Origin of the sequence: uncultured Paraglaciecola sp., assembly GCF_937123705.1 — a bacterium.
Classification (GTDB): domain Bacteria; phylum Pseudomonadota; class Gammaproteobacteria; order Enterobacterales; family Alteromonadaceae; genus Paraglaciecola.
Genome location: NZ_CAKZKO010000023.1, coordinates 1 through 52,852, shown reverse-complemented (window position 1 = coordinate 52,852; position 52,852 = coordinate 1). Strand labels below are relative to the sequence as shown.

Here is a 52,852-nt window from a genome sequence, read left to right as displayed (position 1 = left end):
GACAGGCTGGCAAGACGGATAAGAAAAATCAGAGCGCAAACATGGGGCTATGATTGGCCTGATAGATATAACTTGATTGAAGGTTCAATGTGGTGGCCTAAACCAAAAGGGCTTCATGGTAATACGTTTGCCAAGGTAAGGGCTGAACTTAAAAGCCTAGAAAATGAGTATAACTATTTATCAGATCTTAAAATTAGAAAATTATGTGGTTATTAGTAAAAAACAGCTGCCAACGACTTTGTAAAAGCTTGGCAGCAGAATATTATCTAGAAAGGACTAAGCAGCGTAAATTTTATATGAGTTGAGTCTGCTTCTTCTACACTAAACCTAGCGTTTTTATATGCATAAGTACCACCAGCTTTGTAATCCAAACTTACTTCTTGTGTGAAAGCTGCTCTTGCTAACCATTCATCTGTGAATTCCTTATAAACAAACTTAATTTGCCCCGCTGCAACACCAATATAAGTTAGCGTAATATTAACATTAGAGCGCTCTTGAGCTTTTAAATAAGCCTTATACTTCCCATTCAGTATGGTTAAAGGTGATGCTAATTTAGCTTGATAAATAGCAGAGGCAGGAAAATGCCAGCTCCAATAAAACTCTGTTGCTTCAGTTGAACCAGTTGGTATAAATAAGCCGCCAAACGCTTTGTTTGTTCCATTTAAACTATTAAAAGGTGACGCAGAGGAATAGTATTTACCTCTATTGGTGATACTACGGAGTTGATAATCACCGGTAGGTAGAGAAAATTCAAAAGTTTGCATTTTGTGATCTACTTTTGCCATGATGTTTTCATCAACATGGAACGATCCAAGATGTGTCTCTGAAGGCTCCTTTAAATACTGTCCAGAAGTCAACATTATCTCACCAACACTTGCTGTAAGTTTTACCGGGACAAATTCTTTTTCTGGATTTAGTTGAGGTGTAACACGATCAAGTAATAGTACATTTTGAAGTTGTGATGAACATGAGGCAATAAAAACAATAAGGCCAATTAAAATTAAACGTGGTGTAAATTTTTCAATCATCCCTGAATTTCCTATAAGTTTATAAATTCACAGCAATGAATTTTTATCTAAAGCAATATAACTAACTTATCCTGCACACTCAATCATATTAAAAAATGGAAAACTAGATTGGCGAGTCTTTATTATTAAAAAATGTTGAATTCCGATCCGTGACCGATCCGTGAGATAGATAAATTTGTAATGTTGTACGGGAGTAGCTATGGAAGTCTTTAAAAATGGTGGCCCCTCCCTGACTCGAACAGGGGACCTGACGATTATGAGTCGTATGCTCTAACCAACTGAGCTAAGGGGCCATTTTGTATCTTACTTTTACTAAGCCAGTGTCACACCTCCATGTGGAGGGATCCGGCTCTACGTCCTTTGTCTCGCGTTCGTAGCGGCAAAGCTATGCTTTGCTATTTCGCTATTCGCCCAACTGAGCTAAGGGGCCGTATTGTATACAGTGACTTTGATAAGCGGGTGCTTTACAAAATCGAGGCGCAGTATAAGCAGTTTTTTTTTCTTTGTCATCTTACTTGTGGGCTATTGTGTTTGATTGCTGCATTTTTCTACAGATTTTCTTGATATTCCACATCTAATTAGCATGAGCAGTATCAAACCAAAGACACTGCCGCCACCTGAGTTGTTTGGTGGAGGCTCGGGATTAGGCGCGATCACTGTTATCACTATGCTATCTGTGCTGATAAGGCCAAAATCGTCTGTCACTGTTAGTGAGAAGGTCAAGGTACTGGCGGTGTTTGGGGCGGTAAAACTGGCCTGAGGATTGTTGGCATTGTTGATTGTGACATTGCTGCCTGAGATTTGTTGCCATTGATAGTTGAGCGGTTGTACTTCTGGATCGCTGCCGCTGCCGTTGAGTACCACATTTTGCCGCGAATTAACTTCTATGTCATCGGCAGTGGTTGCGGTTGGTGGCTGATTCGATTCGTCGTCTCGTATGATTATGTCCACCGATGACTGTTGACCGAGTACTTGTGTTTCATTTGCCTGTAGAGTTAATTGCAGTGACTCTTGTATTTCAGTTTCATTGTCGTTTATGAGTGATATGTTGATGTATTGGGTTGTGCTGTTTCCATCTGGCCATTCGAGGGTGCCATTGCTGGCAGTGACATCTTCACCTAAAATCGCCGAGCCTGATGTGAATTCATAAGTTACTGTTAAGGCGCCATCGCTGCCACCTTGACGGGTAACGGGTATTTGTATATTTGAACCTGTTTCTTTTACCTTTATTTCGTTTGTAGCGAATACAATTTTGCCTTGTTGCAGGGCATCGATAATGCTCACTTTGAGCATGCTGGGTTGTACTAGGGTGGCAGAGTTTTTAGGATCAAATAGCCTGATGAATAGGGTTTCGGTTATTTCATCTAGTGCGTCTGGGGTTGTTTGTAGTTGAATACTTTGAGTTTGGTTATCGTTGTTGGCCCAAGTTAGCTCACCACTAGTTAATATTATATCTTCTATGCCGGCAGAGCCTGGTAAAACTTCGTAACCAACACTAGTGGCGCCAATGCCTGTTTTTAAAACTTCAATGTTGAGGTTGTCGCCTTCATTTACACTAACTTGGCTAGCGCTAAAAGCGATATTTCCGGTTTCGTTCGCCAGCGTTTGGTCTTGAATGATGTACAGGCCGCTGTTGATATCGCTGACTAGAATATTGCCGCTTGGTAAAAATGGATAGACACCCCATGCGCCATTAAAGGTTGCGTTGTTCGACACCGGATAGGTATCGAAAAAGCCTACTTCGAGCGGTGTGCTCGGATCGGTGATGTCGAGTACCGTTAGGCCGCGTTCATAGTTGGACATATAGTAGCGATTACCGCGCACAAAACCGTTGTGATCAGAAGCGCGAGTAGGGCCTGTCCACGTGCCAACTAAAGTTGGGGAGCTAAGAGAGCTAATATCAAATATGTTTAACGTGGTATTTAATCCGCGTCTTTGTTCGTCTAGCTCGTCGTGGACGATGACAAATTGTTTATCTTCGGTCCACCAACCCGAATGGGTGTATTCAGCATTAGGGTAGGTACCTGTGCCTAGCCTAATGGCCTGATTTTTATCGGTGTGATCCCAAATAATGAGTGAATCTTCATTAAAGTCCAGAAACACCAAGCAGCCGTTATTGCTGGTTTGAATACAATCTGTTTGCGCTCTTGCATCCTTTACCACTAAAGACGAGGCGTCGTGGCTATAATCCTTTGGTTTGCCTTGTAGATTGCGGTAGGTTGTGCCTAGCGTTTCTGGATCGCCCAATGAATAAGAGCGAAACGCGCCACCATATTGGTTCGAGCCGAGAATATGAACCGCAGGGGTTTGATTTGCAGTGGCAATATTTAGGGTGTAATCAATACCGCTAATATATATATTGTGTGCTGAACGATCTGTTGTTTGGCGATTTACTACAGTGATGCCGTTTTCAAGGTCGTTCAAATCAATAATGGTTAAGCCTTCGTTGGCCTCTGTGGTTGAATAGGCATAGGCCTGCCATCTTAATAATGCGGCATCAAAATATTGGTATACTTTTATATCTCGCCAAGTTGAAGATAAACCTTGCACACTACCAACCACTGCGGGTGAAGTTGGCGAAGTGACATCTACGACAGAAACACCGTTTTTAAGGCCTATAATGGCGTATTCTTTTTTGCTGTTAAGATCCACATGCCCCCATATATCGTTTGCTGCGCTAGGGCTGTTTGGAAAGTCGGCTAAGGGTACATGTGCGAGTAACGACATATTTTCACATGCAAAACCATCTGCATTGCCGTTAATGCATGGGCTGCTTACTTGTTTATTTTGCATCAGTTTTATTTTTGAAAACTGGCGACTATCGTTAGATGAATATGATTTCGACAAGGCTTTTGTGTCGCGTATAACATGAAAACCTTGTTGACTCAGTTGTTGGGCATATGCAACTGGCACACCCGTTACTGTGGTTTGATAGGTGTCGGGGTTTTGCCCTTGATATTGCTCAATTAGACTAAAACCACCTAAAACAGGCACAATTTGGCCAGTGAAATATAATAAATCTTGTTCGGACTTAATTGAGTATTGCCCTTGAGCCACCAATATGGTGTCACCTTTATTGGCATTTTTTACGGCAAAAGAGACCGTTTTACATGGTCTAAACCTATTGTTGCAGGTTCCTTGATCATGACCCGTGGTGGCAACAAAACGCGCTTTGTCATGCTCTGCATGAGCCTGAACATCTTGACTGCACCCTAATGTCAGTATCATTATGGCGCCAATTAAATATCTCATGAAACCTATTTAAATTTATATGAAGCTTGCTTACACCTTACCTTTTAGACCTGACATTACAAATAATTTGTTCAAATTAACCATACAAAAATCACGTTCCTTGGTCTTAATCAGTTGTTTTGCGCTGATGTTCAGTGCTTGTTCTAGAACTACCGAAGTGCAAAATATCGAAGTTGAAATCTGGAGAGATGGCAAAATACTCACTTGCTCAACCTTTGAAACTCAGCAGCAACCTTGGTCTATTCAACAACTTGCATTTTTTGTCAGTAATCTTAGATTAATAAACGACAAAAACACCCAAACAGCAATCTTAGGTTCATCTCCTTGGCAAGCAGAAAATGTGGTGTTGATTAAACCCTATTTGCCAGACTGCGCGACAAACTCTGCGGCTGATGTTGGTATTGCGGCGGAAACACTAACCAGTAATCATAATTTGCAATTTTTAGCGCCTGTGGATCTTGACCATTATCAGCAGTTGTCTTTTACCCTAGCTGTGCCTTTTGAGTTAAATCATGAAAATCCGTTACAGCAGCCTTCTCCTCTAAACTTGCCTTCTATGTTTTGGTCGTGGCGTGCGGGGCACAAGTTTTTTAGATTGGATATGCAGGGGCCTAGCAATAATTGGGCGTTTCACCTAGGCAGTGTTGGATGCACGGCAGCGTCGACCATGCGTACCCCTGAGAACGAATGTGTTCAGCCCAATAGAGTTAGTTTTAAATTGCCCAAAAAAGCCGACGGTACCAAGCTTGTGTTGCATTTAGACAGGTTGATAGCCAATACCCCCATGCAAAGTGATGACTCTTGCTTGTTTCATCAAGGGCAACAAAGTTGTGCCACTTTGATGTCAAACCTTCAAAATCACGATGTGTTCGAGTGGCACTGAGTATGTTGGCTACAACTGTGGTTCGTTTTGCTGTTTGCTGCAGTTTGAGCTGTATGTTATTCAGCTGTAAGCCGCCTGATGTCAAGCCGCAGGTATATAAGTGGAATATACCTAAAGGCTTTCCGTTGCCTAACGTACCTAAAAACAACCCTATGACTACCGCCAAGGTATCACTGGGAAAACAACTATTTTTTGATGAAAATCTGTCTTTTAATCAAACCACTTCTTGTGGCTCCTGTCATTTGCCGCAGTTTGCTTTTGCAGAGCCGAAAACAACAGCCATAGGCGCAACGGGTCAACTGATCAAGCGTAATAGTCAGTCTTTAGTTAATGTCGCATATAACAGTAACCTTACGTGGGCGCATTCAGGGCTGAATCAAATAGAGCAGCAAATTCTTATTCCGATGTTTTCAGAGAATCCAATTGAGCTTGGTATTACTGGGCATGAGGATAAGGTATTAAATAGATTTAAAAGTCAGACGTACTTAGCATTATTCAATGAAGCGTTTAACGATAAGCAAGTCACTTTTGATCGGATAGTAAAAGCATTAGCGAGCTACGTGAGAAGTCTAACTAGCTTTGGGTCACCATTTGATAAATATGCCTATCAAGGGAATGACGACGCACTCTCAGACGCTGCTAAACGGGGCATGGAGTTGTTTTTTTCGGAAAAGTTAGAATGTTTTCACTGTCATGGTGGATTTAATTTTACCCAATCTAGCCAGCACGAAAATCAAAAGTTGGACTTACGGCCTTTTCATAATACTGGACTATATAACGTGGATGGGAAGGGGGCTTACCCACTTTTTGACCAAGGCTTGATTGAGGCTACCCTTCAACCTAAGGATATGGGAAAGTTCCGAGCACCTACTTTACGCAATGTATCGGTAAGTGCGCCTTATATGCACGACGGTAGTTTAGCTACATTGGAAGATGTCATTGAATTTTACGCCTCAGGGGGCAGGGGGCATGGCAAAACTAATCCCTTGAAAAGTGCTTTTATAAAGGGATTTGAATTGCAGCCAAAACAAAAACAAGACCTGATTGAATTTTTGCAAAGTCTAACCGACCAGAAGTTTTTAAATTCAAATCTAAATCGTCATTAAGTTTCATCTGTAGTGCTTAAAAACTAAGGGGTGCAAGGGCTTAAGAACTTTGCTATCGTTTTAAAAAACTTGGCAAAAATTATAGATCGCATTTTCATTGGAGAGCGAAATGACCGAAAAACCCTTTTTAGTAAGTGGTCGTAATACCCTAATTCACAAAATCCGAAAATTAGATTTACTGGTTATTAACGGTGACGATCAACCACCAGTTGTTGTTACCCATAAGGGTATAAAAGAATATTCTGGGAAAATCCCTGAAAACAAACGTGATGCTAAAGCACTCGATATGGAAATGGTCGATGTCACTAGCATAGATGTATTTGGTGAAGAGAAAACCTTGTTATTCGTCCAAACCATTAATGGTAAAGAATACAAAGTGGATTACAGTAAACATGGCACAGACTTGTTTATTAAAATTCATCAAGAAAACGCCTTTTAATAGAATGATATATGGCCCTGTTTTCAGGGCTTTTGTATAAGTGTGATGCTAATTTTTAATAGTTTAGCCGCCTGCGCTGATGTTTTAGCGATTGAAACATGACTCCTATCCCAAGGATTTGGTCCTTATCTTTAAGAATGTAAAATTTCGTCCCTAGATTGTTTATATTTTGGAACACTAAGCGTGGTGTTCGTCCCTATGCCTGCTTCACAAATGAACTTTTTGATAGTGTCAGATTATCGCCAAGCTGCATCCGTAGCAAATCGATCAATTATAACTAAAAACACATATCAGGGAGTTTTCCATGGGAAAAATCACATTTAGAAAAAGCATAACGGCATTGGCCGTTGTGGCGTCTTTGGGCATGTCTGTTGCTGCATTCGCGGCCGACACGGGTGGCCTAAAAATTAGAGTAACAGATTCAAGTGGCAGCCCAGTAGCGGGGGCCACAGTATTGGTTAAAACGCCAGACAGTTTAACTAGTAAAGAAGCGGTATCCGATGCTGAGGGTAATGTGCGTTTGGTGGGATTAGATCCCTCAAACAAATATGAAGTGGCTATTGAAGGCGCAGGATATAGTCCCTTTGTTGCCGACAACGTACGAGTAGTAACAGGTAAAAGCCTTAACTTAAATTATGTTGTTTACAGTGGCGATATGGAAACCATTGAAGTGTCGGCTCGTCAAATAGCGGCATTAGACACCACTTCTTCTTCAGTTGGTTTAGATATAACCTTGGATATGACCGAGTCTTTACCCACTCAGCGTAGTTACCAAAGTTACTTGCAGTTAGTACCAGGTGTTAAACCTAGTGCAGGAAACAACCCTTCATCAAAGTCAGGTGTTAACTATTCTGATATTCCCGATCCTAAAACGGGCAGTGCCGGTAGTTCCTCTGACAATGTGTATTACATAGATGGTGTAAACGTTACCGATAACTCAACAGGTACATTTGGTGCCAACTTTAACTCTGAAATTATCCAAGAACAGCAGATTATCACTGGTGGTGTGGCTGCTAAGTATGCCGGTGGTGCGGGACTTGTATCGCGAGTAACAACCAAGTCAGGTAGTAATGAGTTTCATGGCTCTGTTAATTACTATATGCAGAACGATAGCCTAGTAGGTGATTACAAAAGTGACAGCATCAGTGAAACAGGCTTTAAAAACTTTGATACTGCTGTGACATTTGGCGGTCCTATCATTAAAGATAAGTTATGGTTTTTTACTTCCTATCAGATTAAAAATGAAAAATCTGATGTGGCAGATCCAGAAACGGGTCAAGTGTCGCGTTCTGTAGAAAGAGAAGAAAAACTAGGTTTTGCTAAATTGACGTGGCAAGCAACAGATGATGATCGTTTGACCTTAACGTATTTTAACGACCCTACAGAAATTAGCGGTTCTGACGATTTTAATCGTTTAAATAACCGTGATCGCGCTAGAAATCAAGGAGGGGATAACTTCAAAGTTGATTATGTTCATTCTTGGGATGACGTGATTTTATCCGCTGGCTATATGGATCATGAAGGTGAGTTAAGTGATATAGCAGCAGATCAATCTACCCGAAATGACGTAGCATTCTTTGGTGGCAATCCTTCTCAATCACAACAAGATACCGGTGGTTTAGGTGCAGATACCTTGCGCTTTAGAAATAAACAAGGTGCTTATATTAATCTTGAATATTTCTTATATACAGACTTTGGTGATCACACCATTGAGTTTGGGTATGAGAACGAAACCAACGAAAATATCAGTAACTCGGTATATAGCGGTGAAGGCGCTCAATATACCTCTATTGCCAGCCAAAATTCTGGCGTAACACTTGATGAATATACAGCTGGTGGCTGGACAGGTGCCAGAGATGTAGCCACGGCAGATTACGAACGTATCATCGAAGCCATGGGCAACAGTGGTGAAGGCGCTTATTATGTTGGCTTGCTTGATACTGACTCTGATGGCGTGATCAGCAATGCGGAATTGGGAGCCCTAACCTTCAATAGTTCTGCAGGCAACCCTGGTGGTCAAATTAATAACTACCGTATCGTACAAACTCAACAGGCCGAGTCTAAAATGGAAACCAAAGGTCAAGTTTTGTATGCTCAAGACAGCTGGACCTTGGACAACTTAACTGTGATTGGTGGTGTGCGCGCCGAGAAGTGGGAGCATTATGCCTCTACTGGTGCCAAGATCTTTACCTTCGATTGGGAATATGCACCTCGTTTAAGTGTGGTGTATGACATCCATGGTGACGGTGAAAGCAAGGTGTGGGGCTTTACTGGGCGTTATTATGATCCAGTAAGAACCAATATGACCAGCTTCGCAGGTAACTTGACCGGATCTGTACGGGAAGAACAAATCTTTGTTGAAGACCGTTGGTTAACTTTCCGCGAGCGTGGTGGTGTAGGCACTCAAGATGCGTTCTTCTCGCCGTCTACTAAAACACCTTATACCGACGAACTTATGTTTGGTTATTCACAAAACCTAACCGATGACATTAGTATCACTGGAACCTATACCAAACGTGAAACCAAGAATATCTTAGAAGACTATGATTTAGGTCTATATGATGAAGAAGGTGATTACGCAGGCTCTTGGTTGGAATTGCCTTTGGAATACTTTGGCTATACCGAACGTCCAGCGTCAAACTATGTCATTGGTACCTTAGCCGGCGGTATTCGTAAATATCAAGGCTATGAATTATCGTTACGTAAACACCGTGCCAATGATAACTGGCAGTTGTTAGCATCTTTGACCCATAACAAGGCCGAGGGTAATTCTAACTCTGATAGTAATGCCGATTATCAAGGTGATTGGAGTGTACTCGACCCACGTGCGCCTAATCAATACGGCAATCAGCCCGGAAACATCAAGAATCAGTTTAAGGCTGCTGGAACCTACTTCTTTGATAATGGAATTGAAGTCGGCGCTGTTTACAACTGGAATTCAGGTGTTGCCTACAGCGAGACGCAATTAATTGGTGGTCGTCATTTACCTATTATGGATGCAGCTTATGATTACAATGGATTTGTTGACACATGGATTAGCGAAGGTGCGGTCGGCTCGCATACCACACCTTCTTACGGTGTGTTGGATCTGCGGGTTAAATACTCTATGGAGTTCAACGATACCTATAAAGCCGAATTTTTCTTAGATGTATTTAATGCTCTGGATAACCAAGCGGTAATTCGTGAACAAGACTTGTATGCAGGTGGTGGTGAATTTGCCTTTGGTGAAGCTATGGGGTGGGTTGAACCACGTCGTTTCTACCTAGGTGCGCGTTTGTCATTCTAAGCTCAACTCTAATGTAATTAGGGGGACAAACCTGTGTTTGTCCGCTTTTTTGTTTTTATGGATAGTGCCTGGGTATGACAAAAACTCAAAATTGTGGTGTTCGTCCCACCAAGTGCACGATTCAACACATTTGGGTTTAATTTCACATCGATGGATTTACACTAACCATGTCGGAGTAGTGACCGATGAATATATGTTTCACAGAATTTCAAAAAAGCATGTATTGATTCCTGGATTGAGAAAGGGCTGAAGCTAGAAAGCGCAGCCCTTTTTTTTGTCTTTAAAACACTTTGTTACAGCTGATAACCATTTATCTTGTATTTCCGCACTTGGTCTCAGAATCTTTCGCCGTTCATCCTGTTACTTGTATATTTTATCCCACGCATAAATAGGATAACGCTTATGCACCACTGCATAGTAATAGATGATGAGAGCTTAGCTAGGGAAAGAATCTCTAGTTTTGTAGAACAACAAGAAGATTGGCAAGTAGATGGGCAGTCCGGTGAGTACAAAGATGCGGAAAACCTATTGTTAAAATATCGACCAGATGTTTGTTTTATGGATATTAACATTATTGGCGGTAGTGGCATTGAACTAGCCAGACAGCTTGCTAATAGTATTCAGTGCCATTGGGTGTTTACAACTGCTTCTAGTGAGTATGCACTGCAAGCATTCGATCTTGAAGCCACAGATTATTTACTTAAACCATTTGAAAACAGTCGCTTGGTGAGTGTTTTACAAAAGATTGAGAAAAATAAAAAGCAAACCATCAAACACTATAAAAACGTACTGGCAGTGAAATCGGTGGGCGCCGTAGAGTTTATCAATGTCGAGGATATTATCTGGATCAAAGGATCGGCCAATTACGTAGAGCTGCATTGTAAACACCGTATGTTACTCCACAGAGAAACACTGGCCAAATTAGAAACACAGCTCGATCCTCAGAAGTTTTTTCGTGTGCATCGCTCAGCTATGGTGAATGTAGACAGTATCAGCTCTTTGAGCAGTGAACTGGGGCGTTTTTCGTTGTTGCACTTGAATAATGGTGATGAAGTCAAAATTGGTAAGGGCCATAAAACCGCACTTTTTGAATTTTTAGGTTTGGATACCTAGTTTATGTATTTTGGATTGGATTTTTAAGTGATGGGCACCGCAGAAAAAGTTATCGCCAATAAAGACAAACCCTCATTTTGGTTCTTGCACACTCTAGGTTGGATGACCTATGTCTTGATTTTTACAGTAGACAATGTGTTTTTCTATCGTGATTTTAACAAGCTTGGATTTGAAGTGTTTTTTCCTTTGGTATTGGCGGGCATATTCGCAGCTTTGCTAACCTTGCCTTTACGGTATATTTATCGGCGATGTTGGGGATTGCCTTCTGGCTGGTTAATTGCCGCTATCATGTTTTGTAGTCTGGTGGTTTCTTGCATTTGGACGCCGTTAAAAAATATTGCCATGTGGTACTTCTACGAAAATTTTGATGTGCTTGGGTTTATATCAGGCAATATTGCTGATGACTTTAAGTGGTATATGTTGCTTATGTCGATCAGTTATGCCTTTTTTATGATTTTTGTGTGGAGCACTTTGTACTTTGGTATTAATTATCATTTTCGTCTAATCAACGAAAAAATGCTTAACATAGAAGCCGTCCGCCTTTCGCATATTGCGCAAATTAAGATGCTGCGTTATCAGATTAACCCTCACTTTTTATTCAATACTCTCAATGCCGTATCGACCTTAGTGGTAAGAGGAAGTAAAGATAGGGCAAATAGTATGTTGATCAAGCTATCCAATTTTTTACGCTTTTCTTTAGACAACGACCCTGAAAAAAAAATCTGTTTATATGAAGAGTTAAAAGCGCTGATGTTGTACTTGGAAATTGAGAAAACCCGATTCGACGATAGATTAACGGTGAAGTTTGAAATTGAACCTCAAACGGAAGCTTTGCTCGTACCTAGCTTATTGTTGCAACCTTTAGTTGAGAACTCAATCAAGCACGCTATAGCGCAGATGACCCAAGGAGGCCAGATTTGTTTGACTGCGAAGTGCCAAGACGGTTATTTGTACTTAGAGGTGGCGGATAATGGGCCCGCTCAAGGCAATAATTGTTACGAATCTAGCTCTGATACATATAGGCAAACGTCGTCTAGCCATACAGGTGTTGGCGTAAAAAATATTGTCGATCGACTTAATGTGTTATACCCCAACAACCATAGCTTTAAAATTGTACGAGGGTTATCGAAGGGATATCGAGTGAAAATTTCTATACCAATGGAATCACTATGAATCGTCAATTGCGGGTGATTATTGTGGATGATGAGCGTTTAGCCAGAGAAGGCTTATTACTCAAGATACACCAAGATGAAAGGTTTAAAGTGGTAGCACAATGTGCATCTGCGACTCAAGCACTCGAGTCGATTGACCAGTATCATCCAGACATTGCATTTTTAGATATCGAAATGCCCGGATTAAGTGGTCTTGAACTAGCCGAACAGTTATCAAAAGACACCATGCCTGTTCCTAAAGTGGTGTTTGTAACGGCATTTAAAGAATTCGCCTTCAATGCCTTTGAATTTTACGCTTTTGACTATTTGCTAAAGCCTTTTTCAGACGACAGGCTAGCCAGCTGTTTAAATAAACTAGTGGCATCTTTTTTTGCAAGTGATGTTGTGCTGCAGCACCATAAATTGGATGAATTACTCAGTCGCAAAACAGGTAATTCCATCGACGGCTTTATTCGCAATCTTGAAGTAACCAGCGGTGGCTCAATGAGCGAGCTGCAACGCACAGTATCAATGAAAAGTGGCTCAGAATGGATCAGAGTGAAGCTTGATGACATTACATGGATTGAAGCTGCAGGTGATTACATGTGTGTTCACACATCCGATGGCACCCACATTATACGAAAAACCCTTAAGCAATTTGAACAGGAACTCGAACCTAGCTTATTTCCAAAAGTTAACCGTTCAGCAATGATCAACTTGAGTAAACTAACAAGATTGACACCCAATTCAAACGGTGAATATATGGCGCAGCTTACATCGGGCGACAGTGTCAAGGTCAGCCGTAAATACAAGTTTAAATTGGAAGAACTAAGAAAAAACAGCCCCTAGTAAAAAAACATAGATTTATGCTTTGTTTTAAAGCCAAACTTGAAATTCTCTGTTATAACCTCAAGATCTACTCCACATATATTCGCTCGTCATTTACAGTGTTGTTAAAACTCTGTCTAAGGAACAATCTTGACTATTAAACTTGGCATAGTGATGGATCCCATTGCGGCCATCAATATCAAAAAAGACACCAGTTTTGCTATGCTGCTCGACGCACAAAGCCGAGGATACGAACTGTTTTATATAGAAATGGGCGATTTGTATTTGCAAAATGGACACCCCATGGCGCGCATGGCCAGTTTGAATGTTGAGTCAAATGCCGATAATTGGTTTTCGTTAGGTGCTGAGTTGCATCAAGGTTTAGCAGAGCTAGATGTGATCTTGATGCGTAAAGATCCGCCAGTAGACAATGAGTTTATCTATGCCACCCACATGTTTGAATTGGCTGAACAAGCCGGTACTTTAGTGGTCAATAAGGCACAAAGTTTGCGAGACTTTAACGAGAAGTTATTTACCTCTTGGTTTCCCGATTTAGTGGCAGATACCTTAGTAACACGAGACGCCACATTAATTAGGGAATTTCACAAAAAACACCAAGATATTATATGCAAGCCATTAGACGGCATGGGTGGCACCTCTATTTTTAGAGTCAAAGAAGACGGCAATAACTTAGGGGTAATAATTGAAACGCTTACCGAGTTAGGCAGCCGTTATGCCATGTTTCAGAAGTTTTTACCTGAAATTAAAGATGGCGACAAACGTATTCTGATTGTAGATGGTCAAGTCGTGCCTTATGCGCTGGCGCGTTTACCTACTAAAGGCGAAAACCGCGGTAATTTGGCGGCAGGCGGCACTGGCAGACCACAACCTTTGTCAGCATCAGACTTAAAAATTGCTGAAACTATCGCCCCCCTTTTAGTAGAAAAAGGCCTGATATTTGTAGGTTTAGATGTAATAGGTGATAGAGTCACTGAAATCAATGTCACTAGTCCCACCTGTGTACGGGAAATCGAAGCAGCTTATGATGTGAATATAACCGGCATGTTATTTGACGCCATAGAGAAACGTTTAGTGGCGAGTAAAGGAGCCTGAACTCAAAGATGCAAAGTTTGCAAAACTACCTACTTATCGCGTCTCCCAGTATGGAAGATCCCTATTTTGAACGTACTGTCACCTATATCTGTGAGCATAACGAGCATGGCGCTATGGGACTTATTATCAATCAACCCGTAGGCATGAAACTGAAAGAATTGGTTGCTCAAGTTGACGACAAGGCAGAAGTGATTGACGAAAAGGCCGAAGATATTGTTTTGGCTGGTGGCCCAGTCAGTCAAGATCGTGGTTTTATTTTGCATAGTTCGCAGCCCGGTTGGACTTCAAGTTTAACCATGACGCCAGATGTGATGGTTACCACATCGAAAGATATTATTTCATCACTAGGCAATAACAAGGCCCCTACTAAATCTCTTGTTATGCTTGGCTATGCGGGTTGGACTGCAGGGCAATTAGAACAAGAAATTCAAACCAGTTCTTGGCTTATGGTCGAAGCGGATCTCGATATATTATTCGACACCCCTATCCACAAAAAATGGGAAACAGCGGTGCAACGTTTAGGCATAGATGTATGGCAGTTAGGCCCAGATGTAGGGCATGCCTAATGAAAACTCAGTTTAGTGACGTTTGTTAAGTGACTGCTCAAGGCCAACGTACCATCTTAGCCTTTGACTTTGGTACTAAAAGTATCGGCGTGGCAGTAGGGCAAGAAATCACAGGCACAGCTTCTCCTCTTGATGCGCTAAAGGCCGTTGATGGTATTCCCAATTGGGAGCAAGTCGCTAAATTGTTTGCCGAATGGTCCCCGCACTTAGCAGTAGTTGGTTTGCCACTGAATATGGATGGTAGTCAACAACAAGTCACTTTTTCAGCCAAAAAGTTCGCCAACCGCCTTAATGCCAAGTATAAAATCGCCGTTGAAACCTGCGATGAGCGACTCACTACAGTAGATGCAAAAGCCCGTTTGTTTGAACTAGGCGGCTATAAAAAACTCGATAAACAAAAAATCGACAGCGTCTCAGCTTGTTTGATTTTTGAAAGCTGGATTGAAGGGCAGTATTAAAAGCAAAGAACAGCTTTAGGTAGCAGGCATCTAGTGACTAGCATCGAGCAAAAAGACATAGACAAACAAATTTGAACCACAGAGAACACCGAGCGCTTCGCTGCACAGAGGAAACGAAGGGTAAAGATCAGAATTGCCTTTTACATTGCTTTTCTCTGTGTACTCTGTGGTTCCAAATTCTTTTAACAGCGATTTAAGCCCAGAGAAAACCTAGTGATCCCCGAGATCACCTAGTCATCCCCGAGATCTTTTGATCGGGGACCCAGCGCCTTTAGCAGCTACATTTTTAGAGCATTATTATCGAAAAATTTACGCACTTCGCTCAAAGTCACTGGATCTTCCCGCCTGTGCGGGGATGATGCTTTTTTATTTTTTCAATCGAATATTGGTTATAGCCACAGGCTCTGCCAGTATTTGGCCTGTCACGTAGTCGTCTTCTACTTGTTGTGCTTTGCGGATTTGATGGATTTTTTTTACGATATCCATACCTTTAGTGACGCGACCAAATGCGGCGAAACCTTGGCCGTCTGGGTTGCGTTTTCCGCCAAAATCCAATGATGGCTGCGCACCGATAACAATAAAAAATTCAGAGGTAGCAGTATTGGGCTCACCCCTTGCCATAGATAACACGCCATCTAAGTGTTTAATACCTGTTTGTTTTGTGGTTTCTAGTTGTATCGCAGCAAAGTCTCTAAAAGTCTTATTAGATCCGCCTTGAACTACTTCAATTTTTGGAAAGCCATTATCATTATCTAAACGCACTACCCGATAAAATTGTCCATTTTTAAATGCTCCCGCTTTGATATATCGAATAAAATTCGCAACAGTATTAGGCGCATCATCCCCATTCAGCTCGATTTCGATTGGACCTAAATGAGTATTAATTGTTGCCTGTTGAACTAAGGCATGAGGTAAAATTTCCTCCGCCATTAAAGAAAGATGCACAAAAATATTAAAGCCAATTATTAGTGGTAATGCGTATAAAAGGCGGTTTTTTGTTGTTTTCATGTAAATGACTCTTATCTAGTCGCTATTATCTCCATTCTGGCAGACAAATTTTATGAGGTATACACGAGTGTTGTTTGGTTTGAGTGAATCAAACTAGAAATTAAATAACAATTTGTGGATAAAAAGTAAATAGCAGTGCTAAAGTCAAAGGTGATCATAACTTAATAGGTTGAAACTTAGTCTCAATAAGTGGCCATATGGCCTGTTTTCCTAACGAGATAGCTACCTATATTTTAGGGTACATTTGCAGGGAACTATTATGAATAAATTTTTTAAAATATTAATTGTATGTTGTTTGGTAACGTCATTTGTTACTCAGGCAAAACTAATAAGAGGGGGCGGCCGAGGTTCAGAAACATCAACATCCCCAAACAGTTATTACCTAATTGATGATTCTTGGGTGGTGCTTAATCCAAACGGCTCCCCCACGTTAGACGGCTATACCTACAATGACGCCTTCAGTGCTTCACCTAGAAAAAGCACCACATCGGGCAAATATGATCTTTTAGTGGTGCCTTTTGATGGTTGTGCTGAAGAATATACTTACGATACGTACGAAGGGGTGCCTCCAGAGTTTTTACCAGACTGGGGTGGCTGTACTTGGGAATTCACAGAAAACGAACGTTTATTTGTATATGGTGATTTTCCATTGTATTTAGAAAACGCTTTTGACTACGAGGTAGTGTTTACTATTACTAATGATAGTGGTGATAGATGGGATATATCTGGCAATGATACCTATGTTGATACTAGTGGAGGCACAGTATTGGAAGATGGCGGTGAAACAAACACTGGCATGGTCATTTTAGATGCCCAGCGCCCAGCAAACTTAGGGCCAGGTGAGTACAAGATCACAGTATCTGTAGAGATGTTTTCAGGCCCCAATAAGACATTTTTTCACTATCAAGATGAAAACTCTGGTTTAAATGTTGATTGTGTTCCCACAGCAGGCCCAGATGACTTTTGTTTTGTTTCCAGTGGGTTAAATGCCAGCGATACTCTAAGTTTTAGTGCTGATTTTTCTGAAACATTTCGTATTGTGGTTGATTCGCCCAACTCTGTTTCTTTATGCGTTAGTGCCATGTTGTTAATATTTTATCGCCGTAGAAAGTGCCAAAACGCATTCAAGTGAATCAGAATATTTTATATAAAGGCGTTAATTCTTAAATAACCTGAGCTCGGGACAAGAAACGCCTGTAAGTAGCGCTATTTTTACCCCTATCTTCGTTGTTCATCATGAGTTTAGAATGACTAAACAACATAATGAACGCCTCGATATGAATAAAAATGTCGCTACTTACCCTTAAATTAAGCAATCATATCTCATCAATGTTGCATAACCATTTGAAATATCAACAAAAATTAAAAGTTGTCGACATTTCTTATTCCGAGTTCAGGTTAAATAGAGTTAATGCCTTTTTTCTTTGGCTGGTTAAATCACTATTGATAATAGCCACTTGTTTTTGAAATTCAGGAGAATCTGCAATAGTAGACAATAGAGGATCCTTTTCAGTCCACCAGTCTCGCCAACCATGTTCAATAGCAATTGAAAATTGTTGTAATGATTCGGGAACATTACTTTTTAGTGCGTAAATTCGCGCACCCAAATAATTGATTTCACTTTGTTTAATAGCGCTTTGTACGCTTTGTTGAAACTTCAAATCACATTCATCAATTAGCTTATTTGCTTGCGGTATCAGGTTCTTTTTTTTGTAAGCCCAAGCGATTTCTATTGCCGGGCTACAGTAGGGCATATCAAACTTATCGCTTTCGGGTATTAAGTGGTCAGCTTGTATTAACAACTCTATTGCTTGGTTGCTATTTCCTGTTTGCATATAATAAATAGCGGCTTCAAACTTTAACCAAGGATCATCAGGCGCTGCACTCATCTGAAAATGCATTTCATCAAATAATTTTTGATATTTTTGCTCGAGTAACAATAGCGTTGTTTTATAGGTGGCGTCTGTCATAAAACGCTTAAATTGCTCTGGCATTTTTAATGCGAGCAAACAGGCTAATACCTTCTCTTTGAACACTTCGTTTTCGGGAGACATTTCAGCAGATAGCCGCCAATATTTTAAGCTCGAAACATAGTCACCTTTGCTATATGCAACATCAGCAAGCCCCACGTACCCCAGAGGCGACTCGGGATATTCTTGCACCAGCTTTTCGAAAAACTGGTTGGCCTTAGTAAAGTTGCGCCGCTCTGAATATTTAAAGCCAAGATTGTGGATGATTGCCAAAGAAAGCGGGTCTATCTGAAAAGCTAATTTAAGCTCCTGTAGTGATTCATCATGTCTTTGCAAATCTTTCAAAGCCAAGGATTTCCAAACTCTAGCGATAGCCAGATTAGGGTTGAGCGTTATGGCCTTATCAAAAAAAGTAAGTGACTCCGCTGGGTTATTCAACATAAACGGAATATAGCCATACAAAGCAAATGCCATGGGTAACTCTGGTTGTCTAACAATGGCTTTATCTAAATGCTGCTTGGCAAGCGTCGCAGCAATGTCCACTTTTAGCACACCAAAACGCTCGGGTCCTTCGGCTAATAAAACAATAGTATCTGCTAAGGCCACATAAGCCTGTGCATACTCAGGGTCAAGCCCTAAAGCCTGTTCAAAGAGCTTACGGGCTTGTTTCATGGATTCGGTGGTTTGTTGGCGATATTGCTCACGTCCTTTTAAATATAAAACGTAAGCATCAACACTTTTACTTGCAGCGGGATTCGTAAGGGTGCCCGATTCAATATAGGTATCTTGTAGCAGGTTTACGGTAGAGCGGGCGATTTCTGTTTCAACTGAAAAAATATCTTCAAACTTGCGGGCAAAGCTTTCTGTCCACAACACTGCACCATCTTCTGCATTAATCAATTCGACTATGACTTTTAGCTGATCCCCGGTCTTGCGCACGCTGCCGGTTAAGATAGTTTGTACCGCTAAGCGGCGGGCTATAGTAACGGCATCAAGGCCTTTTTCACTTAATATCGACGTTGAACTCGATGCTGAGACTTTAAGGCCGTCGATACGCCCCAATAAACTCGTAATTTCTTCGGCTAGTCCTTGAGCTAAAAATCCTTGGTCTTGATCCGGGCTGTTATCTTTAAAGGGTAATACCGCAATAGAATTTGCCTTGATATTTTGCTTTAGTCCATCTTGGGTTTTGGCTAATTCAACTTTTACTTCGTGAAAATATTGATAACCAAAACTTCCAGAGCCCAATGAAATCAAAATCAGAACAGTCCATCGCACTAAGCCAAATGCTCTTGTTTCACCGCTCTCTTTGTCTGCAATAGGGACTAATCCTTGCAAGGTAAAGTCAAAGTACCAAGACAAATACAACATAACTGGGATACCCGCAAAAAGTACCACGGCAAAAAATGTGCTCACCAGTGGATGCCAATGCAGCATGGGGGCGACAACAGACACTATCTGTAATAACAACCACACAAACCCTAAATAAGGAATAAAGGTTTGAATAACATGACGTCGATTGATTTCGGCTAAAATTTTTGACACGTTGATTTTCGCCCTTTTCATAGATGAATAAGCAATTAAACCTTGTTTTCAGTTTCTTGAGACTGCAACACTAAGATAGTACCCCGTTTTTTATTGATGTTAAGTGTTTACTGGAATTTAATCATGCGCAGCCTTATTGTTTTCGTTTTTATGAAAAAGCACCTGCCAGAGCTTGCTTCTGCTATAAAGCGCCCTTATTTATAGGGTATATTGATTTTCTGAAATTCTATTTCCCCCTTTAAAAGGACAGTTATGCCTGGGTTACTCCGCATTATTCTGATTAATTGTCACCTTCCTGGTTTTGTTGAACTTGATGTCTCGGGCCACAGTAATATTTGCGGCACCAATGCCTCGGGTAAAACTACTTTACAACGCTTGATCCCAGTTTTTTATGGCGAGCTACCTAGTAAAGTGGTGCCTAAAACTCGCAAAAAATTTGATGAATTTTATCTGCCCCACGCTAATAGCTATTTGATTTACGAATATCAAACAGAAAACGGCCAGCACTGCCAAGTTGTGCTTACCCGTAAAGGTAACGAGGGCGTGCAATATCGCTTTGTAGAAGCGCTTTATCATAGAGAGCAAGTATTAGTCGATATCGAAGCGGGTAATGTGCAAGCCATGTTGCCTGAACAATGGATTAAACAGCTTAGGCAGTTGGGCATTGAGTTTTCACATAAAATTCAAGCCACCAGTGAGTTTCGCAACATTATACAAAATGATGTCAGCGTAGGCCGAGGGGCAGGGCGTGATAGCACTAAATTAAAACAACTTGCCAGTCGTTACAGCTTAGTGTCGAGCCAACATCGCATTAGGCACATGGAAAAATTAGTCAGTGCGGTGCATGCCAAAGAAGGCAAGATGGATACCTTGCGCACTATGCTTGCCGCTATTTTTGAAGAAGAAGGGTTAGTGCAACCTACCACCACAGTAAAAAATACCAAGGCGCGAGAATGGATCACCCAAATGCGCCAAACTATGCGTTTGCAGTCGATGCAAAACGAATATCAAAATATTCAAGGGCAAACCGAGCAACTTAACTTAATCGAAAACCAGTTGTTGCAACTCAAACCTGTGTTAGAAAAAGACTTACAGACCCTGACAACCCAAAAAGCAGATACCCAAGAACAGCGCAGTAAAATTAAGCAGCAACAAAGCAGCGAAAAAGACACTTTTGAACAGGCTGAAGGCACACTAAATAGCCGCATTAGCGAAACCACAGAAAACCTTAAAGCCAAGTCGTCAAGGTTAGATCATATTCAGCAGCAATACGAAAAATATCAAGACTCTGATGTAGAACAACTGCAAAAAGATATGGATGCGCTGCCCCTAAAACGGGAAGAATACGAACAAAATTTAGAGCAATATAACCTGCTAATAGAGCAGCATAAAGATTTGCAGAGTCAGCTTGATCAGCAAAAATTTAAACTGTCTGAGTCATTAGAGCGTTTGTCTCGCAAAAATCAGCAACAAGTTAAGAGCATGGCCGACAAAAAAGAAGCTATACGCCTGACTCACAGCGAAAAAGAAGACAACTTACGAGCCCAGTTTGAGCAGCGCAAAGAATCCCAAGCCCAAGAGTTTGACCAGCAACTACTGGATACCGAACGCAACATAGTGCGCCAAGAGCACCAAGCAAACCAAGCCGTACCCAGCGAACAAGAGTTAGAAAGTGGTGCCCTTGCCGATAAGCGGTTAGAGCTTGCCCAGCGGGCTTGGCAACAAAGTTCGAAAGCTAAAAAGCAAGGCGAAACCAGCTTGCAACAGCTTAAAAATACCCGTCAAGAAGCAGACCAAAACTTACATAAAGCCCGCCAAACCAGCCGCCAAGCCAAAGAGCGTTTGCAACAACTAAACAAGCAATTTGCACCCGAAAAAGACAGCCTACGGCAGTTTCTACGCGACAATAAACTTGGCTGGGAGCAAAGTATAGGTAAGTTAATAGACCAGCCTTTGCTCGATCGTAAAGATTTAGCCCCGCAACTTATGGACAACAACGACCATGAGTCAAGCAACAATCTGCTTGGTGTGCAACTCGATTTAAGTGTCATTGATGCGCCAGACTACGCCCAAGATGAAACCGCCTTAACTTTGTCTTTAGAGCAAGCTAAAAAGCATTTATTGGCCGCCGAAAAACAGCAAAAACAAGCCGAAGCCGAATTGGATGAATGCCATAAAAATGCCGAGTGTCAGCGAGAAAAGGTCACCGAGTTAAACCGTACTTTCGAGCAAGCCGAACAAGAGGTAAGCTACGCGCAAAGTGCCAAATTACGTTTTACCGATGAACTGAAAATATCACTGGATAAACGCAAGCAGCAAGCTAAGCAAGCGCTGCAACAATACTTAGATGAAAAGCAGCAAATACTGTTGCAGAAACAAAGTGCGATTGATCTATTAAAGTCTGATTTTGAAGAACAACTGCTTGAATTTAAGTCTGGCTGGCAAGGCGAGCTGGCGGTATTGGATGATCAAATCAACGAACTAGAGCAACAAGTTGAAAATAAACGCCAGCAAAACCGTGAACAAATTAAGCAACTTGAAGACGCCTTTAATCAAGAATTAGCCAACAAGGATATTGATCCTAATACCTTGCGAGCGCTTAAACAGCGCATTGAAACATTAAAAAACCAGCTGCAGTCCATTAGCGCCAGGCGTGATGAGCTAAACGAATATAAAAGTTTTATGCAAACCGACTGGTTACAACAACGCCCAGAATTGCTGGAGCAAGAAGCCGAATTAAAAGCCCTCGCCCAGCAATTGCAGCAGCAACAAAGCAGCTTACGTAGCCAATACCAAGCAAAACGCGGAGAATTATCCAAAGCGTTGACAGAAATTGAAAAAAGCCTAAGTAGTTTTGGCTCTTTAATAACAGAAATCGAACCTATGGTGCGGCAACTTGGGCATATCCGGTTTTATTTTAGTGCATCCGAGCAACAAGATATCAATCTTGGGGATCAGGCCGAACGCATTAACCGTTGTACCCAAGCGTTAGAAAGCCGCAACCGTGGTGAGAAAAAACTCAAAGAGTCGTTAACTGAGTTTGAAGCCACCTTAGGCAAAGATGCCGGCAAAGACTTTTTAGATACTATGCACCAAGCCTTTGCTGTATTAGATGAAGATGCCAACGTTCGTGAACGCCTACCTATCTTGCAGCGCTTGTTGAGTATTTTGGAGTCCCGTCAACGGCAGATTGTGGAACAGGGCGAAACCATAGGCGGCGACTTAAATAAATTCTTTACGGTATTTAGTGATATTAACCGTAAAATCGCCCAGCAAAGTAAACGTTTAACCGATGAAGTATCCGACGACTTAACCCTAGATGGCATCGCTCGCTCCGAAGTGAAAATTATCTCAACAGTAGACGAACTTAACTTTTGGACACCACTTAAGCGTTTTGCCCAGCAATACAATAAATGGCAATCATCGGAAGATTTTCTGCCAAGCGAGGCCTATTTAGATAACCTTGCCGATGTGGTTGAAGTGTTACCTAATGATGCCAACTACAGCATTGAGTCTTTGTTACGCTTGGAGCTACATCTAAATGAAGGCGGCTCAGACTTGGTGATCAAAAACGATCGCCAACTGCTTGAGTCCTCTAGCCATGGCATGGCCTATTTGATTTTGTGTAAGTTTTTATTGGCCTTTACCCGTTTGTTACGTAATCAAGCCGAAATCCATATTCATTGGCCCATTGATGAGATTGGCACTTTGGCTTATCACAACGTAGAAAAATTATTTAAAGCCTGTGGCACCAATCATATTCACATATTGGGGGCATTTCCTAACCCCGAATCAGATGTGTTGATGTTGTTTAAACATAGATACTTGATTGACAAACAAAAACAACAGTTAGAAAAAATAGAGCCGAAAATCAGCCGCATTGCCCAGCGTTTACAGCAAGGTAACACTTCACACGCCGAATCATCACAGGTGAAAGCATGATAGAACATGGTCCCTTATTAGAACGCCTACTCGAAGGTGAGTATATTTGTGCCATCAGCGACGAACATAGTTTTCATAAGTTGCAAAATGAAGAATTGGTTAACGACTTTAATCACTTTTTACGGCCCTTAAACAGGCGGGTGACGAAAAACGATGACGGTACTGTGTATTTTCTGGCCTATTGCGACTTAACTCAAAACGCCCGCCAGCATCTGAGCCAACAATTTTCCGCAACAGTTCAGTCTTTATTGCCTATGTTGGAATGGATGCAACTGGTGCAAGAAGCGCTGGGGCGAGATGGCGCACTGAGTTTAGGCGACACCATTAAGTTGCAAGACTTTGAGTCTAAAGTGGTCGATAACCAATCTTTGTTGCAGCGTTTAACTCAGCTGGCCCACGACAAGCTGTTTAAATCCAGCAGTGATAAGCCCGATATGCAGATCAAGCAAGTCTTTAAACGTATCAAAGAGTTAGGTTACTTACACCAGCCCCACAAAGACCGTTTGTTTTATATAGTTACTGGCAAAGTTGAGCAATTGATTGAATTGGTGCGTTTTATCAAAGACGAAGAAAATCTGCCCCTTGACGACAACACGCCCGAGCAAGAGGCGATGTTTTGAGTCAGCCATTAACGCCAAAAAGCACAGCTCAAAGTAACCCTCTGTTTGAACTTGGCAAAGAGCGCTTAGAGCTTATCGGCAAACACGCCGAAGCCTTGATGCAAGGGTATATAAAGGGCCAAGTGGATGAGTCTGAGTTTTCCCAACAAGGGTTACAAAAGTTGCTCGACAGCAGGGTGTTATTTTACCCCGATGAACAATCATTAAGCCTGCGCCCAATAGTCAACGAACTCATAGCCAGCCTGACCCAAGATGAGCGTAAACGGCAAATCAACTCAGATGTAGGCGAGCATCTCGACCAAATTCAAACTAGGGTGCAATCCTTACAAGCTGCCCGGCAAAAAGGTGATTTCGGAGCCAGCGAACACCAAATGCAATTGCTCAGTGAGCGCGTGTTAGATATGACTGGGCAGTTTGGCGACGCCATTGAAAGCCTGTGGCATAGACTCAATACCGAGTTTGGTTTTGTGAGCAGTTTAGATGACAAGATATTAGAAATTGAATTAGCCCAGCGCCAACTAAGGCGCATACTCGACGGTTTTAGTATTATCAATTTTGACGATCTTATTCAACTTGCCGGTAGCGATGGTGCATTGAGAAAATTACTGGTGAGTCAGCTGCAGGCCCGTATTTCTGAGCATTCTGGCTCCTTGTTAGAGGTGCAAAAACGCCTGGTTTTATTGATGTCGCGCTTTCGACAACAACAAGACAAAGCCTTGCTTATTAATCGTATGAGCGCTTTTTTGCGCCAGCATCCTAGTTTTCAAGTAGGTGATTATCCCAACCGCAGTCAAGTACCGGCTGTAATTAATCAAGCCCATGGCATTCATGCGCAAGCCTTTATCGCCTTAGACAGGCCCCAAGACAGTTACGCCTTAGCCGAACTTGCCCGCGCCATACCCAGAGAGCCTGAACAAGATTTGCAGGCTGATAAGCAAACTGAAGGTTTTTCAATGGCGCTGCAAAATTTGGTTGCTACCGAACAAAAGCAATTAGCCAAAGATGTGGAAGACTTCTTTTTGCAGGTGATAGACAGCCCTCAAGCCATTAGCGGCGTGGACTATTTAGCAGAAAAAGCCCTGCCTTGGGAGCCAGAAATGTGGTTATTCCAAATCGTGGCCGAATATGAAGGTATGCCCCAGCAAAATAAACAAAGTTTTATGCTTGAAAAAGACTCAGCACCACAAAGCCGCTTTAACCAACTGCATATTATACAAGACGTCACTGTTGGCATGGGCTTTTTTGGTGATTTTCAGGCGGCAGGGTAAACTGTCTTATGCTTGCTCATTTGTCTCCAAAGGCTAAACAGCTGTTAACAGAGCAACACGACCAGCTAATGCTTGACGCACTAACCACTACCACTAAAGTCGCTACAGTACAGCAGATAATTAGGTGGTGTGATCATGAGCATATCCAGCCTGGAAAGTGGATAGTCTTAGATAAAAAATACCGCTTTACTCGTGATGGTATCAGCAAAATCCAGCAAACCTACTTGATGATTATGCAAGAAGATATTTTTGACGACTTTAGTCAAGATAACCATCAAACTGCAGCCGCTAAAAGTGCTGATGAAAAGCTAGGAATAATAAAGCCAACACATCATATTATTTTGACTGCATTAACAAAAAATGCTTGCTTTGCAGGTTTCCAACAGGCGTTTTACCCAAACCAGCAAGTGAATCTAGAGTTAGACATCCGTGAATTGGATTTTGCTGTTTACGACTCACTCGTCATGATTGAGAACCGAGACAGCTTTAATGATTGGCATATGTTTGCATCGCAGATAAAAGCAGAACTAGGTAATGTGTTAGCCATTTACCGCGGCGACAGTCAGTATTCCGTTGCTGCGACTAAGGTGCTTCAGATGTGGCGAGAAACTCGACCACAGGGCAAGGCTATTTATTTTGGCGATTTTGATTTAGCAGGGCTAAGAATAGCCACATCTAGCCAATGTACTCATTTGTTGTTGCCCCAGTGGCGCTACTTAGAGTCGCGACTTGTTAGCCAACATTATACCGAGCAACAACAAAGGTTTTTGGAAGGATTAAAGCAAGACTGCCCAAGTGCATGGCGACCTTTGTTACAGCTTATGCATAACAATCGGGCAGGGTTAAGACAACAAAAGATGTATCAGGCACCATTAGTGCTTTACTAAATGGCCTTATTTAGGGCAGCGCCTTCATTGCTTGACTGTATTTATCTTGGCCTTTAATAACCCAAGAAGGGGTTGCGTCACCCGTACCAGCAAATATTAAAGAAGGGTGACGTTCCACCACCTCTTTAAGCGCATTGACTTGATGAGAGCCTACATCCACAAAAAAAACATGCTTGCCTTGTTTGAGTAATGCCTGAAAACGTTTAAATTGATAGTTAGGAATTTGAATACCTACTAAGCCTCCTTCCCAAGTGCAAAACCCTAAGACCACAACCGCCAAAAAGCCTGAAGGTAACCATCCAACTATGGATGTATGCCATTGCATCGCATAGGTTAACCCCAAAATAAAGGCTGCACCAATTAACCCCGCAACAGCACCTAACTGCGTGGATCGAACCACATCCTGCTTAAGCACTGCCTCAATAGCATGTAGATGATGCTTCTCTACTGCCGCATCATTTTCGCTTAATACATGTATTTGAGGTGTACTTAGTCCACTTTGCTCGAGTTCTTGTTCAATTGCCTGCAAGTCATTAAGGTCACTGCTTATATAATAATGTCTTAACATAATCATTCCCTCCAAAGGGTAGAATTTAACCTAGGTACAAACTGCTTTTGAATCCTTGTTAGTGTAGCAGCAATAGCAAAATACTGATCATTGCCCGTTACAAGAACTATACCAGTACAAAAATAAAGGAAGCGGCAAGGCCCAAAGCTACAAATCCCCCTCATGCCATTTCCGAATGCCTCACACGTCATATCCGAATGCCCACACGTCATTTCCGGAGCCCCACATGTCATTTCCGAATGCACCACATGTCATTTCCGAATGCTGTTATCGGAAATCTAGTGCCTTACCTTTTTTACGCCACTGCCCAACACTAACCTGATAAAGTCAGTTTAAATTATGTTTTTAACCTATTTGAGCTTTATACAAATGTAAAGCGATTCCCGATAACAGCATTCGAGAATGACTAGTAAGCACATGCGGGGTCAGGTCTTGCATTTTGCTCGAAGTTCAAAGACTCAGCCTCCCCGCTACTAATTGAGTACAATGTCTTAACCGATATGCAAAACCAACTGGAAATTATATAATCAGTAGGTTTTACGGGATAATGATTGCTATGTATTTTAAAGATCATAACCCACCTCATTTTCATGCTAAATATTCAGGGTACGAAGCACTCTTTAACTTTGAAGGTGAGGTTCTTGAGGGAGAACGTCCGAGTAGAGCCGTTAAGTTTGTTATGGAATGGATTTCTTATCATAAAGAAGAATTAGAAGAAAACTGGGAAAGAGCTAGTTCCGGTCAACCTCTTAACTACATAGCGCCATTGGAGTAGCTAATATGCTTCACATAAAATCTGCAAAACATATTTCAAACTATAAAATTTGGGTCTCGTTTGACGATGGCACTGCAGGCGAGGTCAATCTTGAAAAGTCGCTAATTGGCCCGATTTTTCAACCTCTCAAAAATATCAATATATTCTCAAAGGTTTCAGTTGATCCTGAACTGGAAACTATTGTGTGGCCTAACGGTGCAGATTTAGCCCCAGAGTTTGTTAAAGAGTTGCATAATAAACAACAAGCCAACCTACAGTAACAAAACGCAAGACTTGACCCCAGTTACTCTCGCAACTACACGTCATTTCCGAGTGCTGCTATCGGAAACCCAGCGCCTTTACGCTTCAAAGCCACTGGATCCCCGCATGGGCGAGGATGACAAACCCTGTAATGTGCTTGAAATTGAAAAGCATATTCACCACAGAGCGCCGCGCTTCACAGAGGACAAGATGGTTAAGACTTTAATTGCTTTTCTCTGTGCTCTCTGTGTCCTCGGTGGTTCAAACCTCTTTTGCTTTTAAAGCTTATTACCACAGAGAATACAGAGCGCTGCGCTTCACAGAGGACAAGATGGTGAAGATTTTAATTGCTTTTCTCTGTGCTCTCTGTGATCCAACTTCTTTTAGTTTTTAAAAGCATATTCATCACAGAGCAGCTGCGCTGCAGAGGAATAATAGTGAGTAATAGGTATGTTATAACTTTGGTGGGTATGTGCTTGCTAGGTGTCGATTGCTTGATTTACATCAATAATAGTCGCTTCCTTATTCCCTTTTAAAAAGGGTTCTGCGCATTAATTTTGTTCTGATAGCGGTTTTTTAACTTTGTTCTGACCTTTACAAGTGCTGCCGGTTCATTATTTTCCCGCTTTGTATGCAATACAGTTACAATTTGCACAAGCTGATTACAAATTGTGTACAAAATCTGTTATTTAAACTTTGCTATGTGCTATAACCTATGTAATTCGCTGGATACGTTTAATAAAATGTATACAGCGAATTTAATTTAGTTACTTGACGGCGGCGATGCACTCATTATACAATTTCTTTTGACCTCATATAGTTATCTATATGTAGGCCTAAATTTTGTTTGATGCAGAACCCAACACGGATTGTTATAGGTTTTAACTATGAATAAGTGTTTCTACGGTAAATGTTATTTGTCATCATATATATGATGATATATTGTTTGCCCGTAAAACATGATAATGTTGCAAACCGAAAAACAGGATTAAAATGTACAAATATGCTTAGCATGTACGTACTCAAATAATATTTTTTAATAAATAGGAACACTATAATAATGGTTAATACAACTCAATTTTATAAATCTAAAGTAGCACTTGCGGTAGTCCTAAGTTTAGGTCTAGCAGCATGTGGCGACTCTGAGGGCGATGCGGGTAGTACTACTAATTCCGTCTCTGATACAGTGGTTGAAGCAGTCGATAATACTGTTGAACATGTAGCCGGTACTGGTTCTGTACAAGGTACAGTTTTAGATACTAATGGTGGCGCAATCATGGGCGCTATGGTTTCTTTGGCTGGTCAAACTGTAGAAACTGATGCCAGTGGTTATTATTATTTCACTAATGTACCTGCTCCAGGTGTTGACGGTGTGAACGCCGATGAAGGTAATGACGTTGATATCGAAAGTAATGGTTATAATATCACAATTACTGGCCCAGATGGCTATGCAAGCGCTATCGTAAAAGTGATTGCTGAAGATATTCAAGTTGATTCTGGCAATAACGGTAGTAATGATGGTGCTGGAGATGTAAATAACGCTGGCGAACAAACAACTTGGTTTGACGGTTTCTTAGCGCAAGCAGACACTGCAAAATTACCAATGTTTTCTGCTGCAGTAACTGGTGTGTTACGTAATTGTTATACTGGAGCGGCTTTGCCAGCTGGTGTTAAAGTGGCGGCTGATTATGCTGGCTTAGCTGCTACAAATACTAACCCTGGTGATGACACGGATGTAAATGGTGGCGTGACTATTGGAATTCCAGTTACTACTGTTATGACAGATGAAAACGGGATGTTTAGTTTTGACTCTCTTCCAATTGATTCTTCTTTAACCCTGACTGTTGAAGGTTATACATCTGTTGTTGATGCTGGTACTGCAACTGAATTGACTGGCGTTGCTGTTGATACTACTCGTGAAGGTGTTGTTGAAAATCTTGGCGATATACAAGTTTGTGCAATCACTTCATCTGATACAATCGCTCCTCATATTTCATCAGTGGGTAGCACAATTAGCGAAAACACCAGTGAAGGCTTCCAATGGAATGTATTATCTGAAGGTGTAGACGGTACACAAGGTATCGTTATTCGCTTTAACGAAGCGCTAAATGTTGACGCTATCGATGTAGATGCTGTTATTGTTACTTCACAGGTTAATTTCAATAATGTTGGCGCTGGCGAAAAGGTAGAAACAGTTGATTCGGTTATTGTGGCTGATGATGGTTTGTCAATGACAGTAACCTTAGCTGCTGCGCTTCCAGAAAAAACTAAGTTCTCTATTTGGATGCCACGTCATCAATATGAAGATGCATCAGCTAATCGTATTGTTACCGGTGACCCAGATTCGGGTGAGACTGAAGTAAATCCTGGCAATGATGATTTAGTTGTTGATGCAGCTGGCAACACACAAGCTGTTCCTGCTGTTCCTGCTGTTCCTGCTGTTGTAGCTGCTGCTGCAAGTCAGGATGTCGGACTTGATATTGTTACCAGTTTATCTGTGACGGCTGATACTGTAGGTGTTGCTGGTAATGGCTTAACTTTGAATGTAGTAGATGTGGCTGGTCCTATAGCAGTGACTCTAACAGCCACAGGTGTTCAGGTTACGTTCGATTCAACTATACCTCACACACTTAATGATGTTGTTACTGCTTTAAATGCAGATCCTGCTGCTTCAGCATTATTTGACTTCCAAATAAATGGCGTGGCTGCGACTGATCTTACTGCTGGTTTTGCACAATCGATTACTTTAATAGGCGGTCTTGATGCTGCAGCTGCAGTTGCTGCAGTTCCTGCAATTCCTGCAGTGCCTACTGGTTCTAGCGAATTCGGAAGTCTTTCTTCAGATACTATCAACGCGTCTGCGTTCAAAACTGAATACGTAAGAACCCGTCTATGTACTTATATTCCACCAATCACTAACCCTGGAACAATTGAAGGTGAGCAGCTAGTTAAGCAAGTTGTTGCTGCTGATGACGATATTGATGCCGTAGGTGTTTTCTGGGATAACGGCGGTACTGCTACAATCTCTAACCTTAACGGTCAACATGGCCCTACTGAAGATGTATTGCAAGAACTTTGGGATCGCAAAAACCCAATTAGTGCCCAAACTATTGTTGATAACACCGCCGTAATTACTGGCGACCTAAATGATGCTATTTCTATCATTTCTAGTAAAGGTGTTGCATCTTCTGGAGCTGGTGAATGGAGTGTGGTTGTTCCTAATACTAAGCATGGTGCAAAAGTTACTATTACGCCTACTGCAGCATTTAACATTATTGGTACGCCAATTACAGTTACTTTAGAAGATAAAGTAGCGCCTACAACGGTCATTCAAGACAGTTATAACTATGCAGATACTTTTGGTGCTGATTATGTAAACGCTGTTGCCGCCGATGCAGGTTATGCTAACGGTGGTGAATTATCAGAAGCGGGTACTTCGGGTTCAGAAGGTTCACCAATTCTTTATGTTACACCGCGTTTATTCGCTGAAGATGTAGCTGGAGATGACGATGCTAACTTCAATAACCGCTTCGATGTGTTTGGTACCTTAGTTGACGGTAATACATTAAATGATGAAGATACACCTGCGCCATATGTAACATCAACTACAAACTTCGTATACGATGTAAATGCTTTTGCGAACTGGGCTGCAGTTTCAGCTGATGTGGGTGTTGCTTTCTCTGAGAATGTTGACCTAAACGCAGGTGAAACAGTTGACTTTATGTTAGATAATGCCGCTGCGAATACAACCTTAACTGGTTTTGTTGCAAATAATGGTCTTCGTAATGAAGATTATATTGCCAATGACGCGGATCAAGATGGTTATCATACTTATCTTACTCACGGTATTATCCAAATGACTACCAATGACGTAGTTGGTCTTGCTAACTTAGATCACGACGCTGTTATTGACTATACAGGTGCAGTTTTGGATACAGTCAACGATAACGTTGCTTTATCTGATTCATTAGTAGTCATTGCTGATGCAATTCCTCCTTTTGTTACAAGAGCAGAGTTAACAGCAACAGAATTTGTGGTTACCTTTAACGAAGCGGTTACAACAACAGGTGGTGGTGCTCTTGAAGTAATTGATCCGGATACTGGTGTAGTAGCAGCTACATTAAATGTGACAACTGCAGTAGCTTCGGCTGATAACACAGTACTTACATGGTCTGGTGTTAATTTACCACCTCGTGCTGCTTTCTCTAACTCAGGAACAATTGCAGCTCCACAGCAAACTGTTGCTGATATAGATGGTGTAGCTACCTTTAATGGTAACCCTGAGAATGAAACTGTTACAGGTGTGTTCTCATTCCCTGAAGAAGTGGGTGGTGATGACCTAAATCACGCTCTATTAGCATGGGGATCGGTTGATGATGCTCGTGGAAATAGCTGGAATGATTACCACGGTCTTTATACCGATGCCGGTGTAACAGGTGTTGCCAATAATGGTGTTATCGATTCGCAAGAAGATGCAGATTCAGCGACTAACGACTATCGTTTAGCACTTGCTGATATTCCAATGTACTTAGCCACTGATACTATCGTACCATTTGGTGTTGAAGTACAGTTTGGTCCATTAGATGAAGATGGTATTGCCGGTGTGGATGGTGCGTTTACTATCACTATTACGGCAACAAATCCAATTAGCATGAGTAATAATGCTGCACCATTTGAGTATGTGGGGGCTGATTTAGCTAACGTCGGTGCAGAAGATGGCTGGAGAGCGTTAGGTGGTGCTCCTTCTAATGTTATTGATGGTTGGGATTTAACAGAAATTGCATCGCATTTCCGTATTGTTAATACCCTTACTTTACAAGCAGATTTGCAGCTTGATATAGCTAATGCTGATACAGGGCTTCCCGGTAACAATGATGGCACGGTATCTGTAGAAGAGTTTGTGAACAGTACTACTCATGCTAACGCAGCGGCTGGTCGTGCAGCATTACTTGCTCTTTATGATAATAATGATGTTGATTGGGCAGCAGGTACAGCAGCATCCTTCAATGCTGATGGTACAGTGTTAACTATTAATGCGGTTATTGCTGGAAACGCTTTCCAACAGTCAACTGGGTATAGTTTTATTAAAATTACACCTACTACTGTTCTTAGAAATGGTGCAGCAGTTGACCCGTTAGTACTTGGTGGTAATGTTAATACCAACAACGTAGATGATATTGACATTCGTTTTGGTCAAATCGAAAGTACTCTGGAAGGTACTAACGGTGAAGAGCAATCACAAGATGTTAGACGTTCTTTCTAATTTGAGTTTTACAATTTGAATTAGTATTGAATAAACCATAAAAGGGCCGCAAGGCCCTTTTTTATTTTGAGGATTAAAAGGTACAGATGAAAAACCTAATATTTCTTTTAGTGCTTGCTATTACATCGTTAAATGCTGCAGCTACTGAACATAAGCCTTATAGTTTACAATTTGTTGAGTTGTTTACTAATGAAGTGCTCATGGACAATTACAAGAAGCAACTTAAAAAGCGCATACTCGAAAAACAGCCTAGCTATAAAAACCAACAAAAACAGGTGGATATTTGGCTAAATACGGTATTGGCAAGCGGTGAATATGAAAAGTTTCTTGCTGCTCGTTATAAACAAATATTTACTGAAGCAGAATTTAAAGACTTAGTGGCTTTTTATAAAACAGACACAGGTAAAAAGTTTTTAACAACAGCGCCAAAAATGTCAACCATGAGCGCAACAGTGGCAGGCCAGCTTATCTACAAAAATTTGCCTGAGCTTGATACATACTTAACTAAAAGCAAAGGTGCCAAAAAATAGCCCTTGAAATGGACGCTTTGCATCATATATAGATTATGTATTTTAAAAACTTACAGAATTAAACTTAACCAAAATTATGGAGTTATCGTGAAAAAAATCATTCCTTTAGGACTATTAGTATTGAGCTCGTTAATGGGCTGTACAGAAAACACAGTTGAAGAACAAACTTCAACAACTGGCAAAGCTAAAGTCGAAGCATTTAGAGGTGCAGAGGCTAGTAATGGAATATCACAAGAAGGTTTTTGGGGATTCTGCAACGATAAAGTAGCAGCCGTGACTTTAGCTGAAGATAGCTGCCAAACAATAGATGCCGCTATTTGGCATATGGCTGATGGAGAGCTTACTGCTCTGGAAGTAACTAGTATCGCAGCCGAGGGTTGCACCACAGATTGCTTTAACCTTAAAAGTGAAGCAATACAAACTAAGGTATTAGCAAAAGGTAAATACCAACTCTATGAAACCGGTTATAGCTTTACCATCACCGAATCATCAGACGAGAAAAAATTTCCAAAATGCACAGTAAACTGGGATTTTGGCGAAAAACTAGCAGATGACTTAGTACAATGGAAATTCCAAAACGTAGACTGCGAGCTTCCCGAAATAAACTACAGCGCTTGGGCCAGAAAATACCAAGGTGAAGTAAACTAATTAACCAGCTCTAGAAAGCCAAAAAGATTGAACCACAGAGGGCACAGAGATCACAGAGAAGAGATCTTTTTGATCTAATTATTCTATTTTTTTTCCTCCGTGATCTCTGTGGTGAGTTAGTTTTTCTAGCGGTAAGTTTTCCAGTTGATAGAGAGAGAGCAAACATGTGGGGTCAAAACATGTGGGGTCAGGTCTTGAAACATGTGGGGTCAAAACATGTGGGGTCAGGTTTTGTGTTTTGCCTTATTTTTTCAAGCACATTACATGGCTTGCCATGCTCACTCATGGGGTATCCAATGTCTTTAATACGATAAGGCGCTGGGTTTCCGATAAGAGCATTCGGAAACGACGGATAATTGCTAACAACTTGAGCTAGGTCTTGTGTTTTGGTTTTCTGGCAGTTTGCTTTTAAAAGCAAGAGAATTTTAACCACGGAGAGCACAAACAGCTGGGGTCAGGTCTTGTGTTTTGCCTTATTTTTTCAAGCACATTACATGGCTTGCAATGCTCACTCATGGGGTGTCCAGTGTCTTTAATGCGGTAAGGCGCTGGCTTTCCGATAACAGAATTCGGAAACGACGGACAACTAGGGTGTTGCGTTGTGCTTTTCAAACCACTGAGGTCAGGTCTTTTTTTTTTGCAAATCAATTTCGCTCACATTTGATGGCGTGTCATCTTCGCGCATGCGGAGATCTAGTGCCTTTAAGGAGGTAAGGCGCAGGGTTTCCGATATCAGCATTCGGAAACGACGTGGGGCCATTTGATTCTTAGCGGTAGGTTTTCCAGTTAATAGAAAGTGAAAGCAGTAATTCGCGCAGTGACAGCGCGCGCTGTTGGCCTTTGCTTTTGTGATCCCAGCGGTGGCCACAGCAGGCTGCAGTGAATATAGCCTTAGTGGGTTTGAGTAGCCTTAGGTTAAGGACATCTGTTTGTTTGACATCTTGTTCGGCAAATTCACCATCAAGGGTAAACCAGCCGAATTTATTGGTGTGTACCTTGTGGTTGTGTATTTCAATTCTATCTATCGAGTCTAGTTCTATATGTTCACTGCCAAGTTGCTTAACGTGAATGGCGATTGTGCAACCAATCTGGGTATGGTGGGTAAACCAAGCTTGTGTTTTTTCAGGTGCGTAGTTATTTGCCATACATTTTGCAGCTTGTTTGGCTTGCCAACTGGCGTTGTGTACGTCCACTTGTAATGGCGACTGGTGTTGTAAAAGACTGTATGCTGCCCGTTTTACATGGTGCCTTAGGCCGGCTATTTTCCGTTGCAGTAGGCTAATATCGGCCAGTTTTTGTTGGGATAAGCTAGCAAGTTCACGCTCGTACAGGGCATTACATAGTTCAGCATAATGCAGCTGACGTTGATCGTCAGAAAAAATATCTACCTGTTGGGAGTTTGAAATGTGCATGGATTGCTTTTTTAGATACTGCTTAAAATAAAAATGGCCAGCGTTGACTGACCATTTTATACCCTAAACGAGTAAATTTGCAGTGTTATTATTGACCTTTAATTTCACTACGGCCCTGGTATGTCACATCGGTGCCTAGCTCTTGTTCGATACGTAACAATTGATTGTACTTAGCTACGCGATCAGATCGGCACAAAGAGCCGGTTTTAATTTGACCTGCCGCTGTGCCAACAGCCAAATCGGCAATAGTGGCGTCTTCGGTTTCACCGCTGCGGTGAGAGATCACAACGGTAAAGCCCGCTGCTTGAGCCATACGTATGGCTTCTAGGGTTTCGGTTAGCGATCCGATTTGGTTAAATTTAATTAGAATTGAATTACCAATACCGTTGTCGATGCCACGCTTTAGGATTTTGGTATTGGTTACAAATAAGTCGTCGCCAACTAATTGTACTTTGTCACCAATTTTTTTGGTTAAACTGGCCCAGCCATCCCAGTCGCTTTCGTCAAGACCATCTTCGATAGAAATGATAGGATACTTGTTTGCCAAGTCAGCTAAGAAGTCACCAAAACCTTCCGAATCAAACACTTTACCTTCGCCTTTAAGATCGTATTTGCCGTCAACATAAAACTCTGAGGCGGCGCAGTCCATGGCTAGGGTGACGTCTTTATCCATTACATAACCGGCTTTTTCAACGGCTTCGATGATCACAGTTAGAGCTTCTTCATTTGAACCAAGATCTGGCGCAAAGCCGCCTTCGTCGCCCACTGCGGTGTTTAGACCTTTGGCGTTGAGTACTTTTTTCAAGCTATGGAAAATCTCGGCGCCCATGCGTAGTGCTTCTTTAAAACTTTTGGCCCCTACTGGTTGCACCATAAATTCTTGAATATCAACGTTGTTGTCGGCGTGTTCGCCGCCATTGATGATGTTCATCATAGGTACGGGCATGCTGTATATACCGGCTGTGCCATTTAATTCTGAGATATGTTGGTACAGTGGAATATTTTTATAAATCGCTGCCGCTTTAGCTGCGGCAAGTGATACCGCTAAAATAGCATTGGCACCAAATTTTTCTTTGTTTTCGGTGCCGTCTAAATCGATCATGATGTTATCTAGTGCTGCTTGATCAGTTGCGTCTTGGCCTAAAAGCGCGCTTTGAATATCGTTGTTGATAGCAGCTACGGCTTTTAGTACGCCTTTACCAAGGTAACGACTTTTGTCGCCGTCACGTAATTCTAAGGCTTCTCGGGAGCCGGTAGATGCACCAGATGGCGCAGCCGCTCGGCCCATAGCACCAGATTCTAGATATACATCGGCTTCTACTGTGGGGTTGCCACGTGAGTCCATGATTTCACGGGCGATAATTTTGCTGATCTTTGACATAGTTTTTGCCTTAAATTAATTGTGATTTTTAAAATATTCGCCTGCGGCTTTTACAAACCCTGTAAAGAGTGGGTGCCCGTCGCGAGGGGTGGAGTTAAATTCAGGGTGAAATTGGCCGGCTACAAACCACGGGTGTTCAGGGATTTCAATCACTTCTACCAAACGTTTGTCGGTAGACAAACCGGTGACTTTTAATCCTGCGGCTTCGATTTTATCCCGTAGATTATTGTTCACTTCATATCTGTGTCTGTGGCGCTCATATATTTCACTTTCGCCATACATTTCGTGCACTTTGCTGTCCGGTAATAAATGACACAATTGACTGCCTAAACGCATAGTGCCGCCTAAATCTGAGCTTTCACTACGAGATTCTGTGGCACCTGCGGCGTCTAGCCATTCGGTTATTAGTCCCACAACAGGGAAGGGGGATTCAGGATCAAATTCGGTGCTATTGGCGTTTTCCATGCCTGCAACGTTACGGGCATACTCGATGATAGCCACTTGCATACCTAAACAAATGCCTAAGTAAGGTACTTGGTTTTCGCGGGCATATTTGGCCGCGGTAATTTTACCTTCGATACCACGCTCGCCAAAGCCGCCTGGTACTAGAATAGCATCCAGTCCGTGGAGTATTTGCTCGCCTTTGCTTTCGATATCTTGGGAGTCCACAAACTTAATATTCACCGTTAAGCGGTTTTTTAGGCCTGCGTGTTTAAGGGCTTCGTTAACGGATTTATAGGCATCGGGCAATTCAACATATTTGCCTACCATGCCAATGGTCACTTCGCCTGTTGGGTTAGACTCTGCGTACAGCACTTGCTCCCATTCTGTTAAGTCAGCTTCTGGGCATTCTAAACCAAAACGTTCAACCACAAGCTCGTCCATACCCTGTGCTTTAAGCATAGCGGGGATTTTGTAAATGCTGTCGGCATCTCGAAGTGAGATAACGGCTTTATCAATAACATTAGTAAACAATGCTATTTTTTGACGTTCGTTCGACGGCAAAGGCACTTCTGAGCGGCATACTAATATATCGGGTTGTACACCCACAGAGCGTAGTTCTTTTACAGAATGCTGGGTGGGTTTGGTTTTTACTTCGCCCGATGCCGCTAAATAAGGCACTAAGGTGAGGTGCATAAACATGGCGCGATTACGGCCTACTTCAACACCTAGTTGGCGAATAGCTTCAATGAAAGGTTGTGATTCAATATCGCCCACTGTACCACCCACTTCTACTATCGCCACATCTACACCTTCGGCACCAGCAATAATGCGGCGCTTAATTTCATTGGTGATATGGGGGATAACCTGAATGGTGGCACCTAAATAATCACCACGGCGCTCACGTTTAAGCACTTCTTCGTATACTCGACCAGTAGTAAAGTTATTACGTTTGGTCATGCGGGTACGAATAAAACGTTCGTAGTGACCTAAGTCTAAGTCGGTCTCGGCACCATCATCAGTAACAAATACTTCACCATGCTGAATGGGGCTCATTGTGCCGGGATCAACGTTAATATAAGGGTCAAGTTTGAGCATTGTGACGTTCAAGCCCCTCGCTTCTAGAATCGCGGCAAGCGACGCTGCGGCAATACCTTTTCCAAGTGATGAAACCACACCACCTGTCACGAAAATATAATTAGTCATGAGAACCCTAAATAAAGATGTTGGAATTGAATAGGCTGTGTATATTTGGCGTAAATATTCAGGCTAAAAAAGCGCAGCTGAAAATCACGACCAGACGGCGCAGTAGTATACGCAAAATTGCCAAATCAAACAAAGATTAATAAAAAATAAAAGGTATGATCAATGGGGTCAGAGCAAGTTGATTTTCAAATTGCTCTGACCCCATTGATTTTGACCCCATTGATTTTTCTATGCTAACAGGTTGTACATTGCGCCGCCTAGGCTACCTAGCGCTAAAGCGACGTTGGCAAAAAAGCCTAATAGAAAACCTAAGGCGCGGGTGCGTGGGTTTTTAACATAACTGACATAATAAATAGGTCGACCGACTAAAAATAAAACACCAATCGCAGCACCGACTGCGGGGTTGACAAAATGGGCAAAAATCCACAAAGCCGGTAAAAATATGATTAATTGCTCTAGGGTGTTTTGTTGGACGCGATACATTCTTTCCCATGTGGGATTGCCCGAAACGGCAGGGGCAATAACATTATATTTTACTCTGCTAAAGCCAACTCTAAAGCCAAAAAACATATATTCTAACAACGCTAAAATGCTAACAATTGCGGGTAATTCCATAGTAATTCTCTCTTTATGTGATTTTGTGATTTAATGTTTTTATTCTTCTGCAGCCAAGGTTTTTAGTTGATATAAGCATTCTAAGGCTTGTTTAGGGCTAAGATCGTCTGGATTGATTTGTTTCAAGCTAAGACGCAAATCATCTACCGCGTTTAATAAGTCGAGTTGCTGCTCTTGTCTTGGGAGTGTTTGGTTGCTTGGTGTTGGTTGGTTTTCAAGCTCGGCTAGTTTTCTTTTTGCCCGCTGGATAACACTTCTGGGCACACCAGCGAGTTGTGCCACTTGTAAACCGTAACTTTTGTTAGCAGCACCTTCTTGAACGGCATGCATAAAACGTATGGCTTCTTGGTGCTCTACTGCATCAAGATGCACATTGGCCAGCTCTGGCATGTCTTCGGCCAGTTGAGTGAGCTCAAAGTAGTGGGTGGCAAATAAAGTATAGGATTGTATTTTAGTGGCTAGATATTCCGCACAGGCCCAAGCCAATGACAAACCATCGTAGGTGCTAGTGCCGCGGCCTATTTCATCCATTAGTACTAAGCTATTGGCGCTGGCGTTATTAAGGATGTTGGCAGTTTCGGTCATTTCCACCATAAAAGTAGAGCGCCCCGATGCCAAATCATCAGATGCACCAATTCGCGTAAAAATGCGGTCAATTGGGCCAATTTGGGCATTTTCGGCGGGAATAAAACTACCAATATAAGCCATAAGCACTATTAAGGCTGTTTGCCGCATATAAGTGGATTTACCGCCCATGTTAGGGCCGGTGATCACTAACATGCGCCTGTGTGGATTCACTGCAATGGGATTGGCGATAAAAGGGGTCTTCATTACATGTTCGACCACAGGGTGACGACCTTGACCAAAGTGAATGCCGCTTTGCTCGCTTAACTCTGGGCAATGGTAGTTCAACGTTTCGGCGCGTTCGGCTAAGTTAGTCAGTACATCAAGTTCGGCTACCGCATCAGCACTTTGCATTAAACTGGCTAGTTCAGGCAATAAAATATCAAACAACTCATCATATAAACGTTTTTCTAGCGCTAAGGATTTACTTTGGCTGGTGAGCACTTTGTCTTCGTGCTCTTTTAATTCCTGAATGATGTAGCGTTCGTTATTTTTGAGGGTTTGCCTGCGTACATAATCTGCGGGTACTTGGTCGGCATAACTACGGCTGACTTCGATAAAATAGCCATGTACTCGGTTGTATCCCACTTTTAAGGTGGCAATGCCGGTGCGGTCTTTTTCCCGTTGTTCCAGCTCATCTAAATAATCGGTGGCCCCTTTTGATAAGGCCCTTAATTCGTCCAGCTCTTCGTTGTAACCCGCTTTGATAACACCTCCATCGCGTATTAGTACAGGGGGCGCGTCTTCAATGGCCTTGTTGAGTAAATCGGCAAAGCTTGGAAACTGACTGATTTGGTTGGCCAATTGCATTAAACCAGTGTTGGCCGACTCTGCCGATTGGTCAGTGACAAAACCTTGGATGTCGGGTAACAACATAAAGGCTTGCCTGAGGCGAGCAAAATCTCTGGGCCTAGCAGAACGCAGCGCTAAACGTGCCAAAACTCTCTGCATGTCGCCCACTTGTTTAAGGTAAGTTTGTAACTGAGGGTAATCACTATTAAGCAATGATTTTATATTGAGCTGGCGCTGTTTTAGTAGAGTAATATCGGTGAGTGGGCGATGTAACCAGCGTTGCAATAAACGGCTACCCATAGGAGTAGAGGTGTTGTCTAATACGCTAGCGAGGGTATGTTCTTTACCGCCTGACAGATTCTGGGTGAGTTCTAAGTTACGCCTAGTGGCGGCATCCATTAAAACCGTGGCTGATTCTGTTTCAAGCACTATGCTGCGAATATGGGGCAGGGCGCTTCTTTGCGTGTCTTTTACATATTGTATCACGCAACCGGCTGCGCAAATGCCTGTTTTGTTGGTTGTTACCCCAAAACCGCTAAGTTCTTTGGTGCCAAATTGTTGGTTTAATTGCTTGTTAGCCGTATCAAAATCAAACTCCCACTGAGGACGACGTCTTAGGCCTTTGCGTTGTTCGATAATATGCAAGAATGCAAAATCTTCTGGGTAAAGTAGCTCAGCCGGATCAGTACGCTGAATCTCAGCTGCAAGGGCATCACTATCTTTTGGCTCGCACAAAGTAAAGCGGCCTGAGGTGACATCTAAAGTGGCATAACCAAACTGCTGGTTATTGTGTTGTTTCACGCTCACCACTGCGGCCAAAATATTGTCTTGTTTATCTTCTAATAAAGCTTCGTCTGAGACAGTGCCTGGGGTGACTATTCGCTGTACTTTCCTTTCGACCGGCCCTTTGCTGGTTGCCGGATCGCCCACCTGTTCTACTATGGCTACCGATTGCCCCATTCTAACCAAACGCGCCAAGTAACCCTCTACCGCATGATAAGGTACACCAGCCATTGGAATAGCATTGCCACCGGACTTGCCTCTAGCGGTCAATGAAATATCCAACAATTCAGAAGCCTTTTTGGCATCATCAAAAAACAGCTCGTAAAAATCACCCATACGATAAAACAGCAATACATTTGCATGCTCTGCTTTTATCTTCAGGTATTGTTGCATCATAGGGGTGTGTTGTGATGTTGAGGTCATGGTTTACGGGCATCTCATATTTATAAATTGTTGTTTTTATTAGCTTAAATGTGCTTGTGTAACTTTCTGGAAACTTGTGTTATTAATTGGAATAACATGGGACTACAAAAATAAGTGTAGGATTTTGTTATACTTATTCTGAGATCTCAAAACCTACATTATTCACATTATGATACGAATAATACTTGGGATAGAAAAATAGAACCAGTAATTCATTTTAGAACAACTGAGTTAGAAGAGAGACGTTGTGGTAACTGCTAGGCCCTGTGTACAAACATTTTTTTTACTTCCTTTTTTGATAATTATATTAAATACAGCTCAAGCCGCTGCGTTTGAAATTGAAGGTGTCAAAAATGAAAAGGTTTTAAAAAATATTAAATTGCACATTGAAAGCCTTCCGATACCTACGATGCCGTTGCAATTGGTGCAATATCAAGACGATGTACAAGAAAGGGTGCAGTCCGCTACTCAAGTTTTTGGTTACTACCATGCTACTGTAAGTATAGAGGGTTCGATTAATACAGAAAATGGTACTTTATCACCTCGTAAAAATTGGCTGTTAAAAATTGACTTAGGCCCAATAACACTAATTAGAGAGTTGTCGATAGAAGTTATAGGGCAAGCCGCGCAAGATAAAAAAATTCAAGACTCAATAAAATCGAGTAACCTAAAAGAAGGAAAACCTTTAGAACATTTAGATTACGAAGATTTAAAAAAACAACTTCAAAGCATCGCTTTATCAAGAGGTTACTTTGATTTTAAATTTGAGAAAAGCAAAATAGAAGTATTTGAAACTCTCAATGTCGCCGACATTACCTTGCATGTAGATAGCGGTGAGCGATACAAGTTTGCGAGTTTAAGACTAGGCAAAGATGACCGGACCATAGCGTTAATTCAGGGTTTATTGCCTTTTAAAACGGGCGATTATTACGAAGCGCGCAAACTAGGGTTGCTCAACCAAAAGCTTAAGCAAACTCAATATTTTCGTCACGTGGTTGTACGGCCCTTAGTCTCTGAGGCTAAACAGGCTGCGGTTCCTATAGAGGTTATTTTAACTCATAAACCGAGAGATAATTTCGATGTTGGAATTGGCGTGTCATCTGATGTGGGCCCGCGTTTTACTGGAAAATGGAAACGTCCCTGGGTTAATAAAAATGGCCATTCTATTGGAGCCGAAGTGTTTGTCTCTTCTCCAGAACAGTTTGTATCTTTAGATTACAAAGTGCCCCTAGAGGATGCCATACAAAACTTTTTGAGTTTTCAAGGTGGATTTCAAGCTCAAAATGAAAATGATACGAGTAGTCAAAAATGGTCAATCTCTGCTACGCGTCATTGGACTATTGAACATTCGGATTGGCAGCGCTCGGCATTTATTAGAGTTGAGCAAGAAACTTTCACCCAAGGTCTAGAGCCAAAGCAAACAACCCAGTTATTGACCCCAGGATTCACTTTGAGTCGACTACGAAGCCGGGGCGGGTTAGATATAAACTGGGGTGACAAACAAACCCTAACGACAGAGTTTTCTTCCGGTTCGTTGTTCTCTGATATTGATATGTTCAGAGTGACGGCTGCTTCTAAATGGGTGAGAAGTATCGAACAACACCGTTTTTTATGGCGAGCTGAAATCGGGGGGATTATTACTGACGAATTTGCCAAAGTGCCTTCAAGTTTACGTTTTTTCACAGGGGGAGATCAAAGCATACGCGGATTCGACTACAAAACATTATCACCTTTTGAAATTGATTCAGATGGTGAAAAGGAACTCATCGGTGGCCAATACTTGGCAGTAGCTAGTGTCGAGTATTCCTATCCTGTATCAGAAAATTGGCGAGCTGCTGCTTTTGTAGACGCCGGTAATGCGACTGAAAAACCTTTCAATGACCTAGCTGTTGGAATTGGTCTTGGGGCAATTTGGAATTCTCCAATTGGTCCAATTCGATTTTATTTAGCCAAAGGCAAAAGTGACTATGGAAGTACGCGGTTTTTCCATTTTTCGATGGGGCCATCGTTATGAGTGTCGATCCCGCTAAAGAAGAAAACACTGCTCCTCAATCAAGAGTTAGAAGTTCATTGGGTACACTTTTTATTAAAATCTTCCGAGTTTTGTGCATTTTTAGTATCACTTTTAGTTTATTGATTGGTGCGATTCTGACTCCATGGGGTACAAAGGCAACCTTAAATCTGACTGATAAATTATATGAACAACTATCAATAAGATACCAAAGTGGTAGTTTGCTTTCGGCTTTGAATTTGTCCTCTGTAACGTGGCAACAATCTGACGCAAAAATTAATATAAATAATCTTAGATTATCGATTACCCCAGCATGTTTGTTGAGCTTTGAAGTTTGTATAGAATCTATACGCACGGACAAAACGACAGTTGAAGTTGCTCAACCAAAATCATCTGGTCAAGATCAACCAACCACTGCTATTTTAACCTTACCCATACCGGTTTCAATCCAATATATTGAAGTAAATGAATTTGCGCTAAACATCAAAGATACAGCTCATTTAACCTGGCAAAAATTAACAGGGAAATTGGATTTTCATAAAACTCTTAGAATAGAGGAAATGCAATTAAATCAGTTAGCTGTTCGTACTCTAGAGGCTGATGAGCAGAACGCTTCGCGGTTTTCAGAACCATTTAACTTTTCCAAATGGGAATACCAACCAATCAGAAAAGTACCATTTCACCTGCCTCTTCATTTCGAAATGCTGGCTTTTGATATGAATGAAATAAGTGTGAAACTGGCAAGTAAAGAAGAACTTACACTTAACAAAGTTAACTTGAAAGCTTCAGGCAACAACCAAAAAGTAATATTGCGAGAATTGGTTGTAGAGGCCCCCCAAGGGCAAATTCTAGCAACTGCCAGTCTATTGCTAGACGGAACCTTAAAACATGAATTGGTTATTGAAGCGGACACTAATTGGGTTGAAAAGCTTCCTGCTAAGATTTTGGTTAGCTCTGAAGGAGATATCAATTCATTATCGCTTCAAGCAAAAGTGACTGAAAATACTGCATCTATAAACACGCAATTAGATAATTCTGAAGATGACCCATTAACCTTAGTTTTAGATATTGTGGTGCAACCTTCTAATCCGTTGTTACCCATTAAAGGGAAAATTAATTGGCATAAATTGTCATGGCCTTTAGGCTCGCCCGAAGTGAATTCAGATATTGGTACAATGGAAGTTAGCGGCGATTTAGAAAACCTCAAAATCGCAATAGACACGAGTTTGGCGGGTAAAAACTTCCCTTATTCAACATTGAATATTGCTGCAAATGCAATCGCAACCTCTCAAAATAAAAGGCTAGAGCTTGATAAGCTCTTAATAAACACTTTAGGTGGTAAGGTGTTAAGTAAAGGTCACTTGAAATTCACCGAGTCAATTGAATGGAATGGCAATACAGCTATTAGTGGTATTGATCCAAGTGTTCATTGGCCAGCGTGGCAAGCAGATATTAATGGTGAGGTAGCGTCACTAATTGAGAATGACAATGGTATTTTGAAAGGAAAAATATCAAAGCTGGATATCAATGGGCATTGGCAAAACTATCCATTAACCATAAATGGTGTTATCGATTATCACCAACAACAAGGCCTAAACCTTAGTTCTTTAACCTTAAAAAATGCCGATAATCAGTTTTTAATACATGGTGGCATTTCTAAGCATAATCAGTTTGATATCGAATATGAATTAATTGCACCCGATATAGCTAACACTATTCCGCAATTTGGCGGTTCAATTAAGTTGCAAGGAAGCTTAACGGGAAACACTAAACAACCTGAATTCAATTATGAGTTTGCGGGCAATGATTTATCAATATGGCAGGTATTTGTTAAAAATGCCTTAGGCACAGGAAACCTTAAATGGAATGATCAAAAACCTATTGACCTAGAGCTGGAGTTATCTGGTTTGCAGGGAAACAACAATCAAATTGAAAATGCCAAACTATCGTTAAAAGGTCATGCTGACAAACACCAATTGTCTATCGTTACAACAGGTCAAAGTACAAGTGTTAATTTAAGTATTCAAGGACAATTCGCTCAAACTTCTTGGAACGGCGAGTGGTTATCAGGGGAGATTAAATCTTCGTATGCTAATTTATCCTTGCAACAACCATTTAATATTAAAGCTGATTGGGTAAACAATTTGTATGCAATAGCGCCGCATTGCTGGGAGCACGGAAATAACGAGTTGTGTATTAACCGAGCAAAATTACAGCAAAATGTTGCCGAGTGGGATTTATCTCTTAAAGAGTTTGATGTGTTATCTGTGGTTCATCGCTCGTTACCCAGTATCCCTAAAATAAAAACCAAAAGCCGATTAAATTTAAAAACGTCAGGAGAATGGGATTTAGACGAGTTACCCAATGCCAAACTACAAGCTAGTTTGAGCCCTGGTGTTTGGGATATAACAGGTAAAAGTAATCTTAATTTGGAATTAGACGAAACCCTATTTAACTTGCAACTTACGCCTGAACGAACCTTAGCTGAAATTAATTTGTCGGGAAGTAAAATTGGGAGTGTAAAAGCTACAATGCAGGGGCTGGCTGGGGGATATTCTGATCCCTTCGATAGACCAATTGAAGGCGATTTTTTAATAAATCGTTTAAATTTGCAAGCTTTTAAGGCTCTTGCTCCTAAAATGGAGGTGTTGCAGGGGATCATAAATGGCCAAGGGAAGGTTTCCGGTTCATTTAGCGCACCAATGTTAACTGGGGATTTAAATCTTATTAATGGTGCGATTAAAGACGAATCGTTACCCGTTTCGTTAAGTGCGGTAGAACAAAATGTAGTATTAGCTGGAGAAGGCGCTGAGTTTGATGGCTCATATCAATTAGGAAATGGAGTTGGCAAGTTGCAAGGAAGCCTAACTTGGACTCCCACCTTAAAAGGAAACCTACAAATTACTGGCGAAGCTTTAGAATTTGATTATCAGAATACCATTAAGGCCAAAGTAAGCCCCAATATCGACATTAGTTTTGAGCCGAATAATTTAGAATTAAACGGTGACATAACTATTCCTTATGCCCGAATAAAAGTACAAGAGTTACCTAAGGATACAATTTCACCTTCTAAAGATGTGATTTTAGTTGAAAATCAAACGCCGTTAGATGCAATACCTCAACGAATAGCACTCAATGTTTTACTAAAAGTCGATCCATCGAGAAATGGTCAGGTGAAATTAGATGCCTTTGGACTAACAACTGATTTAAGAGGTAACCTTAAATTAAAAAATAATAGCAATGAGATTTTTGGTAGTGGAGAAATTGCTCTGATCAATGGTCGTTACAAAGCTTACGGGCAAAATCTCCTTATTCGAGAGGGTGATCTTATATTTACCAATGTAATAGATAGACCTTACCTAAATATTGAAGCAATTCGCGATCCTGATTTAACTGCTGATGGCGTTATAGCTGGACTAAAAGTCGAAGGAGAAGTCCAAAGTCCTAACGTCAGTGTGTTTTCTGAGCCGGTAATGGAACAACAGCAAGTGTTGGCTTATATGCTAACAGGTCGCGGTTTAGGGGAATCAAGCGGGGATAGTCAAGATACCGTATTAACAAATGCTTTATTGTCATTAGGTTTAGGTAAAAGTGAAAATCTTATTAGTAAAGTGGGCAATAAGATTGGTTTTGACGATGTGACAATTGAAACCTCGGGGCAGGGTGATGCAACCCAGCTCTCCCTTAGTGGTACCTTGGCTCCAGGCGTACAGTTAAGATATGGCGTCGGAGTCTTTGATTCAATTTCAGAAGTTGCTGTTCGCTATCAATTAATACCCAAACTTTACTTAGAAGCAGTCAGTGGCGTAAGTAATGCCATAGATATCTATTACCAATTTAGCGTCGAAGGCAGTCAAAATAAAAAAGTTAAAGAAGAATAAACCTTAACTGGAGCCAGTAACAGTTTCTGTGTAACTGCCATTTTCTGAGTGGTCATTTATTTATGGAGAATGGTATATAGGGCTTTTATTTGCTTGCATTTTATTATCTTGGTAATTTATTTAGAACCTGTAGAGCGTTATTAGTAAGGATGTCATATGTCAGCGATAAGTACGGTGATTAAATCAAAGTGTTTCTTTATATTTTTTGTTGTTTTTTCTGCAGTTTCTTCAGCATCCGTTCAAAATACAGCCAAAAGTGTCGATTCGAAAGCTTATCTTCAGGAATTTATACAACTGAGTAGTATTGTCCCTAAAAAATGTCAAAAAGGGTTAGAGAAGTTATGTTTGCCCAAGTGCGGAAAATTAAGTGCCCATGCAAATACTGTAAAAAATGCCGTTCAAAAAGGAGACATGGCTGAGTATAAAAAAGCCTTATCTGCATACAGAGTCGACTATTCAGGATGCACGCTATTTACAACTATGTCCCCTGAAATAAGCCGTACCTCTGAAGTATTTACCCACTTATTGTTTAATGGCGAAGATTTGTTTTATTCAACAGCTGATGCAAAATCTTCCATGGTGTACGTGTTAGCCGAAACTGATACCCACAGAGAATTGCAGTTGAGCTCTAGTTCTACTACTTTAACACGCGAAAATTCGCCGAGTTATCAGTGGATTAAGCCAATTAACAAGCAACAAAAAGTATGCCACTCTGCTAACAATACTGAATGTACATTGGCCTGTGCTAATGCTGTTGCCGCTACCGACACTTTATTACAAATGGAGCAAAATAATCATGTGTTAGCCACACCAAATATCGAAGTTATTCAGGAAAAATATATAAAGCAATGCGTTCAATTAAGTCGTCAGCACAAATTACTTTCTCAGCCATCTCAACAGGCATTAACTGCTTTGGTGGATAAATCATTTTCATCTAAATCCAATTTATATGTACGACCCACTAACAAATCAAACAACAGCGATAGTTTATATCAGTCAAAACCAAAAGAATTAGCGCCGCACGATACTCTTAGGGGAATGAGAGGGGAGTTGTTAGGAGTCGATGTTAATGATCTTGTAGAGAGCTTTGTTGTTGCGCATAACTATTGCCCTATTTCGAACAATGGTTTTCAATGTGTACCTATTCCTTATACCGCTTGGTTAGAACCAATAATTGGTATATCTGACCCAAACCGCTCAACCGATAACCTTTTTATGGATATAAAATTTTTATTGGAAAAATTTGCGACTGACGCCGACATAGACACTAGAAACGCCTATTTTACTGAGTATGGCTATGCCCCACTGGATTCATATCAATTGAGTGCTAATCCAACAGCTGCATATATAACGCAAGCGAGTCATTCCTTTTTAGTACCGCAAATAGTTACTATGCGTAAGTTTTTGCATCATGCATTTAACTGGCACCCTGAAGAAACACAACGAAATGATTATCGATACTATTGTGAAAGTGCTGGGAAAAAAGCTCAGAACCCCTTTATTAATAGCAAAGGAGCATGTGAATATTTAAGCGCAATATATTATGGTGACTTTGGGCAACTAATTACCTTAGATGCTTTGTTTGCAGAGCCTTTAGTACGAACCTTAGAAAATGAGGCAAACGCAGCTCATCAATTCTTATGGAAGGTTTTCAAAGGTCAAAAAATTAGCGATATGCGCCGCCAAATAAATAGAATGTCTATGATGCCTTTTATTATTATGAGTTATTTAATGGATTATAGTCTTAACGCCAAAGGCTGTTTAGGCGATGATGCAGTTGATCTAACTTACCAATTTAATAGTGTTACAGAGATAAGAAATAGATGGGGATACACTAAAAAAAGTTTTGATTCTTCAACAACTGAAAAATACTATGTCTCCCCAGCTTGGGCTGCGAGTCTTGAAAAAACTGGGCTAAACCTGTCAAGCGATTCAGCTGGGATGTTTGCTCAAGTCGATGTAGGTTATCAAAACTCGAAATACACTAAAGAAGCTGAAAAAGAGTACGGACTAGAGAGACCGTCTTTACGAGCCGTAACATCAGCTATTCATAGCGATATTATATTTTCTTCTTGTGATAATCCTCATTTAATCAAGTTGGATAAACGATTATTGGAATATGCCCACTTCTTAGAAAACAGGTATTAGTGCAAATGCTTGTAACAGTGGCTGCCTTGGTGTTTATGCCAGAAAAAATCATAAGGATTTAAAACCATTGAATGAAAATATTAGCCAGTTAGCACAGCAGTTAGGACATGAACTTTTGGCTAAAGGTTGGCAAATTTCTTGTGCTGAATCATGCACGGGAGGAGGAGTAGGGTTCGCTATTACAACTACTGCTGGCAGCTCTGCTTGGTTTAGAGAAGGTTTTATCACCTACTCGAATGACGCCAAACAATCCCTATTAGGTGTTTCTGAGCAAACACTAATTGATTATGGTGCGGTATCGGCGGCTACCGTTGAAGCAATGGCGGTTGGCGCGGCAAGGAAGGCAAATGCTGAGGTGGCAATTGCCATCAGTGGTGTAGCTGGCCCAGGTGGTGGTACGCTCGACAAGCCTGTGGGTACCGTTTGGTTTGGATTTTTTGTTCAAGGAGAAAAAATCAGCCAAAAACATCTGTTTAGTGGTGATCGACATGGGATAAGATTGCAAGCCATTGAGTTTGCTTTATCAAATACTTTAAAGTTGCTGTCAAAATAAACAACTTTAATAGCGCGACAAATAATTTCAATTTTTTCTTGTAACTGTATAACCATACAGTATACTTCAAAGCAACTACTGTATATCAAATAGCAATGAAGTGAATCACTTCATGCGAGACAATCACAAAGGACATTCTGATGGATGACAACAAAAACAGAGCGTTAAGCGCCGCCTTAGGCCAAATTGAAAAACAATTCGGTAAAGGCTCTATCATGAAGTTGGGCGATAATAAAACTATGGACGTTGAGACTATTTCAACGGGCTCTCTGGGTTTAGATGTAGCCCTTGGCGCAGGCGGCTTGCCTTTAGGCCGTATTGTTGAGATTTATGGTCCAGAGTCTAGCGGTAAAACCACCTTAACCTTAGAAGTGATTGCCGAAGCGCAGCGTAACGGTAAGGTATGTGCATTTATCGATGCCGAGCATGCGCTTGATCCTATCTATGCAGAAAAACTTGGTGTAGATGTAAACGAACTTTTGGTTTCTCAGCCCGATACCGGCGAGCAAGCGCTAGAGATTTGTGACATGTTAACCCGCTCTGGTGCGGTGGATGTGATAGTAGTCGACTCGGTTGCGGCGCTAACACCTAAAGCTGAGATTGAAGGGGATATTGGTGATTCTCACATGGGACTGGCAGCCAGAATGATGAGCCAAGCCATGCGTAAGTTAACGGGTAACTTAAAACAATCAAACACTATGTTGATTTTTATTAACCAAATCCGTATGAAGATTGGAGTGATGTTTGGCTCACCAGAAACCACTACTGGTGGTAATGCATTGAAGTTTTATGCTTCGGTACGTCTAGATATTCGCCGCACGGGGGCCGTTAAAGCCGGTGATGAAATAGTAGGTAATGAAACCCGCGTGAAAGTGGTTAAAAACAAAATTTCACCTCCTTTCAAACAAGCTGAATTCCAAATCATGTATGGTGAAGGGATCAACAGCCATGGTGAGCTGATTGATTTAGGTGTAACCCATAAGATGGTTGAAAAAGCCGGTGCTTCATATAGCTACCTCCCTGCTGACCCCAGCAAGCTTGAAGGAGAAGAGGAGATTAAACTAGGGAGAGGATACGACGCTGCACGCAAGAAACTAGAAAGTGAAAATAAGACAATGAAACAACTTGAAAAAGAAGTTCGAAAAGCAATGAAAGAAGACGACCACAAATAGTGGTTGTTTTTTATATCATATATCCACCAGTATGTTACGATGTTTGCATGAAGATAAGTCAAAATACTATTGAAAATTCACTCCTTATTTTTACCGATGGCTCTTCGCTTGGTAACCCAGGTCCAGGCGGATACGGGGCAGTTCTTGTATCATCAAAACTAGGAGAGGTCATTGAGCTTGGAGGATCAAAAGCAGTTACCACTAACAACGAAATGGAGTTAGGGGCAATTGTTGCAGCTCTCACCTATGCGGTTAACAACCAACAGCCGGTTCACATTCTTACTGACTCTTCATATGCAATTAATGGAGCTACTAAATGGATGTATGGCTGGAAGAAAAATAACTGGGCCAAGAAAGACGGAGAAGAACTTAAGAACCGCTTTCATTGGGAAACGCTCTATTCTTTAGTTGAAGAACGAGGGGCTGATAGCATTACATGGAATCACGTACCAGGCCACGTTGGAATTGCTGGGAACGAACGAGTGGATGATATTGCACGCTGGTTTGCTGAAGGAAAAGACGTAGAACTCTACAGAGGAAACTATGATGGATATAGTGTTAAAAATATCTTTAAAGTAGAAGTTGATGATGAAGCAATGAAAAAGAAATCACACAGCAAGGCTAAAGCATACAGCTACCTTTCTGTTGTTGATGGGGCACTGGAACGTCACAATACCTGGTCAGAAACAGAGGCTCGTGTAAAAGGTAAAAAAGCAAAGTTTAAAAAAGCTATTTCTCTTGAGCATGAAAAAGAGATCCTCAATGAGTGGGGGTATAATACGGGAGGTAAATAAAAAGTAGTACATATACATGTGCTACTTTTTATTTAATCAATTACCACATCAATACCGGCAAGTGTTCCTTGGACTAAGAAATCAAGCATTGCTCCGCCACCAGTGGAAACAAATCCGTAATCTTCATCT

The 52,852-nt window shown here is 41.4% G+C and carries 35 protein-coding genes, 1 tRNA gene and 2 pseudogenes; 27 read left to right on the top strand and 11 right to left on the bottom strand.

The window, feature by feature from the left end:
* Positions 1 to 216 (top strand): annotated as a pseudogene (locus Q0688_RS03600) (hypothetical protein); the annotation flags it as partial.
* 50 nt (positions 217 to 266) lie between these two features.
* On the opposite strand, the gene Q0688_RS03595 reads toward Q0688_RS03600, so the two are convergent.
* The 3 genes from Q0688_RS03595 to Q0688_RS03585 form a co-directional block, all read right to left on the bottom strand.
* Entirely contained in the window at positions 267 to 1,028 is a 762-nt protein-coding gene (locus Q0688_RS03595) for a hypothetical protein (protein ID WP_299073250.1), read from the bottom strand.
* A 216-nt stretch (positions 1,029 to 1,244) separates the two neighbouring features.
* Positions 1,245 to 1,321 (bottom strand) — tRNA-Ile (locus tag Q0688_RS03590).
* A 229-nt stretch (positions 1,322 to 1,550) separates the two neighbouring features.
* Complete coding sequence (locus Q0688_RS03585; RefSeq protein ID WP_299073249.1) at positions 1,551 to 4,256, bottom strand: choice-of-anchor B family protein; 2,706 nt, start codon at positions 4,254 to 4,256, stop codon at positions 1,551 to 1,553.
* Positions 4,257 to 4,437: 181 nt separating this feature from the next.
* On the opposite strand from Q0688_RS03585, the gene Q0688_RS03580 reads away from it, so the two are divergent.
* The 10 genes from Q0688_RS03580 to ruvX all read left to right on the top strand — a co-directional run bounded on the left by Q0688_RS03580 (position 4,438) and on the right by ruvX (position 15,223).
* Entirely contained in the window at positions 4,438 to 5,163 is a 726-nt protein-coding gene (locus Q0688_RS03580; protein WP_299073248.1) for an MbnP family copper-binding protein, read from the top strand.
* Positions 5,164 to 5,216: 53 nt separating this feature from the next.
* Positions 5,217 to 6,269, top strand: a complete 1,053-nt coding sequence (locus tag Q0688_RS03575) for a methanobactin export MATE transporter MbnM (protein WP_299073252.1) — start codon at positions 5,217 to 5,219, stop codon at positions 6,267 to 6,269.
* A gap of 109 nt (positions 6,270 to 6,378) precedes the next feature.
* Complete coding sequence (locus Q0688_RS03570; RefSeq protein WP_299073246.1) at positions 6,379 to 6,708, top strand: hypothetical protein; 330 nt, start codon at positions 6,379 to 6,381, stop codon at positions 6,706 to 6,708.
* A gap of 304 nt (positions 6,709 to 7,012) precedes the next feature.
* A complete protein-coding gene (locus Q0688_RS03565; RefSeq protein ID WP_299073244.1) occupies positions 7,013 to 9,994 on the top strand; it encodes a carboxypeptidase regulatory-like domain-containing protein in 2,982 nt (993 codons plus the stop codon).
* Between the two features lie 402 nt (positions 9,995 to 10,396).
* Positions 10,397 to 11,107, top strand: a complete 711-nt coding sequence (locus Q0688_RS03560; RefSeq protein ID WP_299073242.1) for a LytTR family DNA-binding domain-containing protein — start codon at positions 10,397 to 10,399, stop codon at positions 11,105 to 11,107.
* Between the two features lie 30 nt (positions 11,108 to 11,137).
* Positions 11,138 to 12,280, top strand: a complete 1,143-nt coding sequence (locus Q0688_RS03555; protein ID WP_299073251.1) for a sensor histidine kinase — start codon at positions 11,138 to 11,140, stop codon at positions 12,278 to 12,280.
* Entirely contained in the window at positions 12,277 to 13,107 is an 831-nt protein-coding gene (locus Q0688_RS03550) for a LytTR family DNA-binding domain-containing protein (protein WP_299073240.1), read from the top strand. The genes Q0688_RS03555 and Q0688_RS03550 overlap by 4 nt, the downstream gene beginning before the upstream one ends.
* Positions 13,108 to 13,236: 129 nt before the next feature.
* Positions 13,237 to 14,199, top strand: coding sequence for a glutathione synthase (gshB, locus tag Q0688_RS03545; protein ID WP_299073238.1), 963 nt, complete (start codon positions 13,237 to 13,239; stop codon positions 14,197 to 14,199).
* Between the two features lie 8 nt (positions 14,200 to 14,207).
* Positions 14,208 to 14,765 carry a YqgE/AlgH family protein gene (locus Q0688_RS03540; RefSeq protein ID WP_299073237.1) on the top strand — a complete coding sequence of 186 codons (558 nt, stop codon included), beginning with the start codon at positions 14,208 to 14,210 and terminating at the stop codon, positions 14,763 to 14,765.
* Positions 14,766 to 14,794: 29 nt separating this feature from the next.
* Positions 14,795 to 15,223, top strand: coding sequence for a Holliday junction resolvase RuvX (ruvX, locus tag Q0688_RS03535; RefSeq protein ID WP_299073236.1), 429 nt, complete (start codon positions 14,795 to 14,797; stop codon positions 15,221 to 15,223).
* 366 nt (positions 15,224 to 15,589) lie between these two features.
* Here ruvX and Q0688_RS03530 read toward each other — a convergent pair whose 3' ends face one another.
* Positions 15,590 to 16,231: a peptidylprolyl isomerase gene (locus Q0688_RS03530; protein ID WP_299073234.1), complete on the bottom strand. Its 642-nt coding sequence runs from the start codon at positions 16,229 to 16,231 to the stop codon at positions 15,590 to 15,592.
* A 259-nt stretch (positions 16,232 to 16,490) separates the two neighbouring features.
* Here Q0688_RS03530 and Q0688_RS03525 point away from each other — a divergent pair, with 259 nt between their 5' ends.
* Positions 16,491 to 17,363, top strand: coding sequence for a hypothetical protein (locus Q0688_RS03525; RefSeq protein WP_299073232.1), 873 nt, complete (start codon positions 16,491 to 16,493; stop codon positions 17,361 to 17,363).
* Between the two features lie 250 nt (positions 17,364 to 17,613).
* Here Q0688_RS03525 and Q0688_RS03520 read toward each other — a convergent pair whose 3' ends face one another.
* Positions 17,614 to 19,746: a hypothetical protein gene (locus Q0688_RS03520; protein ID WP_299073230.1), complete on the bottom strand. Its 2,133-nt coding sequence runs from the start codon at positions 19,744 to 19,746 to the stop codon at positions 17,614 to 17,616.
* 252 nt (positions 19,747 to 19,998) lie between these two features.
* Between Q0688_RS03520 and Q0688_RS03515 the strand changes: the two genes are divergently transcribed.
* The 4 genes from Q0688_RS03515 to Q0688_RS03500 are packed head-to-tail and all read left to right on the top strand — an operon-like array spanning position 19,999 to position 26,463.
* A complete protein-coding gene (locus Q0688_RS03515) occupies positions 19,999 to 23,688 on the top strand; it encodes an ATP-binding protein (protein ID WP_299073228.1) in 3,690 nt (1,229 codons plus the stop codon).
* Positions 23,685 to 24,308: a hypothetical protein gene (locus Q0688_RS03510; RefSeq protein ID WP_299073226.1), complete on the top strand. Its 624-nt coding sequence runs from the start codon at positions 23,685 to 23,687 to the stop codon at positions 24,306 to 24,308. Before Q0688_RS03515 ends, Q0688_RS03510 begins: the two co-directional genes overlap by 4 nt.
* Entirely contained in the window at positions 24,305 to 25,576 is a 1,272-nt protein-coding gene (locus Q0688_RS03505; protein WP_299073225.1) for a hypothetical protein, read from the top strand. The genes Q0688_RS03510 and Q0688_RS03505 overlap by 4 nt, the downstream gene beginning before the upstream one ends.
* Positions 25,577 to 25,584: 8 nt before the next feature.
* Positions 25,585 to 26,463 (top strand): hypothetical protein, encoded by an 879-nt coding sequence (locus Q0688_RS03500; protein WP_299073224.1) that lies wholly within the window; start codon positions 25,585 to 25,587, stop codon positions 26,461 to 26,463.
* Positions 26,464 to 26,473: 10 nt separating this feature from the next.
* On the opposite strand, the gene Q0688_RS03495 is transcribed toward Q0688_RS03500, so the two are convergent.
* Complete coding sequence (locus tag Q0688_RS03495) at positions 26,474 to 27,031, bottom strand: NAD/FAD-utilizing enzyme (RefSeq protein WP_299073223.1); 558 nt, start codon at positions 27,029 to 27,031, stop codon at positions 26,474 to 26,476.
* A 547-nt stretch (positions 27,032 to 27,578) separates the two neighbouring features.
* Here Q0688_RS03495 and Q0688_RS03490 point away from each other — a divergent pair.
* The 5 genes from Q0688_RS03490 (at position 27,579) to Q0688_RS03470 (ending at position 34,487) form a co-directional block, all read left to right on the top strand.
* On the top strand, positions 27,579 to 27,806 hold the full coding sequence (locus Q0688_RS03490; RefSeq protein ID WP_299073222.1) for a DUF4160 domain-containing protein: 228 nt from the start codon (positions 27,579 to 27,581) through the stop codon (positions 27,804 to 27,806).
* A 5-nt stretch (positions 27,807 to 27,811) separates the two neighbouring features.
* Positions 27,812 to 28,066, top strand: coding sequence for a DUF2442 domain-containing protein (locus tag Q0688_RS03485; RefSeq protein ID WP_299073220.1), 255 nt, complete (start codon positions 27,812 to 27,814; stop codon positions 28,064 to 28,066).
* A 1,040-nt stretch (positions 28,067 to 29,106) separates the two neighbouring features.
* Positions 29,107 to 33,309 (top strand): carboxypeptidase-like regulatory domain-containing protein, encoded by a 4,203-nt coding sequence (locus tag Q0688_RS03480; RefSeq protein WP_299073218.1) that lies wholly within the window; start codon positions 29,107 to 29,109, stop codon positions 33,307 to 33,309.
* 86 nt (positions 33,310 to 33,395) lie between these two features.
* Positions 33,396 to 33,839, top strand: a complete 444-nt coding sequence (locus Q0688_RS03475; protein ID WP_299073216.1) for a DUF2059 domain-containing protein — start codon at positions 33,396 to 33,398, stop codon at positions 33,837 to 33,839.
* An 87-nt stretch (positions 33,840 to 33,926) separates the two neighbouring features.
* Positions 33,927 to 34,487 carry a hypothetical protein gene (locus Q0688_RS03470; protein WP_299073215.1) on the top strand — a complete coding sequence of 187 codons (561 nt, stop codon included), beginning with the start codon at positions 33,927 to 33,929 and terminating at the stop codon, positions 34,485 to 34,487.
* Between the two features lie 767 nt (positions 34,488 to 35,254).
* Here the strand turns inward: Q0688_RS03470 and Q0688_RS03465 are convergent.
* From Q0688_RS03465 to mutS, 5 genes are all read right to left on the bottom strand, one after another.
* The gene (locus Q0688_RS03465) at positions 35,255 to 35,899 is read right to left on the bottom strand and encodes a hypothetical protein (RefSeq protein ID WP_299073213.1); all 645 of its coding nucleotides are present in this window, start codon (positions 35,897 to 35,899) and stop codon (positions 35,255 to 35,257) included.
* Positions 35,900 to 35,987: 88 nt separating this feature from the next.
* Positions 35,988 to 37,280 (bottom strand): phosphopyruvate hydratase, encoded by a 1,293-nt coding sequence (gene eno, locus Q0688_RS03460; protein ID WP_299073211.1) that lies wholly within the window; start codon positions 37,278 to 37,280, stop codon positions 35,988 to 35,990.
* Between the two features lie 15 nt (positions 37,281 to 37,295).
* Positions 37,296 to 38,927: a CTP synthase gene (locus tag Q0688_RS03455; RefSeq protein ID WP_299073209.1), complete on the bottom strand. Its 1,632-nt coding sequence runs from the start codon at positions 38,925 to 38,927 to the stop codon at positions 37,296 to 37,298.
* Between the two features lie 228 nt (positions 38,928 to 39,155).
* Positions 39,156 to 39,542: an MAPEG family protein gene (locus Q0688_RS03450; protein WP_299073207.1), complete on the bottom strand. Its 387-nt coding sequence runs from the start codon at positions 39,540 to 39,542 to the stop codon at positions 39,156 to 39,158.
* A 39-nt stretch (positions 39,543 to 39,581) separates the two neighbouring features.
* Positions 39,582 to 42,164 (bottom strand): DNA mismatch repair protein MutS, encoded by a 2,583-nt coding sequence (gene mutS, locus Q0688_RS03445; protein WP_299073205.1) that lies wholly within the window; start codon positions 42,162 to 42,164, stop codon positions 39,582 to 39,584.
* A gap of 295 nt (positions 42,165 to 42,459) precedes the next feature.
* Here mutS and Q0688_RS03440 point away from each other — a divergent pair, with 295 nt between their 5' ends.
* The 6 genes and pseudogenes from Q0688_RS03440 (at position 42,460) to Q0688_RS03415 (ending at position 52,723) form a co-directional block, all read left to right on the top strand.
* A complete protein-coding gene (locus tag Q0688_RS03440; RefSeq protein WP_299073202.1) occupies positions 42,460 to 44,178 on the top strand; it encodes an autotransporter assembly complex family protein in 1,719 nt (572 codons plus the stop codon).
* A complete protein-coding gene (locus tag Q0688_RS03435) occupies positions 44,175 to 48,056 on the top strand; it encodes a translocation/assembly module TamB domain-containing protein (protein ID WP_299073200.1) in 3,882 nt (1,293 codons plus the stop codon). The genes Q0688_RS03440 and Q0688_RS03435 overlap by 4 nt, the downstream gene beginning before the upstream one ends.
* Before the next feature lie 411 nt (positions 48,057 to 48,467).
* Positions 48,468 to 50,204: a hypothetical protein gene (locus tag Q0688_RS03430; RefSeq protein ID WP_299073198.1), complete on the top strand. Its 1,737-nt coding sequence runs from the start codon at positions 48,468 to 48,470 to the stop codon at positions 50,202 to 50,204.
* Positions 50,205 to 50,271: 67 nt separating this feature from the next.
* The gene (locus Q0688_RS03425; RefSeq protein WP_299073196.1) at positions 50,272 to 50,757 is read left to right on the top strand and encodes a CinA family protein; all 486 of its coding nucleotides are present in this window, start codon (positions 50,272 to 50,274) and stop codon (positions 50,755 to 50,757) included.
* Between the two features lie 140 nt (positions 50,758 to 50,897).
* Positions 50,898 to 51,899: pseudogene (gene recA, locus Q0688_RS03420) on the top strand (recombinase RecA); the annotation flags it as partial.
* 77 nt (positions 51,900 to 51,976) lie between these two features.
* A complete protein-coding gene (locus Q0688_RS03415) occupies positions 51,977 to 52,723 on the top strand; it encodes a ribonuclease H (RefSeq protein WP_299073195.1) in 747 nt (248 codons plus the stop codon).
* Positions 52,724 to 52,852: the final 129 nt, after the last annotated feature.

What these genes read in the sequence shown, in the direction of transcription:
- Q0688_RS03595 (WP_299073250.1), bottom strand. Translation starts at nt 1,028, where the DNA reads ATGATTGAAAAATTTACACCACGTTTAATTTTAATTGGCCTTATTGTT.
- Q0688_RS03480 (WP_299073218.1), top strand. Translation starts at nt 29,107, where the DNA reads ATGGTTAATACAACTCAATTTTATAAATCTAAAGTAGCACTTGCGGTA.
- Q0688_RS03500 (WP_299073224.1), top strand. Translation starts at nt 25,585, where the DNA reads ATGCTTGCTCATTTGTCTCCAAAGGCTAAACAGCTGTTAACAGAGCAA.
- Q0688_RS03570 (WP_299073246.1), top strand. Translation starts at nt 6,379, where the DNA reads ATGACCGAAAAACCCTTTTTAGTAAGTGGTCGTAATACCCTAATTCAC.
- Q0688_RS03565 (WP_299073244.1), top strand. Translation starts at nt 7,013, where the DNA reads ATGGGAAAAATCACATTTAGAAAAAGCATAACGGCATTGGCCGTTGTG.
- Q0688_RS03450 (WP_299073207.1), bottom strand. Translation starts at nt 39,542, where the DNA reads ATGGAATTACCCGCAATTGTTAGCATTTTAGCGTTGTTAGAATATATG.
- Q0688_RS03430 (WP_299073198.1), top strand. Translation starts at nt 48,468, where the DNA reads ATGGCTGAGTATAAAAAAGCCTTATCTGCATACAGAGTCGACTATTCA.
- mutS (WP_299073205.1), bottom strand. Translation starts at nt 42,164, where the DNA reads ATGACCTCAACATCACAACACACCCCTATGATGCAACAATACCTGAAG.
- Q0688_RS03530 (WP_299073234.1), bottom strand. Translation starts at nt 16,231, where the DNA reads ATGAAAACAACAAAAAACCGCCTTTTATACGCATTACCACTAATAATT.
- Q0688_RS03585 (WP_299073249.1), bottom strand. Translation starts at nt 4,256, where the DNA reads ATGATACTGACATTAGGGTGCAGTCAAGATGTTCAGGCTCATGCAGAG.
- Q0688_RS03575 (WP_299073252.1), top strand. Translation starts at nt 5,217, where the DNA reads ATGTTATTCAGCTGTAAGCCGCCTGATGTCAAGCCGCAGGTATATAAG.
- Q0688_RS03465 (WP_299073213.1), bottom strand. Translation starts at nt 35,899, where the DNA reads ATGCACATTTCAAACTCCCAACAGGTAGATATTTTTTCTGACGATCAA.
- Q0688_RS03475 (WP_299073216.1), top strand. Translation starts at nt 33,396, where the DNA reads ATGAAAAACCTAATATTTCTTTTAGTGCTTGCTATTACATCGTTAAAT.
- Q0688_RS03555 (WP_299073251.1), top strand. Translation starts at nt 11,138, where the DNA reads ATGGGCACCGCAGAAAAAGTTATCGCCAATAAAGACAAACCCTCATTT.
- eno (WP_299073211.1), bottom strand. Translation starts at nt 37,280, where the DNA reads ATGTCAAAGATCAGCAAAATTATCGCCCGTGAAATCATGGACTCACGT.
- Q0688_RS03525 (WP_299073232.1), top strand. Translation starts at nt 16,491, where the DNA reads ATGAATAAATTTTTTAAAATATTAATTGTATGTTGTTTGGTAACGTCA.
- Q0688_RS03455 (WP_299073209.1), bottom strand. Translation starts at nt 38,927, where the DNA reads ATGACTAATTATATTTTCGTGACAGGTGGTGTGGTTTCATCACTTGGA.
- Q0688_RS03560 (WP_299073242.1), top strand. Translation starts at nt 10,397, where the DNA reads ATGCACCACTGCATAGTAATAGATGATGAGAGCTTAGCTAGGGAAAGA.
- Q0688_RS03540 (WP_299073237.1), top strand. Translation starts at nt 14,208, where the DNA reads ATGCAAAGTTTGCAAAACTACCTACTTATCGCGTCTCCCAGTATGGAA.
- Q0688_RS03485 (WP_299073220.1), top strand. Translation starts at nt 27,812, where the DNA reads ATGCTTCACATAAAATCTGCAAAACATATTTCAAACTATAAAATTTGG.
- Q0688_RS03515 (WP_299073228.1), top strand. Translation starts at nt 19,999, where the DNA reads ATGCCTGGGTTACTCCGCATTATTCTGATTAATTGTCACCTTCCTGGT.
- Q0688_RS03550 (WP_299073240.1), top strand. Translation starts at nt 12,277, where the DNA reads ATGAATCGTCAATTGCGGGTGATTATTGTGGATGATGAGCGTTTAGCC.
- Q0688_RS03435 (WP_299073200.1), top strand. Translation starts at nt 44,175, where the DNA reads ATGAGTGTCGATCCCGCTAAAGAAGAAAACACTGCTCCTCAATCAAGA.
- Q0688_RS03490 (WP_299073222.1), top strand. Translation starts at nt 27,579, where the DNA reads ATGATTGCTATGTATTTTAAAGATCATAACCCACCTCATTTTCATGCT.
- Q0688_RS03510 (WP_299073226.1), top strand. Translation starts at nt 23,685, where the DNA reads ATGATAGAACATGGTCCCTTATTAGAACGCCTACTCGAAGGTGAGTAT.
- Q0688_RS03415 (WP_299073195.1), top strand. Translation starts at nt 51,977, where the DNA reads ATGAAGATAAGTCAAAATACTATTGAAAATTCACTCCTTATTTTTACC.
- Q0688_RS03495 (WP_299073223.1), bottom strand. Translation starts at nt 27,031, where the DNA reads ATGTTAAGACATTATTATATAAGCAGTGACCTTAATGACTTGCAGGCA.